The organism is Streptomyces shenzhenensis, assembly GCF_021462265.1.
Lineage (GTDB): Bacteria > Actinomycetota > Actinomycetes > Streptomycetales > Streptomycetaceae > Streptomyces > Streptomyces shenzhenensis.
Map to the genome: position 1 here is coordinate 1 of NZ_JAJONF010000012.1, position 54807 is coordinate 54807.

The following is a 54807-nucleotide window of genomic DNA, read 5'->3' on the forward strand; positions in this document are numbered from 1 at the left end:
AGGTAGAGGCCGGCACCGGCCAGGCTGCGCAGCACACCGTCGTCGCCCAGGGACAGGGCGATCTTCTCGCCGTGCAGGCCCAGGGTGCCCAGCTGGAACGCGGCCAGGGCGCCGAGCGTGGTCAGGACCAGGGTGATGGGGCCGATCACGGCAGCCTTGGACCACAGGACCGGCAGGCGGCGGGGGACGGCGGTGAGGGTGGAGCGGATCATGCCGGTGGTGTACTCGCCGGCCGACAGCAGGACACCGAGCACGCCGACGGCCAGCGACGCGAAGGTCACCCCGAGCAGGGCCAGGCTGACCGCGTCCTGGTCGCCGGAGCCGGGTCCGGGCGGCCCGCCCTGGGCGGTGGCGTCGGGGCTGTAGGTGGCGGAGGCGATCGCGCCGAGGGCGACAAGCAGGGCCACGGCGACGGCGAGGGTGATCCAGCTGGAGCGCAGTGACCAGAACTTGGCCCACTCCGAGCGCAGCACCCGCGGGCCGGTGACCTTGTAGGCCGGGGCCGGGGAGAGTTCGGTGACGGTCATCGGGCGGCCTTTCGCTCGGTCTCGACGGGATGGCTCTGGTACTCGACGACGTCCCTGGTCAGGTCCATGAACGCCGTCTCCAACGAGACGGCCTGCGGGGTGAGTTCGTACAACGCCACCCCGTGCTCGGCCGCGATCCGCCCGATCTGGCGGGCGTCGCGTCCGGAGACCAGGAGTTCCTCGGCCGACGAGGAGGAGATCGTGACGTCCGGTCCCGCCAGCAGCGAGCGCAGCCTGGTGGCCTCGGCGGTGGCGACCTTCACACCGCCGCCGCCCGCCTGCCGGGTGAAGTCGTCGACGGTGGTGTCCGCGAGGAGCCGGCCCCGGCCGATGATCACCAGGTGGTCGGCGATCATCGCCGTCTCGCTCATCAGGTGCGAGGAGAGCATCACCGCCCGGCCCTCGTCGGCCAGCGAGCGCAGCAGGTTGCGCACCCACAGCACGCCCTCGGGGTCGAGGCCGTTGACCGGCTCGTCGAGCATGACGATCGCGGGGTCGCCGAGCAGGGCCGCCGCGATGCCGAGCCGCTGGCCCATGCCGAGCGAGAAGGCCCCGACCCGCTTGCCGGCCACGCTGGTCAGACCGGCCAGTTCGATGACCTCCTCGACCCGGCGGCGCGGAATGCCGTGCGTGTACGCGAGCCCCATCAGGTGGTTGAACGCGCTGCGGCCGGGGTGGACGGACTTGGCCTCCAGCAGGGTGCCGATCGCGTGCAGCGGTGCCCTGTGCTCGGCGTACGACCTGCCGTTCACGGTGACCGAGCCCCTGGTGGGGGTGTCCAGGCCGACGACCATGCGCATGGTGGTGGACTTGCCGGCGCCGTTGGGGCCGAGGAAGCCGGTGACCTCACCGGGCTTGACGGTGAAGCTCAACTCGTCGACGACGGTCTTGTCGCCGTACCGTTTGGTCAGCTCACGCGCTTCGATCATGGGGATGGGCCTTTCGCCTCGGACCGGCCGGGCGAGCGCCGCGACCTCCGCAGTCGACGTTAGGAGCGCGGACGGCCCGAACCCTGGGACCACGGGAGACACTTCGCCGCCCGGCTGGTACCGCGGTACCACCCGGGCGCCGATCACCGGTACGCCTCAGGTATGACACGTCGGGGACCGCTGGATCCAGCGGGGTTTCCGGAAGAACTCCCTCCGGCGACGAACGCTCGTGTCCCGGCGGTGATCCCGGCCGCTGCGAGGGCGCCGGCGAAGTGGTGGGCGTACTCGCCCTCGGGTGAGACCAGATACGTGATCGCGGTGTGCGGCACGGAGTATCCGTCCGGGTCGTCGGGATCGTCCCTGCGCCGGGCGAACACCCGGAACTCCCCTCTGACCCGCTCGATGGCGTCGGCCGAGCCGGCGAGGCCCGTGAGCCGGGGACAGGCGCGCAGGAAGTCCTGGAGCGCCTGCGGAGTGCCCCGGTCGGGGTCGACCGTGATGTAGAGGGGAACGCAGTTCGCCGGCCGTCTCTGCGAGTTCGTCGAGTACGGCGGACAGCTTCCCCAGCGCCCGCGGGCAGACGACCTTGCAGTGTGTGAACCCGAAGAAGACCAGTGTCCAGTTGCCCCGGTAGGTCTGTTCGGTCACCGGGGTGCCGTTGTGGTCGACGAGTGAGAAGGAGGGCTTGTCCGGCCCTGTTCCTCGTGTGGTCATCGGTCCTGCCTGAAGGTGAAAGTGTGCGGGGTGTCGGGGCAGTGCGGCACCACCTGGTCGTGGTGGACCTGTACGGCACCGGTGCACGGCCCGGGTCGCGGCCGCACCGTGGTGCCGTCGACCACGGCGGCGGGCTGCCCGTCGACGGCGACGGCCCACCGGCCGCGGCCGGCGATCCTGCTGATCGTGACGGTGCCGTCGCCGGGCACGTCCCGGGTCCGGCGCAGCCGCGTGTGCAGTACCCCGTCGACGATCTTGGCCCGGGTGACGTCGACGTCGCGGTCGACGGCGGTCGGCGCCGTCTCCTCGAAGCGCGCTCGCGGCAACGGGTGGTTGAAGAGGCCTGACAGCCCGTCGGGCACGTTGAGCCGCGCGTACCCCAGCAGGACGTTGCCGGTCATGGGCCCCATCGCGACGAGGTTCCCGTCGGGGTCGGTGGCGGTGGCGTTGCGGGGGTAGAACAGGCCGCCGTCGCGCCGGGTGGGGTCGTGAACCGGCCGGCGTGGGCGAGCAGGCCGTCCCGTGTGCCTTGGTCGCCCATCTCGGACGCCCAGGCGGCCAGCCAGCCGAAGTTGCCGTCGCTCTCCCGGGTCACCTGCTGGCCGTTCATGTCCGCAGGCGACGCCGGCGGCACCGAGAGGGTGCCGTCCGGGCCGTGGACGAGGTAGTCCGCGATCTGCCCCGGGTAGTGCTCGTGCACGAACTCGCGGTTCCACATGTTCATCAGGCTGCCGCACCACGCGTCCGTCTGCGCCGAGGCTCCTTCGTTCCCTATGAGGATCTTGGAGTCCTTGAGGATCATGACGTTGTAGTGGCCGTTCTCATCGAGCCGGCCGAAGCCGGCCCATGCCCGCTCGTACCCGGCGACCGTCTCCTCGGCGTGTTTGCCACCGGTGATCAGGTCGTGCAGGCGGAATCCGAGGATGGCGGGCTGGATGCAGATCTGGAACACGCAGTTGGGTTCGCACGCCACGCCGAGATAGCCGTTCTGCATCAACTGCCAGTAGATGTGGTCGTTGAGCGAGTCCCGGTCCCACAGCATCCTCTCGGTGGGTTCCCGGGTTGCTGACCTTGGCTTCCCAGGTCGCACGGCGAGGATCGGCGACGTCCTCCGCCGATCGCCGGCGGCCGGATTGACAGCGGGCTCCCCGTCGATTCCCAGCATTTTCCCCGTGTTTTTCCTGGCGCGCCGGTCAGAGTCGACCCTGGCGCACCACGAGGGCGTGGGGCGCGACCGGGAGCCGCCTCACCGACCCCCACCGCCCGAGGAATCCATGACGCATACCAGCAACAGTCCGCCCACGGCGAGGCGTTTCCAGCCGGCGTTGGGGGCAGACGTCCCTGGTTCGACCGCCACGCACGCGCCGACCGTCGAGATAGTCATCCCCGTCTACAACGAGGAACGGGCCCTGCCCGGCTGCCTCCGCACCCTTCATGCCCGACTGCGCGACCAGTTGCCGTACCCCTGGCGGATCACCGTGGCGGACAACGCCAGTGTCGACCGCACCCTCGCTGTGGCCCGCGAGCTGTCCGAGGAACTGCCCGGTGTCGGCGTCTTCCACCTGGAGCGCAAAGGGCGCGGCCGCGCGCTGCGCACCGTATGGGCCATGAGCGACGCCGACATCGTCGTCTACATGGACGTCGACCTGTCCACCGGGCTGGACGGACTGCTCCCGCTGATCGCCCCGCTGGCCAGCGGCCACTCCGATCTCGCCATAGGCAGCCGCCTGGCCCCCGGTGCCCGCACCGTGCGCGGCCCGCGCCGCGAGCTGATCTCCCGCTGCTACAACGCGTTGATCCGGCTCACCCACGGCGCCCGCTTCAGCGACGCCCAGTGCGGGTTCAAGGCAGCCCGTACCGACGTGCTCCGCCCGCTGCTGGCCAGGACCGAGGACGACGCCTGGTTCTTCGACACCGAGCTGCTGCTGCTCGCCGAGCACAATGGCCTGCGCATCCACGAGGTCCCCGTCGACTGGGTGGAGGATGTCGACACCCGGGTGGACGTGGTCGGCACCGCCGCCGACGACCTCAAGGGCCTGTGGCGCATGGCCCGGCTCAAGGCGTCGGGCGCTGCCCGCGTCCCGGTGCCGCGCCGCCCCCGACCCGCCGCCGAGCACCCGGACGCCGTGCTGGCCCCGGATGCCGCCCGATCCCAACTCGCCTGGCAGATAAGCTGTTTCGTCCTCATCGGCATCGGCTCGACCGCCGGACAGGCCCTCCTGTACTGGTTGCTGCGCGGCTGGTGGCAGCCCGCCGTGGCCAACTTCGTCTCGCTCCTGGTGCTCACCCTGCTGAACACCGAGGCCAATCGTCGCCTGACCTTCCGCTACTGCGCGGACGGTGTCGGGGCGGGGCGGGCGCACCTGGGTGCCGGTGCCCTGTTCGTCGTCGGCTATCTCGTCACCTCGGCCGCGGTCCTGGTGTTCCGCGACGCCGTGCCGGACGCTTCGGCGGCCGCCGAGACACTCGTCCTCGCCGCTTCCTCGGTCCTGGTCACCGCCCTCCGCTTCCTGGTGCTGCGACTGGCCGTCTTCCGACGCCGCGCCTGATGATCTCCTACTTCCCCGAGAGCGAATCCCACATGACCCCCACCACCGAGGCACACGCGACCCCCGTCCTGCGCCTCCCCGTCACCAGCCGTGCCCTGCCACGCTGGGCGGCCCCCGCCGCGCTGGGCGCGATCCTGCTCCTGTCCGCGCTGCTGTACGGCTGGGCCCTCGGCTCCCTCGGCTGGGCCAACAGCTACTACTCGGCCGCGGTGAAGTCGATGGGCCGCGACTGGACGAACTTCCTGTTCGGCTCCTTCGACCCGGCCGGAGTCGTCACGGTCGACAAGCCGCCGGCGGCGCTCTGGCCGCAGGTCGTCAGCAGCAAGATCTTCGGGATGCACGGATGGGCGCTGATCCTGCCCCAGGTGGTGGAGGGCGTCGCCGTCGTCTTCCTGCTGCACCGTACGGTTCGGCGGTGGGCGGGCGAGGACGCGGCGCTGCTCGCCGCCCTGGTGATGACGCTGACCCCGATCACCGTCGCCATCAACCGTGACAACAACCCGGACACGCTGCTGGTGCTGTTCCTGGTCGCCGCCGCGTATGCGCTGACCTGTGCCCTGCAGACCGACTCGGGCCGGCGCTCCACCTGGTGGCTGTGCGCGAGCGGGTTCCTGATCGGCTGTGGGTTCCTCACGAAGATGATGGCGGCATGGATGGTGCTCCCGGCTCTCGCGGCGGCCTGGCTGGTCGGTGCGCGGGGGACCTGGCTCGCGCGGGTCGGACGGCTGCTGATCGCCGGCGCCGTGTGCGCGGTGTCCTCGCTGTGGTGGGTGCTGATGGTCGCCTGGTGGCCCGGTGAGAAGCCGTACATCGGCGGCAGCACCGACGGCGGGGCCTGGGATCTGGTGACCGGCTACAACGGCTTCGGCCGGATCTTCGGCGAAAGTGCCGGCACCGGCGGGGGCATGGGCAACTTCGGCGGCGCCTTCGGCGGCGAGGCCGGGCTACTGCGGCTGTTCAACGACCAGAATGCGGGGCAGATCAGCTGGCTGCTGCCGGTGAGCGCCGTGGCGCTGATCGTCGCGGTGGCCGGAGCGGTGCTGCGGCGGCGCGGCAGCGGCTCGGCGGGGGAGGCCCTGGCGGGTTCCGGATGGGTGCTGTGGGGGGCCTGGCTGGTGGTGTGCGGGCTGGTGTTCTCCACCCAGGAGGGGATCTTCCACCCGTACTACACGACCCAACTCGCCCCTGCTGTGGCCGCGTTGACTGCCGGGCTGGTGACCGCGCTGGTACGGGCGCACCGGGCCGGGGCGCGCTGGGCGCTGCCCGTCGGCGCCGGGACCGTACTGGTGACCATGGTCTGGGCCGTGGTCGTGATCCGCCGGGAGCCGTCCTGGCACGGGTGGCTTGCCTGGGTCGTGGTCCTGCTCGGGCTGATCGCCGTCGGGCTGCTGACGGCCGCGGTGCGGGCGGTGCGGCTGGTTCCCGTCGCCCTCGGCGGCGCGCTGGTGGCGGTGCTGCTCGCGCCCGCCGCATGGGCGGTCAGTGTGACCGGCGGGTCCGGGTCGGCGATGGCCGGCGGCAACCCGACGGCCGGGCCGGTCACCACGTCTTTCGGCGGAGGGAACGGCACGTTGCCGAAAGGCTTCGAGCTGCCCAAGGGCCTCGGTGGTGGCGGGGTCGGCACGGCCGGCGTGTCCTCGGGCGAGCTGCCCGAGGACACGCCGGCGGGAATGCCCACCGACATGCCCGGGTTCCCAGGGGGCGGTGGCGGCGGCTCGGGCTCCGCAGGAGGTGCCATGCCCTCGTTCCCCGGAACCGGAACCGGCGGCGGCTCGGGCGACAGAGGCGGTTTCGGCCGACTGGGCAGCGCCGCCAAGCTCACCTCCGACCAGCGCAAGATCCTCGGCTTCGCCACCGAGCACTCCGACGGCGCCCGCATCACCCTCGCGGTCGACGGGGGAGCTCAGAGTGCGGCCGCGTTCATCCTGAACAGCGACGCCACGGTCATCGGCATGGGCGGCTTCTCCGGCACCGACGACGCACCCTCCGTGCGGCAGCTGCAGAGGTGGAGCAAGGACGGCGAACTGCGCTACGTACTCGGCTCCGGCTCCTCCGGCGGCATGGGCGCGATGATGGGCGGCAGGGACAGCGCGGCCTTCCAGCGGTCGACATGGATCAGCGAGCACTGCACCAAGGTGCCCGCCAGGAAGTACGGCGGCACCAGCACATCCGGCACCAGCAGCCCCGACGGCAGCGGCTCGGCCGCGGGCGGCATCATGGGCCGCATCGGCACGACCTTGTACGACTGCGCCGCCAAGTAGCAGCAGCGGCAGAACGGACGACACCGCACCATGCCCGAACCGCCCGCCGCCCCGGCCCCGTACCGGCTTCTGGTGGTCGAGGACGACCCCGGTATCCGCATGCTGCTGGAATCGGCGCTGCGGCTGTCCGGCTACGCGGTCGCCAGCGCCGCCACCGGACGGGACGCCCTGCAGGACATCGAGGGGCTGCGCCCCGACCTGGTCCTGATGGACGTGATGCTGCCCGACCTCGAAGGCTACGAGGTCACCCGCAGTCTGCGCGCCGCGGGTACGCGGACGCCGGTGCTGTTCCTCACGGCCCGCGGTGAGGTCGCCGACCGCATCGCGGGCCTCGCCGCGGGCGGCGACGACTACGTGACCAAGCCGTTCAGTATCGAGGAGGTCCTGCTGCGCATCCGCGCCATCCTGCGCCGGACGGACCCCGAACACCTCTCCGACGCGGAGAGCGCCGACAGCGAAATCCTCCGCTTCGCCGACCTTGAACTGGACGAGAACGCCCATGAGGTTCACCGGGCCGGCGAGTACATCCCGCTGTCCCCGACCGAGTTCAACCTGCTCACCTACCTCATGGAGAACGCCAACCGGGTCCTGAGCAAGACCAAGATCCTCAACCATGTGTGGGGGTACGACTTCGCCGGCGACGGCCGCATCGTGGAGACGTACGTCAAGTACCTGCGCCGCAAGATCGACCGCTTCGACCCGCCCCTGCTGCACACCGTGCGCGGCGTGGGCTACTGCCTGCGGCTGCCCCGCGCCGGGACGGACCGATGATCCGCGGCCGCCCCCGGTCGCTGAGCGGCCGGCTGGTGTGGGGTGTCACCCTGCTCGCCGCAGCCGCGGTCCTCACCGCACAGGCCATCGGGTTCCTGGTGCTGCGTTCCTGGTTGCTCAACCGGGTCGACCAGCAACTGACGGAGTTCATCCTCCCGAACCGCGCCCTCGCCGACGAGGCCGGGCTGCCCACCAGGCCCGCCGGCGACTCCGCCACTCTGCCCTCGGACTTCCGGATCACCTTCTACGACGCCTCGGGCGAGGAGCGGGGAACCCTCGGCGGCGGGAAGAAGCCCGGTCCGGCGCTCCCGCCGAGCACCAGCCGACTCCACCTGGAAAAGGCGCGTCAAGCCACCGTCCCGGCCGAGTCCGGCGACGGTCACTGGCGGGTGCTGTGGAAGGACGCCGAGCTCGGCGGCACCACCTTCGTGGTCGCCCTGCCTCTCGACACCGTGGAGGGGGCCACGTCGAAACTGCTCGCCCTCAACGTGGCCGTCTTCGCCGCGACCGTGGTCGGGCTGATCGCCGTCGGCCGGTGGGTCGTCCGTCTCGGCCTCCTTCCGCTGACCCGGATGGAGCACACGGCTCAGGACATCACCGCGGGAGATCTGAGCGTGCGGCTGCCCGACACCGACCCGCGCACCGAGACCGGCCGCCTCGGAACCGTACTGAACGACATGCTCGACCGCCTCCAACAGGCTCTGCGTCAACGTGAGTTCTCGGAGGCCCGGCTGCGTCGCTTCATCGCCGACGCCGGACACGAGCTACGCACGCCCCTCACCACCGTCCAGGGCTTCGCCCAACTGGCCCTGCGCCACCCGGACCGCCCCGCCGCACAGCGCCGGGAGGCCGACGAACAGATCGCCAGGAACGCCGAGCGCATGAAGCACCTCGTCGACGAACTGCTCCTGCTGGCCACACTCGACCAGGAGCCGGCCTACCGCACGGTCCCCGTCGACCTGCTGTCCCTTGCGGCCGACGCGGTGAGCGCGGCGGCCGTACGGAGCGGGGCCAAGCGCCAGGTCACTCTCAGCCCGCTCGACGCGAAGGCCGGGGACGGCGAACTCGAGGTGGTGGAGACGGCGGGGGACCCGGACCGTCTGCTCCAGGTGGTGAACAACCTGCTGTCCAACGCGCTCGTCCACACGCCGCCGGGCACGGCGGTCGACGTACGCGTGGGTACGGCTCGCGTGGGGGAGACGACAGGAGGCATCGACCGCCCCGGCCGGGCCGGCGGCTCACCGCCGCTGACCACGGGCACGCCGATCTGCGTGATCGAAGTCGCTGACCGGGGGCCGGGACTGCCGCCGCAGGAGGCCGAGCGGGTCTTCGAGCGTTTCTACCGCGTCGACCCCTCCCGCTCCCGTGACCACGGCGGCAGCGGGCTCGGCCTCGCCATCGCCACGGCGATCGCCCGGGGCCACGGCGGCCGCCTGGAACTCGACACCGGAGCGGGCCTTGGGTGCACGTTCCGCCTGGTGCTTCCGGCCAGGGACTGACCGGCGCCCCGCTCGGACGTCCGCGAAACGTGATGGACGCTTCCCGTGGAGGCCGCCGTCCCTTCGGCATGTCGGGGGCTGTGGGCGGCGGCACGTGCCTTGCCTCGGCTTCGAGGCCCTCGGCTGGGACGACCACGGACAACGGCCGGGGCCCGCCGTGCCCGGTCGGGCGACGACGCCGAGCGCGTCGGGGCCGCAACGGCTGGGCGGCTCCGCACGGCCCACCGGCCCCGGTCCGCAGACCTCTGTCGACGACTACGTCAACGGCAGCCGCATCGACCGCCGCATCCACGCCGGCAACTGGTGCAACCAGAGCGGCGCAGGCCTCGGCGAACGACCCAACGCGGCTCCCGCCGCCGGGATCGACGCCTACGTGTGGGTCAAGCCCCCGGGTGAGTCGGACGGTTCCAGCTCCACCGTCTCCAACGACGAGGGCAAGGGCTTCGACCGGATGTGCGACCCTACCTACGGCGGTAACGCGCGCAACGGCAACAACCCCACCGGCGCCCTGCCGAACGCGCCGCTGGCCGGGCACTGGTTCTCCGCCCAGTTCCAGCAGCTGATGCAGAACGCCTACCCGCCGCTGTCGTGATCCGCTGACGCGGCGACCCTGCCGGGGCCCGGCCGCTCCAGGCCGTGGCCCCGGCGGTTCGCGCGCTCCAGGGCGAGCACGCGTGAACGGGCGGCCGGGGGAGGGTGTGAGGTACGGCTGCTTGGACGGTCCCGAGACGCAGGCAGGGACGAGGACATCCTCGGCGCGGCCCGGGAGGCCCTCCTGCGCGCCGGTTAACTAGACGCTCTTCTGACCAGCGAGCTCGGACCTAGCCGCAGCGGGCTCAGCGGTTTCTCAGTCTCAGATCTGTGTCATTTCCTCACCGGCCGCGCTCAGATCGAGCGGCGCGTCGAGACGCTCGTCTGGAACGAGAACGCTGTCCATCCCTACCTGTCAGCTTGTGTGGAGAACGGAGTGGAGTGCCTTGTCGATTGTGGGGTGGCCGAAGGTGAAGCCCGCCTTGTGCAGGGCCGCAGGGACGGCGCGGCAACTGCCTGTGATGCCCGTGGCGAACTCGCCGAGCGCCGCTCTGAGGGCGAAGGCAGGGACGGAGGCGATCGTCGGGCGATGAAGGGCGCGGCCCATCGCTCGGGTGATCTCGCGGTTCGTCAGTGGTTCGGGGGCTGTGAAGTTGACGGGGCCTGTGAGCGTCTCGTCGTCGATCGCGAAGCGCAGTGCCCCGATGTGGTCGGTCAGTGAGATGAACGGCCAGTACTGGTCGCCGGAGCCGAGCCGGCCGCCCAGGCCGAAGCGGAAGAGCGGGAAGAGCCTGCCGAAGGCGCCGCCCTTGGCGGAGACCACCAGGCCGGTGCGAGGGTGCACCACCCGGATGCCCGCCTCCCGGGCCGTGTCCGCGGCGGCCTCGCAGTCGACGCAGACGGCGGCCAGGAAGTCGTCCCCGGGTGGCGCGCTCTCCTCGATGGTCCGGTCGCCGGTGTCGCCGTAGTAACCGGTCGCGGACGCGGAGACAAGGACGCGGGGTGGGGTGGACGATTCGGCGCAGGCCCGCGCGATGGTCCGGGTTCCCAGTGCGCGGCTGCGGCGGATCTCCTCCTTGTACGCGGCGCTCCAGCGCTTGTCTCCGACCCCGGCGCCGGCCAGGTGCACGACGGCGTCCACAGTGTCCAGCGCACCGGGCTGGACGCGGCCTCCGATCGGATCCCATTGCGCCGCCTCGCTGCCGTCTCCCGCGGGGCGTACCGACTGGTCGCGGACGAGGCGAACGACCTGGTGGCCGTCGGTGAGGAGCGAGTGGGTGAGGGCGGATCCGATGAGTCCGGTGGACCCGGTGATCGCGACGCGCATGGCGTTCTCCCGAACGGGCTTGGACAGGTGGTCTTGTGGCCACCTGGGATGGTTGTCGGACTTCGAGGTTCTCGGAGTCAGCGGCGATGCCACGGCAGGGCCGACGGGTAGGCGTCCTCCTCGCCGGCCTGCTTGAGGGAGGCGACCACGGTGGCGGTGATGGTGGCGAGCTGCTCCACCTGTTCAGGGCTGAGGGCGTCGAACACCACGCGGCGTACGGCAGCAACATGGCCGGGGGCGGCCTTGGCCATCAACTCCATGCCGGCATCGGTGAGTTCGGCCAGCTGTCCCCGTCCGTCGGCCGGATCCTCCCGGCGCCGCACGTAGCCCGACTCCTCCAGGCGGATCACCGCGCGCGTGAGGCGGCTGCGGGTGAACTTCAACTGCTCGGCGAGCAAGGACATCCCCAGGGCGCGGTCGGGTGCCACGGACAGGCGGGCCAGGAGGCTGTAGTCCGGGTGCGTCATGGCCGCGTCGCGCCGCAACTGCTGATCGAGGTAGTCGCTCAGCAACGTCGAGCAGTCGAGGAAGTTGATCCAGGCTCGCAGCTCATCGGGAGTGAGCCAACGGGGGGATGTCATGACGGCCACTCTAACCGAGATGTTTGCCTCATCAAACACTTCGGAGTAGCGTCCCTGGTGTTTGAGGAATCAAACTCCTGTCTTTCTGGCGCTGCACCTGTCGTTCTTGAGCTCTCCACAGGAGGTACCCATGTCCGGTTCCGCCCCCGAAGCCGTATCGTCCGCCCCGCCCGCGCCGCGCTCCCGCGGCCTGACCGTGGCCGCGGGGCTTCTCGCGGCGGCTGTCGTGGCCGTCCTCGGAAACGTGGTGGTCGCGGTGCTCGCCCACGCGGCGGGGGCGTCGGGCGATTTCGCTCCGCTGCACCTCTCCGCGTACGCGCCGCTGACGGTGTTCGGCGTCGTCCTCGGCGCCATAGGCTGGGCGGTCGTCCGTCGTGTCGCCAAGAACCCGGCGGGGCTGCTGCTGTGGCTGGTGCCCGTGCTCGTGGTCGTGTCGTTCGCGCCCGACCTGTCCCTGCTCGGAGGCGGTACTCCCGGCAGTGGGCCGTTGGCCGTTGCTGCGCTGATGGTGATGCATGTGGTGGTCGCGGTCGTCGCCGTCGCCGCCTATCGGCGCGTCCTGCCGCTGCCTGTCCGCTGACGCTGCCTGGCGTGCGCGACCGTGCCGGCTGCCGGCTGCGGGCGGTGTCCCGGGAGCCGGGACGACCGAGCTCCGGGACACCGCTGTTCGCGCGCAAGAACGGCCGTGCACGTCGTTCGACCGCGTGACGGTTACCCATCCCATCCACCGCGTGGATAACCCGGATACGGGATTCGGATTGCGCTGGGGATGGCACCGGCGCCTTGGCGCCCCCATAGTCGTCGCTACCGCACGCCGCTGTCCGGATGCCGCCGGCGTGCGAGTCCCCCAAGCATGCCGTGCGTCGTCGGCGCCCGTGAGGCATGCCCGCTCCCTTACGCCGTTCCCTGGAGTCGCCATGCCCGGTTCCGTGCCCCCACCGCCTACCGCCGCGGTCGATGCCACCGCTCCGTCAGCCGTCGCCGTTTCGGGCCCGGCCCATCTGCTGCGGGTGACCCTTCTGATGGCGGGCAGCTGTCTGCCGATCCTGGGGGCGGTGCTGATCGCCCCGGTGCTGCCGAAGATGCAGGACCACTTCGCGTCGGTCCCGGGGGCCAAGGCGCTGGTGCCCCTCGCGCTGACGGTCCCGGCGCTCGCGCTGGCGCTGCTGGCCCCGTTCGCCGGTGTGATCGTGGACCGGGTGGGCCGCAAGCGCCTGCTGGTCGTGGCGACCCTGCTGTACGCCGCGTTCGGCACCGCCCCGCTCTGGCTGGACTCGCTGGGCGGCATCATCGCCAGCCGCGCCCTGGTCGGAGTCGCCGAGGCCGCGATCATGACAGCCTGCACGACCCTGATCGGCGACTACTACAGTGGTCGGCAGCGGGTGAAGTACCTCGCCCTGCAGACCATGTGCGCCTCGGCATCGGCCACCGTCTTCTTCGTGCTCGGCGGCGCCGCCGGATCGGCGGGCTGGCGCATGCCCTTCTGGGTGTACGCCGTGAGCCTGGTGCTGGCCCCGCTGATGGCAACCGCCCTGCCCAACCCGGCGGCCCGTGCGGACGGCGCCGAGGTCCCGGCCGCGGCTCCGGCCGAGGCGGAGGCCCGCCGCCCGTTCCCCTGGCGGCAGCTGGCGGGCATCTGTGCCCTCACCTTCTTCGGGGCGATGGTCTTCTACACCGTCCCGGTGGAGATGTCGTACCTGCTCGACGACCTCGGGGTGGAGAACACCGGCGTGATCGGAATGGCCACCGCGATCGCCAGTGCCGCCACCGTGGGGGGAGCGGTCACCTTCGCCCGGCTCAAGCGTTCTCCCGACCCGATGCTTCCCGTCGTTCTCGCGGTCTGCGCGGTCGGCTTCGGGGTGATGTTCCTCGCGGGCAACGCCCTGCTGCTGGTCATCGGGGCGGTCGTCAACTGTGTGGGCACCGGCATGCTGCTTCCCGCCCTTCTCACCAGTGCCATGTCCCGTCTGTCGTTCGAGGACCGCGGCCGTGGCACGGGGCTGTGGACGGCGGCCTTCTTCGGCGGTGAGTTCGTCTGCCCGCTCGTGTTGCTCGCCGGGGAGGCTGCCGTCGGCAGTCTCCCCGGCGCGGTGGGCGTGCTGGGGCTGGCCGCCGCCCTCGTCGCGGCGGGGCTGTGGGCGGCCCGCCGTCGTACGGGTGCTGTCGATCCCCGGCTGTTGCCGGAGCGGTTGGCCTGAGGGGGCAGACCGGTGTACGGGCGCTGTCGGTCCTTGGCCGTTGCCGGAGCGGTTGGCCTGAGGGCGCGCGGGCCGGCCGTTGTACGGATGTCGTCCGTTCCCGGCTGTTGCCGGAGCGTTGGCCTGAGGGCAGCCGGTCCGCCCGCTGTACGGGTGTCGTCCCCGGCGGTTGCCGGAGCGGTGGTTCTGAGGGCGGCCGGTCCGCCCGCCGACAGCGCGTCGCTCACGGGCTGCCGCCGGGCCCGGTCAGAGCCGGGCCCGGCGGCAGCCCCGCGCTCTGGTCGACGGGTACGGCCTTCCCTGGGCCCTTGCCATTGCTGTAGCCATTGCTGTAGCCGTTGCCCGCCAGCGTCGCGCCCACCTCCGCGGCCTTCTGCCGCAGCCAGATGTGGCCCGCGTCCTGCGCGTGCACCGGGTGCCACCACATCGCCTCCCGCACCGGTACTGCCTCGAACGGGCAGGGCAGGACGCGCACCGCGGCGGAGCGGACCGCCTTGCGTGCCAGGCGCTCTTGGATCATCGCGATCCGGCGGGTGCCCTCGACCATGTGGGGCAGCAGCTGGAAGGTCTGCACGGACACCTCCACCTGGGGACTGATCCCTATCATGCTGAGCTGGCGGGCGGCCGGGGCGTCGTAGGGACGCTGGTAGACGGCCCAGGGCAGACGCCCCAGCTGGTCCAGGGTGAGTTCGTCACCGATCTCGGGGTGATCGTCGGCGACCAGGAACAGCCAGCGGTCCTGGTGGAGGTCGACGGCGGGCAGGCCGTCGATGACGCCGTGCGGCATCAGCAGTCCGTCGACGGTGCTCAGTACGGTGGCGGTGTTCTCCACGACGGACGGTGCCGGGTGCTGGAAGGTGAGCCGGATGCCGGGCGCCTCCTGGTGCAGGGTGCGGGCGAGTGCGGCGCCGAAGACGGCCGTTCCGTAGTCGGAGGCGAGCAGGGTGAACTCGCGGGTCTCGGCGGCCGCGTCGAAGTCGGCCTGGCTCGAGAAGACCCGCTCCAGCAGGTCGCACGCGGTGGCGCTGCGGTCGCGCAGGGCGGTGCCGAGCGGGGTCAGCTCGTAGGCGTTGCCGGTCCGGGCGAGCAATTCGTCGTCGAAATGGCGGCGCAGCCGGGACAGCGCCGCGCTCATGGCGGGCTGGCTCAGCCCGATGCGCTCGCCGGCTCGGGTGACATTGCGCTCTTCCAGCAGCGCGCGCAGGGCGAGGACCAGGTTGAGGTCGAGTCGGGACAGGTTCACCGGGCAACCACCTAGCAAGCGAGAGTCATCCATGTCATGGATTCGGCACATCCACAGGATTGATTTCCGTGATTAACCGATCGGGGCCAGAGTAGACCGCAACCCAGCAGGAGGAAATCAGATGGCAATGCTCGCGCAACCTGCCGGCCCGTTCGCGCTCGGCACGTTCTCCACTCAGGACGGGGAGCCGTTTCCCGGCCTCCTGGCCAAGGGCCGGGTACTCGACTTGAGCAGTGTCCTGGCCTGGGCACCGTCCAGCGTGCGCGCCGTGGTGGAGCGGTGGGAGGAGGCCCTGCCCGTCCTGCGCGTCCTGGTGGACGAGGACACCCTCGGCTGGCGGCCACTGGAGAGCCTGCGGGTGCACGCCCCCATCGAGCCGCGGCAGATCTTCCAGTCCGGCGCCAACTACCGGCAACACGTGATCGACCTGGAGGTCGCCCACCGCTCCCCGGACGACCCGCGCACGGTCGAGGAGGCCCGCGAGGAGATCGCCGCGGTCATGGACCGCCGGGCCGCCGAGGACCTGCCGTACGTCTTCATCGGTCTGCCGAGCGCGATCACCGGCCCGTACGACGACGTGGTCCTGCCCGCCTGGGCCGAAAAACCGGACTGGGAGCTGGAGTTGGCGGCCGTCATCGCCAAGCCCGCCTACCAGGTGACGGTCGAGGAGGCCCTGGAGTACGTCGCCGGCTACACCATCGCCAACGACCTCACCGACCGCGCCACCGTGTTCCGCCGGGACATGAAGGCCATCGGCACCGACTGGCTGCGCAGCAAGAACGCCCCCGGCTTCACGCCGCTCGGCCCGTGGCTCGTACCGGCCGAGTCGATCGCGGACACCGGTGACCTGCGGGTCACGCTCAAGCTCAACGGCGACACCATGCAGGACGAGTCCACCAAGGACATGCTCTTCGGAGTCGCCCGGTTGGTGTCGTACGCCTCGCAGACGGCTCAACTCCTGCCCGGTGACCTGGTGTTGACAGGCAGCCCGGCGGGCAACGGCCTCCACTGGGGACGACTGCTGCGCGACGGCGACGTCATGGAGGGTTCCATCACCGGTCTGGGCGTGCAGCGCACCCGCTGTGTCGCGGAGGGAACGACATGAGCCTGGACCGCCGCGACCCGGAGGGCGCGATAGCCGAGGCCGCCAAGGCGTACTCCAACTGGGGGCGTTGGGGTGAGAACGACGTGCTCGGCACGCTGAACTTCCTCGACGAGGACAAGCGGCGCGAGGGCGCGGCGCTCGTGCGCCGCGGCGTCAGCTTCTCGTTGTCGCAGCGGTTCGACATGAACGGCCCACAGAAGGGCTGGCGCCGGCGGACCAACCCGGTGCACACCATGCTCGACACGGGCACCGACGCGGCGCTGGGCAACCAGGGTTTCCCGCACGGCATCGGCGGCGCCGACGACGTGATCGCGATGCCGCTGCAGTGCTCGACCCAGTGGGACGGACTCGGCCACATCTTCGACCACGGATTCGCCTGGAACGGGCGGCGCGCCGACAAGGTGGTCACCTCCGAAGGCGACCTCGTCACCGGCATCGAGCACATGGCGCCGCACGTCGCCGGACGCGGCGTGCTCCTCGACGTCGGCCAGGTCGTCGGCACGGGTGGGGGCACCTCCCGCTCGAGCGGAGCCGAGAGTGGGGGAGAGCTGCCCGACGGGTTCGCCATCACCGAGGAGCACCTCACCCGGGCCGCCGAGGCCCACGGGGTGGCCGTCGGCCGCGGCGACATCGTGCTCGTCCGCACCGGACACCTCGCCCGCGCAAGGCGCGACGGCTGGGGCGACTACGCGGGCGGCCCCGCGCCCGGCCTGTCGTTCACCACCGCCGGCTGGCTGCACGGCAGCGAGATCGCCGCCATCGCCACCGACACCTGGGGCTTCGAGGTCCGTCCCAACGAGTTCGACAACGCTTTCCAGCCGCTGCACCAGGTCGTCATCCCCAACATGGGCCTGCTGATAGGCGAGATGTGGGACCTCGACGCACTCGCCGCCGACTGCGCCGACGACGGCGTGTACGAGTTCTGGCTCACCGCCGCTCCCCTCCCCATCACCGGCGCCGTGGGTTCCCCGGTCAACCCGATCGCCGTCAAGTAACCCGCACAACTGCCGGATGCGCCGTTCCCCGGACAGCAGCGGCGCATCCGGCCCCCACCGCTCCACCCGCTTCGCCGGGTGACCCGTCCCCACCTCTGGCCCGCACTCGCAGCGGGCGAGCCGCAGCCCCTGCCGCCCGAAGTCGCGCGGCCCAACCCCGGGAGGAATCCCCGACATGGCTGACAGCCGCACTCTCTCCCAGCCGACGGCCGGGGGCACACCCACCGTCCTGGTCATCGGCGGGGGCGCCTCAGGCAACGCCGTCACCATCCTGCTGCGCCGCGCCGGCATCGCCGTCGACCTGATCGAGGCCAAGCCGGACTGGAACGCCACCACCGGCTCCGGCATCACCCTCCAGGGCAACGCCCTGCGGGTCCTGCGCGAACTGGGTGTGTGGGAACAGGTGAAAGCCTCCGGATACGCCTTCGGCTCGCTGGGCGTGACCGCCCCCGACGGCACCGTCCTGTTCGTCGCCGAGGACATCCAGACCGGCGGGGAGGACCTGCCCGCCACCCTCGGCATGCAGCGCCCCCAGCTGCAGCAGATCCTCATCGACACGGTCCGCGCCTCCGGCGCCGACGTTCGTCTCGGCACCACCGCCGAAGCGCTGGAGCAGGACGCCGACGGCGTCTCGGTGCGCTTCAGCGACGGCAGCGAGGGCAGATACGACCTGGTGATCGCCGCCGACGGTCTCAACTCAGCCACCCGCGCCGCGATCGGCATCACCGACAAACCCGAGCCGACCGGCATGGGCATCTGGCGCATCGCCGCCCCGCGGCCCGAGAGCGTGACGCGCACCGACCTCGCCTACGGCGGCCCCGCCTACATCGCCGGCTACTGCCCCACCAGCGAGAACACCATCTACGCGTACGTCGTCGAAGGGTGCCGCGATCGCACCTCGATCGACCCGGCCACCTACGCCGACGAGATGCGCCGCCTGGCGCAGAGCTACGGCGGGGTCTGGCCGGAGATCACCGAGCACATCACGGACCCGAAGAAGGTCAACTACACCTGGTTTGACCACCTGCTGGTGGAGGGGTCCTGGCACCGGGGCCGGGTCGTGCTGATCGGCGACGCCGCCCACTGCTGCCCGCCCACCATGGCCCAGGGCGCGGCGATGTCCCTGGAGGACGCCCTCGTCCTCGCCGAGCTGCTCACCAGCGGACGGGACTGGGACGACGAACTGTTCCAGGCCTACCACGACCGCCGTATCCCCCGGGTGCGCACCGTCGTCGCGGCGTCCATGCAGATCGGCCAGTGGCAGCTGGACGGTGTGCGCGACGCCGACATGGCCGGGCTGGTCGGCCGCACCATGAACCTCCTCAAGGAGCGCCCGTGACCACCACCGCATCCTCCGCGCCGACCATCGACGTCCACGCCCACCTCCTGCTCCCGGAGGTCGAGGAGGCCGTCGCCGGTCATCCCGGTCTCGCCGAGGCCCGCGCCCTCGACGCCCGCCGCAACGGCCCGGCGGCCCTGGCAGTGAACGGTCCGATGGTCGGGGCGCGCGTGCCGAAGCTGACGGACGCCGCGGTGCGCCTGGCGGCCATGGACGCGCAGGGCGTGGACATCCAGCTGGTCAGCCCCTCGCCGTCCCACTACCACTACTGGGCCGAGCCCCAACTGGCCGAGAAGGTCTGCCGGCTGGCCAACGAGGGCACCGCCGCACACTGTGCGAAGGCTCCCGACCGTCTTCACGGCCTGGGCCTGGTCCCGCTCCAGCATCCCGACCTCGCGGTCGGCCTGCTCGACCACGCCCTGGACCAGGGGCTGAGGGGCGTGGAGATCTCCTCGCACGCGCCCGGCCACGAACTGTCGGACCCGGCGTACGAACCCCTCTGGTCCCGTGCGGAGGAGACGGGCGCCTTCCTCTTCCTGCACCCGTTCGGCTGCACCCTCGACGAGCGCCTGGACCGGTGGTACCTGTCCAACACCGTCGGCCAGCCCACCGAGAACGCGGTCGCCCTCTCCCACCTGATCTTCTCCGGCGTCCTGGACCGTCATCCGGGTCTGAAGCTGATCGCGGCGCACGGCGGCGGCTACCTGCCCACCCACATCGGCCGCTCCGACCACGCCTGGCGGGCCCGTCCCGACGCCCGGGGTTGTGAGCGGGAACCGAGCAGCTATCTGAAGCAGCTGTACTTCGACTCCCTCGTCCACGACCCTCAGGTGCTGCGGGAGCTGCTGCGAGCGGTCGGCCGCGAACGGGTCCTGCTCGGCTCCGACTTCCCCTTCGACATGGGCACCGACGACCCGCTCGGCGCGCTGCGCGCCGCGGACCTGCCCGACACCGACTTCCACTCCGTCCGCGGCGGAAACGCCGCCGCTCTGCTCAACCTCGTCTGAGGAGACCCCCCATGAGTAACCGCCTGCTCACCCACCTCCGCCACGTCGACCTCGCCGTGCCGGACTACGACAAGCAACTCGACTTCTACGCCGGCGTCTGGGGCCTGACCAAGGTCGCCGAGGACTCCGGCATCTCCTTCCTGGCCGCCGAGGGCTCCCCCGAGCAGTACGTCGTCCGGCTGCGCAAGGCCGACGAGAAGCGTCTGGACCTCGTTTCCTACGGCGCCGCGAACATGACCGACGTGGACACCCTCGCCGAACAACTCCTCTCGACCGGCGTGCAGTTGATCTCCCAGCCGGGCAAGGTGGACACCCCCGGCGGCGGGTACGGCTTCCGGTTCTTCGACGTGGACGGGCGCACCATCGAGGTCTCCGCCGACGTCGAGGTGCGGCAGCACCGCAGGATCGAGGAGAAGGAGTCGATCCCGGTCAAGCTGTCGCACGTCGTCCTCAACTCGCCGGATCTGGACAAGACCAAGGCGTGGTACGAGGAGCACCTCGGCTTCCGGCTGTCCGACACGCTCGGTCATCCGCACATCGGCGACGTCATGCACTTCATGCGGATCAGCAACCAGCACCACTCCATGGCCATCGCCAAGGGCCCGCACACCTCCCTGCACCACATCTCCTTCGAGATGCGCGGGATCGACGAGTACATGCGCGGCTCCGGCCGTGTCATCCGCTCCGGCGCCCGCAAGATCTGGGGTCCGGGCCGGCACATGGCGGGCGACAACACCTTCACCTACTTCCTCGACCCGCACGGCAACACGGTCGAGTACACGACGGAGTTGGAGCTGCTGGACGAGGACACCTGGCACCCGCACGTCTACGACTTCTCCAAGCCCGAGGTCACCGACCAGTGGGGCACCGCCAACCCCATGAACGAACTGGTCACCAAGGAGTCCTTCAACGACGTCGACCGCGGCGTCTTCGTCGCTCCGCCGGTCTGATCAGCGGAGCCTTCAGTCCCCGGGGGTGCGGTTGCCCTGTCAACTGCCCTGACTCCCATGCTGCACCCCCGGCCTTCGTGCCACCCCTCACGCCGACAGCCGACAGGAAACTGCCATGCGTTTCGCCGCGTACGAGTACCGCAACCGACGCCACGTGGCCGTCGTCTCAGAGGACGGCACGCTCCACCCCCTGCCCGGCGTCAGCTCAATGACCGGCCTTCTCGCCGAGGGCGGCGGCCTGCCCGAACTGCTCCACGCGGGCTCCGCGACCCTCGACGTCCCGGCCGGCCCCCACATCTCCGACGTACGACTGCTGGCGCCGCTCCAGCCGCCCACCGTGCGGGACTTCGTCACCTTCGAGGAACACGTCGAGGGCGTACGGCGGTCCGTGGACGGGGCTGCCGGGGTACCGGAGCGGTGGTACGCGGCCCCGACGTTCTACTTCGGCAACCCCTACGCGATGTACGGGCCGCACGACGACATCCCCATGCCGCCGGGGTCGAGCGTTCTCGACTTCGAGCTGGAGGTCGCTGCCGTGGTCGGAAAGGAGGGCCGCGACCTCACACCCGAGCAGGCCCGCGACCACATCGTCGGCTACACCGTCTTCAACGACTGGTCGGCCCGCGACCTGCAGTCCGCCGAGATGAAGGTCGGCCTCGGCCCTTGCAAGGGCAAGGACACCGCCACCACGCTGGGTCCTTACTTGGTCACCGCCGACGAGTTGGGGAAGTACCGCGACGCGGACGGCTTCCTGCGCCTGGCGCTCACCGCCGAGATCAACGGCGAGGTCGTGGGCAAGGATCTGCTGTCCAACATGAGCTGGACCTTCGAGGAGATGGTCGCCTACGCCTCACGCGGGACCGTCGTCCGCCCCGGCGACGTCTTCGGTTCCGGGACCTGCGGCAACGGCGGCTGCCTCGCCGAGCTGTGGGGTGTACGGGGTGAGCAGTCCCCGCCTCCTCTGAAGCCTGGCGACACGGTCACCCTCACCGTCGAGGGCATCGGCTCCGTCTCCAACACCGTGGTGGCCGGCCCGGACCCCATGACCGTTCCCGTCGCCCGACGCCGCACGAGGGAACGGCCGTGACCGATCTCCATCTCTGGGGGCACCTCCCGGCCGAAGGCCGGGGGAGGCTCCTCGGCAGGGTCGTCGTGGTCACGGGCGCGGCCGGCGGCCAGGGCGCCGCGGAGGCCGCGGCGCTCACCCGCGAGGGCGCCCGGGTGATCGCCACCGACGTCACGCAGGCACCCGGCTGCCGCCGTCTCGACGTCACGAGCGAGAAAGACTGGGCGGAACTCGCCGCCGGCCTGCGTGAGGCGTATGGGCAGGTGCACGGCCTGGTCAACAACGCGGGCGTCACCTGGCGGGCCCGGATCGACGGCGTACGCCCCGAGGACATGGCCCGCGTCCACGCGGTCAACGTCACCGGCCCGCTGCTGGGCATCCAGCACCTGGCCCCGCTGATGCCACCCGGCTCCTCGATCGTGAACGTCGGCTCGTCCGCCGCGCTCACCGGCCACTACCCGGTCGCCTACACGGCCAGCAAGTGGGCGCTGCGCGGCCTGTCGCGGACCGCCGCCATGGAACTGGGGCCCGCCGGCATCCGTGTGAACATCGTCCACCCCGGCTTCATCGAAACGGACATGACCGCCTCCGCGGCACCCGCGTTCCGAGAGGCGAACGTCCGTGAGACACCGCTCGGCCGCACCGGAACCGTCGACGAGATCACCCCGCTCGTCGTCTTCCTTCTCTCGGACGAGGCGTCTTTCATCACGGGGGCCGAGATACCGGTGGACGGCGGACTCACCGTGCACGGCGGCGCCAAGTCGATCTCTGACGCCCTGCGCGCGGACGCCTGAACCGGCGATCACGCAGGACAGACACCACAGAAAGGCCCTCCCTCCCATGGACAAGGTCCGCGCGAGCGCCGTCGAGGCGGTCGCCGACATCCCCGACGGCGCGTCGCTGGCCGTCGGCGGCTTCGGCCTCAGCGGCATCCCCGGCGTGCTCATCCAGGCGCTCCACGCCCAGGGCACCACCGGCCTGGAGGTCGTGTCGAACAACTGCGGCGTGGACGGGCGCGGACTGGGAGTCCTGCTGGCCGACGGCCGGATCGCCCGTGTCACGGGCAGTTACGTGGGCGAGAACAAGGAGTTCGCCCGCCAGTATCTCTCGGGCGAGCTGGAGGTGGAGCTGGTGCCGCAGGGCACGCTGGCCGAACGGCTGCGCGCCGGGGGAGCGGGCATCCCCGCCTTCTACACCCCGGCAGGGGTGGGCACCCAGGTCGCCAAGGGAGGGCTGCCCTGGCGCTACCGGCCCGACGGCACGGTCGCGGTGGCCTCCCCGCCCAAGGAGACCCGCGACTTCGCGGGCCGCGCGTACGTCCTGGAGCACGGCATCACCACCGACTTCGCCCTCGTACGGGCCTGGCGCGGCGACCGCCACGGAAACCTGGTCTTCCGTAAGTCCGCCGCCAACTTCAACCCGCTGGCCGCGATGGCGGGCAGCATCGCCGTCGCCGAAGTGGAGGAACTCGTCGAGCCGGGCGAGCTGAGCCCGGACGAGATCCATCTGCCGGGCGTCTTCGTCCAGCGGATCGTGGTCCTCACCCCGGCCGAGGCCGCCGACAAACAGATCGAGAAGAGGACCGTAAGCGCATGAGCACCACCCTCGGAACGCAGCTGGGCTGGACCCGGGACCAGATGGCCGCCCGCGCTGCCGCCGAACTCACCGACGGTTCGTACGTCAACCTCGGCATCGGCCTGCCCACCCTCATCCCCGGCCACCTTCCCCCGGACGTCCATGTGGTCCTGCACTCCGAGAACGGCATCCTGGGCACGGGCCCGTATCCGACCGAGGCCGAGGTCGACCCCGACCTGATCAACGCGGGCAAGGAAACCGTCACGGTGCTGCCGGGGGCCTCCTTCTTCGACTCGGCCCTGTCCTTCGGCATGATCCGGGGCGGCCACATAGACACCGCCGTGCTCGGCGCGATGCAGGTCTCCGCCGTCGGCGACCTGGCCAACTGGATGATCCCCGGCAAGATGGTCAAGGGCATGGGCGGCGCGATGGACCTCGTCCACGGCGCCCGCCGCGTCATCGTCCTGATGGAACACACCGCCAAGGACGGCACCCCGAAGATCCTCAAGGAGTGCACCCTCCCACTCACCGGCGAACGGTGCGTCCACCGCATCATCACCGACCTCGGCGTCCTCGACGTCACACCCGAGGGCCTCGCGCTCGTGGAATGCGCGCCGGATGTCACCGCCGAGGACATCGCCGCCCGCACCGAAGCACCTCTGATCCGGAAGCCATGAATCAGGGGCCCCGTTCCGCTGGGACGTCTGGCCTGTCCCGACTGCGACCCGCGCAGGCGAACCGCACGCCGGTGATCTCCGGCCCGTGCCTGGCCGCCCGCCTCTGGCGACGGAGCACGAGGGACTTTCGCGAAAGTCCCCACCTGACCTCCGCCAACCCGCGTCTGTCCGCGAAACGGACTCGCAGCCCTGGACGACATCACGGAGGTGGGGCAATCCCCGGGGGCAAGTGGGCCGGGCGTGCCGGGAGGGCCGAGTCGCCCCGTTACCTTTCACGTGGCCCCGCAAGGGGGTGCCTGGCCCCCGGGTCCGGTATGGCTCTGTGCCTCCTGTCGAATTCGACGACCTGGGGGGTGCCGCCGGGCTTCGGGGCACCGTCATCCAGGTCCGCCAGACCCGACTGTTCAGCGGATGCGCGACAGCTGCGGCCTCGGTGGAACTCAGGGACGCGAGAAATCGCTCCGCGGCCCGCACCATCGCGGTGGTCGGTGCGTCTTCGGATCGCCGTTCGAACAGATCTGCCCGGACGTCGCCGTCGGTGGTGATGCCGCGGAAGGGTTCCCTGGCGAGCGAGTTCTTCCACGTAGTGATCGCGTCGCGGAACGGTTCCCAGTGCAGATGCCGTTCGACGTACTGGTACGCGTCGAGCTCGACGAGACCGACGATCTTTCTCGTCGTCCAGAGGACGAAGATGATCTCTGAACTCCTGTGTCACAGGTACCCTCCGTGGGCGCAGCGGGCCGGTCGTCTGAAGGCGACACCCCGTGGGCGTGGAAAATCGAATCAGCGGCCTGCCGCGTGGTCAGGTCAGCGACATGCGCGACGGCTTGGGCGACGGCTCGGGGGCCGGGATGTGTTGCAGCAGGTCGTCGATGAGCGCCAGGATCGCGTCGGCTCCGTCGGCGGTGCCGAAGACGTACAGGTCGGGCCGGCCGATGAACGCCGTTGCACCGTAGGTGCTGAAGAACGAGGTGTAGGTGTGGTCGAGTTCCTCGAACCGGGCGGGACCGGAGCCGAGGGTGACGATGTCGAAACCCAGTTCGGCCAGACGGCTGCTTCGTGCCGAGCCGAGCCGGCCAGTGATGTCGACCTTCGTGACCAGTTGGAAGCCGAATCCGACCAGTGAGTCGAGCAGCCCCTCCCGCGTGCCGCCGCGGACGCGCCCCTGGGGGCGCGGAGCCCGGCGGCTCCGAGGACTTCACCGTCCGCACCGCGCCTGACGATTCCCTGACAGAGAGGAGGAATCGGCGGAGTGGCGGAGTCGGCGTGCTCACGCAGGAAGGCGTCCCTGGCCATCGCCTTCTCCAGGTCGTTGTCGTTGACCAGCTTCCAGCCTTCGAGCGAACCGGCCACGAAGTAGGTGGAGTGGGACATGCGCTCTGACTCGTAGGTGTCCAGAAGCAACTCGGTCGCCCGCCCGCTCAACACCAGGTCGAGCTTCCATGCCAGGTTGGCCGCGTCAAGCTGGAGCCGGTGCTCCCGCTCGGGAAGAAGCCTGGACGGCCACCGGTACACACCAGGCGGCAGCTGATAGACGGCATACGCTGGCGCACTCGCGCTGGCGCTCCCTGGCGAGACGTGTCCGAGCGGTACGGCCCGTGGGAGACGGTCTACGGCCTCTTCCGGCGTTGGCAGCGCGACGGCACCTGGCACCGCATCTTCGAGCAACTGCAGGCCCGGGCCGACGCTGAGGGGGCTGATCACCTGGGATGTCTCGGTGGACTCGACCATCGCCCGCGCCCACCAGCATGCGGCCGGTGCCCGCAAAAGGGGCTTGAGTTCTATCGGTGATTGCGAACGCCCCGGAAGGAGAGCGTTCGGATGCCGAAGTACGCCCCCAACAAGATGCCGAGTTCGGTGAAGAAGCGGTACTTCGAGTTGCTCAGGGAGGGCTACAAGGGTGCGGCGGCGGCCCGGGTGGTGGGGGTCTCCGCCAGCTGTGGTTCGAACTGGTTCATCGAAGCTGGAAGCGTGATCGTCCCCGACGCCGGCCCGATACCACCGCGCTTCCTGACTCAGAACGACCGCATCGCCATCGCGGACGGCCTCCAGGCCAAGCAGACCGTCAAGGAGATCGCCGCGTCGATCGGGAAGAGTTTTCAGACCGTCTACCGCGAGATCAAACGCAACGCGAAGCCGGACGGCAGCTACCACCCCTGGTGGGCCCACAACCAGTCCCTGCTGCGGCGCCGCCGTCCCAAGGAGGAGAAGATCCGCGGCAGCGAGCCGCTGCGGACGCTCGTGCGCGAGAAACTCACCGAAAAGTGGTCGCCGCAGCAGATCGCGCGTCACCTGGCCCGCGAGTACGCGAAAGACGTGGCGATGCGGGACTGTCCGGAGACGATCTACCGGGCCCTGTTCGCCGGCCTCCTCGGCCGCGGCGAGGCCAAGCTCCGCACCGGCCGCACCCGCCGCAAGAAGCAGCGTCGTGGTGTCCCCGCACTGAACAAGATCAAGAACATGACGCTCATCCACGAGCGGCCCGTCGAGGTCAACGACCGTACCGTTACAGGGCATTGGGAAGGGGACCTGATCATCGGACGCGGCCAGGGCTCCGCGATCGGCACCCTCGTCGAGCGTACGACCCGCTACGTGCACCTGATCCACCTGCCGAACGGCTGGAAGGCCCCACAGGTCCGCAACGCGCTCATCACGCAGACCGCGCACATCCCGCCCCAGCTGCGGCGGACGCTGACCTGGGATCAAGGACGTGAGCTGACCCTGCACGAGGACATCGAGGCGCTGACCGGGTTCCGGATCTACTTCTGTGACCCGCACTCACCCTGGCAGCGCGGCACGAACGAGAACACCAACGGCCTGCTGCGCCAGTACTTTCCCAAGGGCACCAATCTGTCCGTCCACACTGCACGAGACCTCCGCGAAGTCGCGCATCAGCTCAACCGGCGCCCCCGACTCGTCCTTGGCGACAGGACCCCAGCCGAGGTCATGCGAGAATGCCTCAAAGGCCCATTCACCAGGTGATTCGCAACCACTGATAGAAACCGCCCGGACCTGGCCGGAGAATCGTGGTGCGGGGGGCGACGCCGGACCGGACACGCCGAGTGGGTGTCGGCGCCCACGGAGGTGCCGACACCCGACTCCGATCGACCGGCCGGATTCAGCCGCCCATCAAGTCCCGCTCGATGGCGGCGAGTTCGTCCGCGCTGCCCTGGACCTTGGGCCCGCTGAACCACTTGCGGGCGGACAGTCCCCACCATGCGCCGGCGAAGCCCAGCACGACCACAACGGCGACTGGCGCGTAGTTGAAGCTGGTCGCGGTAACCGGGCTGACCTGCGGGAGCATGAACAGGAGCGTCACGAACACCACCCAGCCCACGGCCGTGACGGCGACCGGCTTGCTCCAGCGGCCCAGCTGCCAGGGCCCGGCGACGAAGTCGTCACCCTGGCGCAGCCTCAGGTAGATCGGTATGACGTAGGCGATGAAGAGCCCGATCACGGCGATCGAGGTGACGGCGGCGTACGCGGTCGGGTTGATCAGGTACGGCAGACCCAGCAGGAAGGCTCCGCCGGAAGCGAGCCAGACCGCGTTGGTGGGCGTGCGGGTGTGATCGCTGATCTTGTGCCAGATCCTGGAGCCCGGCAGGGCGCCGTCGCGTGAGAAGGCGTAGATCATGCGGGAGTTGGCGGTCACCGAGGACATGCCGCAGAAGAACTGGGCACCGATGACGATCAGCAGGAGCAGCTTGCCGCCGGTCGCGCCGAGTGCGTCGAGGAAGATCTGGACCGGGGGCACGCCGGTGCTGCTGCCGAGTGCGCCGTCGTAGGACTGGATGGCGAAGGTGACGCCGATCAGCAGGATCCAGCCGGCGACCAGGGAGACCAGGATCGAGTTGACGATGCCACGGGGGCCGGAGCGAGCGGCGTCGTGGGTCTCCTCCGTCATGTGGGCGGAGGCGTCGAAACCGGTCAGGGTGTACTGGGCGAGGAGCAGGCCCAGCAGGGAGACGTAGAGGCCCGAACCCCAGCCGGTGTTGTCGACGAAGTGACCGAAGACGAAGCTCGCCGACTGGTGCTTGCCGGGGAAGACGATCAGGGCCAGAACGACGATCGCGACGCCGATGACCTGCCACCAGACGCTGATGTTGTTGAGCAGGGCGACGACCTTGACGCCGCGGACGTTCAGGAGGGCGTGGATGAGCAGGGTGATGCCGAAGAGCAGGACGGTGTGGCCAGGGGTGGCGGCGAAGCCCCACTGCAGGTCAAGGAAGGCGTTGAGGAACTGGGCGAGGCCGAAGTCGATGCCGGCGGTGACGGCGACCTGGCCGAGGAAGTTGAACCAGCCGGTGAACCAGGCCCAGGCGGGGCCGTTGGTCTTGGCGAGCTTGGCGGCCCAGTAGTAGAGGCCGCCGGCGGTCGGATAGCTGGAGCAGACCTCCGCCATGCCCAGCCCCACGGTGAGGGTGAACAGGCCGACGACGGGCCAGCCCCACACCATGACGGCCGGACCGCCGGTGTTCATGCCGAAGCCGTACAGGGTCATACAGCCGGAGAGGATGCAGATGATCGTGAAGGAGACGGCGAAGTTGGAGAACGCCGACATGCTGCGTTCCAGCTCCTGGGCGTAGCCCAGCTCATGGAGACGGGCCTCGTCGTTGCTCACCTCGGCCGGTCTGGTGCCGGCTGGTCCGGTGCGCTCGACTTTGTCGAAAGCCATGGGAACCCCTTCTGACGGGCGTACTGAACGGGGGGACGATGTGCGGGGGGAAGGGGTACGGCTGCGGGTGGGTCGAGGGTCACTGGGAGGTCATGCCGCCGTCGACGGCGACGACGCTGCCGGTCATGAAGCTCGCCTCGTCGGAGGCGAGGAAGAGGGCCACGTGGGCGATCTCGCGCGGTTCGCCGGGCCGCCCGACCGGCTGGAAGGAGTCGATGGTCTCGTACACCTGCTTCAGGCCGCCTAGGAGTTCGGCGTGGGCATGGTTGATCGGGGTGTCGACCCAGCCCGGGCAGATGACGTTGCAGCGGATGTTCTGCTTGGCGTAGTCGAGTGCGACACCCTTGGTCAGCATCACGCTCGCACCTTTGGACGCCGAGTAGACCGTGAGGAAGGGCTCGCTGACAAGACCGTTCACGCTGGAGATGTTGACGATGGAACCGCCGCCCTGGGCCAGCATGTGCGGGATCACCGCCCGGCAGCCGTAGAGCTGGCCCTTGACATTGACGTCCAGGGTGCGGTCGATGATGTCGTCCGGGACCTCGTGCAGCAGACCCGGCAGGTTGACCCCGGCGTTGTTGACGAGGACGTCGACCCGGCCCCAGCGCGCCACGGTGACCTCGACCATCCCGTTCACGGCGGCGCTGCAGGACACGTCGACCGTGTGCGACTGGGCGGTCCCGCCCTGATCGACGATCTCGGTCGCGGTGCGCACGGCGGCGTCGCCCGACAGGTCCGCGCACAGCACCCGTCCGCCCTCCTCGGCCAGCCGGTGGGCGATCGCCCGCCCGATGCCGGACCCGGCACCGGTGACGATGCAGACCTTGCCGGCGACGCGGCCCGTGCGGGCGGGAGGGGGTGGAGTGGGGATGCCCATGAAGTCTCTTTCCGTCGTGCGCGTTGGCCGATCCGCCAATCGCATACATCCGTGATTCCTGAAGTACGCCCGGGGATGCCACAATGCTGCGGTGAGTCCCTCGTCGTGTCATTGGACAATTTCCCAATGCTCTCCCGCCCGTGCCGTGGAATCCTCCGAACGGCCCGGCGGTCCGGCGTGATCGACCTGGACGGGAAGGTCGCGGTGGTGACCGGTGCCGCCAGCGGCATCGGACGGGCGATAACCCGCGGTTTCGTGGCGGCCGGGGCGCGGGTGGTGGCGGCGGACGTCGACGAAGCGGGGGTGGCCCGCACGGCCGAACTGTGCACGGATCCGGGGGCGGTCGTGCCGCTGCGCGCGGACGTGTCCGATCCGGCCGATGTCGCGGCGGCGGTCGAGACGGCCGAGCGGACCTGGGGACGGCTCACCACCATGGTCAACAACGCCGCCGTATCCATCCCCGGAAACGTCCTGGAGACCTCGGTCGAGGACTTCGACCGCATGCTGGCGGTCAACCTGCGCGGGGTCTTCCTCGGCTGCAAGTACGCCGTCCCCGCGCTGTTGCGGGCCGGCGGCGGCTCGGTCATCAACATGGGTTCGGTCAACAGCCTGGTGGCCGAACCCGTCCTGGCCGGCTACACCGCCAGCAAGGGTGGCGTGCTGATGCTCACCAAGGCCGTCGCCCGCGACTTCGCCGCCCTGGGCGTCCGCTGCAACTGCATCTGTCCCGGTTGGGTCGACACCCCCATCAACCTGGCGCACGCCGAGCGGATGGGCGGCATCGAGGCCGTACGGGAGGGCCTGCCGGACTGGCAGCCCCTCGGACGGGAGGGCCGCCCCGACGAGATCGCCTCGGTCGCTCTGTTCCTCGCCTCCGACCTGTCCACGTTCATGACCGGGTCCGCGGTGGTCGCGGACGGCGGCATGACGGCGATCTGATCTCCGGGGAGTCCTCGATGAGCGGAAACCTCGACTCCCTGGTCGCGGCGCTCGGCAGCGGCGTACTGCGCGCCGTCCTGCTTCCCGAGCCGTCACTGCCGGTGGGTGGTGTGCGCATCCATGAGCCCGGTGCCGCGCGGGCCTCGACGCCCGGCGAGGTGCTGCTCGCCGTCGGCGCGCACGAGGCGGCGACGGTCACCGCCCTGCTGCGCACACTGCGCGGAAGCGTCGCCGCGCTGGCGGTCAAGTGCCGGGTCGAGGACGACACCGAGGTACTGGAGGCCGCCGCCGAGCACGGCTGCGCGATCCTGGTGCTGGACGACGGCATCGACTGGCTCCAGGCGGCGGCGCTGGTCCAGGGCACGCTCGCCGAACACGCGGGTCCCGCCGAGGCCGACGAGCAGCGGACCGGTGACCTCTTCGCCCTGGCCGACCTCGCGGCCGCGGCCGTCGGCGGACCGGTGACCGTCGAGGACCCGCGCGGCTGGCTGCTGGCCTACTCCAGCGACCAGCGGGGCGGCGACGCCGTACGCACCGAGACCCTGATGACCCGGCGTGCCCCCGACGCCTTCAGCCGCGCGCTCGCCGCGCACGGCATCCCCCAGGAGATCGCCCGCAGCGACTCACCGGTGACCGTGCGGGGAGTCGGCGAAGGGGCGGCCGACCGGCTCGCGGTCGGCCTGCGCGCCGGGAGCTTCGGGCTGGGCACGATGTGGGCCGTGGTCGACCGGCCCGACGAACCGCGGATCACTGCCTTCGGCCAGGTGGCGCACCGGGTCGCCGTCCAGCTCATGCGCCGCCGCACCGAGGACTACCGCGGCCACCGCGTCGAGATGGAGCAGCTGGCCGTCCTGCTGCACGGCTCCCCCGCGGTCACGGGTTCCGCGGACGCCGTCGAACTGCCGCCCGGGGCACACTGGGTCGTGGCGCTGGCCCTCGCCCCGCACGAGCCGGCAGAGCGCGCCCTGGCCCGCTCCCGCCTGGAGCAGGCCCTCGCACTGACCCAGCGGGGCCCCGAACTCACCGTCCACGCTGGCCAGTTGTCGAACCTCTGGTATCTCGTCCTCACCGTCGCCCGCCCCCGCGAGTCGTCCCTCGACCTGGTCCGCGGATGGGTGTACGACCTCCTCGGCAGCCGTGACCGCGACCACCTGCCGGTGTACGCCGGCATCGGCTCGGCCGCCCACGGCCAGGGCCACCTGCCGCGCTCCCGCAAGGAGGCGGAGCGCGCCCTGGCCGTCGCCAGGCTGACCCCCGCGCCGGGCGATCCGCTCGCCTTCGACGACTGCTGGGCCCGCGCCGCTCTCACCCGGCTCCTGGAACCGGCGGCGGTGGCCGACCTGGAGAGCGTCACGCCCCTGCACCGCCTCCAGGAACAGGACGACGTGCACGGCACGGAGTACGTACCCACCCTGCACGCCTGGCTGGAGCACCAGGGCAACGTACGCGCCGCCGCCGAGCAGCTGCACGTCCACACCAACACCCTCCGCTACCGTCTCGGCAAGATCGAGGAGGCGGCGGGCATCGACCTCGGCGACGCGGACGTACGGCTCGTCCTGGCCCTCCAGCTCAAGGCCATCACTTCATGACCGGCGCGGTGAGATCGAGGTTCCCGATCTTCATCAAGTGCCGAACCCTCTACGTAACCGGGCAACTGTCCTTTCTGAGCTTGGCGTTTAACGTCGCAGGTCACCCGACCTGCGACGTTAAACGCCAAGTTAAGTCATCATGCCGCCGCCGGTAAATCGAATCGACACACGCCCCACCGGGGCCTGGGATTGGGCACGCCGGCAGGACGTAGCGGGTGGCGGAGAGGTTGGACAGGCCGAAGAGCTCCATCAGCCGGACGGGGTCGGCGCTGTAGCGCGCCTCGTCGACGATTCGGTCCACGCGTAGGCGGCCGGCTGGCAGGCCGAGCCGTTGGAACAGGAGCTGGACCACGCCGGCGAGTATGGCACCGAGAACATCGTCTGGGCCCACCAGCGCGGCCTGCCCGTCTCACCCACGGCCCGTCTCCTGAGGATCGGCGGAAACCAGAGGCGCGCCCTCATGAAACAGGTCCACCCCCTGCTCGAGCCGCACGGCCACCACAGCGAGCCGCTCCCCGTCCCGCCCCGTCGACCCTTGTGAACTCGCCCGCTATGTCACGGCCGCAGCGCCAACGGCAACTTGACCCGACACGCATCTCACTCATTTCCCGACAGCTTCGGGAGAACATGCTCGGCACAAGCGGCAACGGCCTCAACGAGGCCTACGACAGCGCGGTCTCCGCAGCCATCTACAGCAAGGACCCGGGGGCGACCGTCGGCCACTCACAGTCGGCGAAGAGCGCGACGACACAGACGGCCTGCGCCGACCTGAGCGCACACACCAAAACGCCCCGGTGAGCGTCAGGGAAGTCACAGGGGTCGTCCGGGCCTCGCAGGGCGATGGTCCGCAGGCTGGGTCCGTGCGGCCTGTACGGGCCGGTGCGGGACCGTCTCGACGGCGTCTCGGGCGACTGAGTGCGTTCCCGACGTGTGGCTGCTGCTGGTGCGTCGGTTACCGACGTGGCCCGATTAGCGGTAGCAAAACGACATCATCCCAGGTCGAATGCCCTGGCGATTCTCTGGCATCCGCAGAAGTTACTAGAGGAGTTCTAATCAAATCTTTGTATCGTCGAAGACGATCGTGCCGTCGCACAGCAGGCTCCAGCCCTGTTCGGGATGGGCCGAGACGATGACGGCCGGGTGGCGGTCGGGGTGGTCGGCGCCGGGGCACGGGGGCTGATGCCTGCACATGGTCCTTCTCCTGTCGTGCGGGATCCTGCCCCTGTGATAGCCCAGTTTGTTTTCCGCCGGATGAAGGGGACCTCCACAAGAGCGGAATCCCGGCGGTGAGTTCCGGGCCGGCGGCCTTGCGAGGGGGCTCGGCCGGCATGAACCGGATTCAGTAGCGGGCGGAGCTCGCCAGCAGCGGCGGATACACCGCGCTCGGCACCCCGTCGACCGTGGCGCCCGCGTACTTCAGCATGGTGCCGACGCGGTGGTTGAGGTCGTGGGGGAAGGCGAGGGCCGGTGCCGACACCTCGTCCAGCCGGGCCGTCTGGTCAGGGGTCAGGCGGACTTCCAGGGCGGCGACGTTGGCTTCCAGGTGACCGAGGGTGCGCGGGCCGATGAGGGTGGAGGTGACGCCGGGGCGGTTCTGCACCCAGGCAAGGGCCACCGCGGCCGGGCTCGCGCCGGCCTCCTCGGCGACGGCGGCGAGTGTCTCGATCACGGTGAACTCGGCCTCGCCGGGCTGCCCGACGACGGCGGACCGCAGGGCGTCGGCGGGTGCGGACCGCCCCTTGCGGTACTTCCCGGAGAGGAAGCCGTTCTTGAGCGGGCTCCAGGGCAGCAGTCCCATCCCCGCGTCCTGCGCCAGCGGGATCAGCTCGCCCTCGATGGTGCGCTCCAGCAGGGAGTACTCCATCTGCAGCGCCGTCACCGGCGTCCAGCCGCGCAGCAGCGCCGTGGTGTGGGCCTTGGCGGTGAACCAGGCCGGCGTGTCGGAGAAGCCGACGTACCGGATCTTGCCGGCCGTCACCAGGTCGTCGAGGGTGCGCAGGGTCTCCTCGACGGGGGTGGACCGGTCGTGGTTGTGCAGCCAGTACAGGTCGACGTAGTCGGTGCGCAGCCGGCGCAGCGAGTCCTCCAGCTGGCCGACGATCGCCTTGCGGCCGGCGCCGCCGCCGTTGGGGTCGCCGAGGTGCAGGTTGCCGAAGAACTTGGTGGCCAGCACCAGGCGGTCGCGGCGGCCGGGACGGGCGGCGAGGAAGTCGCCGAGGATCGCCTCCGAGTGGCCGTTGGTGTAGAAGTTGGCGGTGTCGACGAAGTTGCCGCCGAGGTCGAGATAGGTCTGGAGGATCTTCTCCGACTCCTCGACCGAGCAGCCGAAGCCGCCGTCCTCACCGAAGTTCATCGCGCCCAGGCAGAAGGGGCTCACCTTGAGCCCGGACCGGCCGAGACCGACGTACGAGTCGAGTGCCATGAATTGCTCCGTGGAAGAGGAGTGGGATTTTCGACTCTTCGAGCAAACCAGGCTGAGCTGCGGGAACGCTATGGCGATCGTATCGGCGACTTGCACGATCGTGCCCGGCTTCCGGGGGAGCGAGTACCAGCGCCGGTTCGGCCGGGCGCCGGACGCGGACACGGTACGGCCGAGAAACGCGCGGGAGGCGGTCGTCACCGGTCAGTAGGCTGACCGGATGCCAGAACAGATATCCGAACGTGCTCGGCTGACCGGGGACTGCGCCCGCTGTTTCGGGTTGTGCTGTGTCGCCCTGCCGTTCGCCGCGTCGGCGGCCTTCGCGGTCAGCAAGCCCGCCGGAAAGCCCTGCCACAACCTCGGCGGCGACCACCGCTGCGGCATCCACACCGAGCTGCGGCAGCGCGGCTTCGCCGGCTGCACGGTCTACGACTGCCTCGGCGCCGGGCAGAAGGTCTCGCAGGTCACCTTCGGCGGCCGGGACTGGCGGACCGGGTCCGAGCAGGACGCCCGCCGGATGTTCGACGTCTTCCCGGTCGTACGGCAGCTGCACGAACTGCTCTGGTATCTGACGGAGGCCCTCGGCCTGGCCGCCGCCCGCCCCGTCCACGCCGGTCTGCGCGCCGCGCTGCGGAAGACCGAGGAACTGAGCCTCGGTACGCCCGAAGAGCTGGCCGCGCTGGACGTGGCCGCCCACCGGCAGGAGGTGAACGTGCTGCTGCTGCGGGCCAGCGAGCTGGCCCGGGCGGGGGTGCGCGGCAGGGGGAAGGACCGGCGGGGCGCCGACCTGATGGGTGCCCGGCTCCGCGGCGCCGGGCTGCGCGGGGCGAGTCTGCGCGGCGCCTGTCTCATCGCCGCCGACCTCACCGGGGCCGATCTGCGGGACGCGGACCTGATCGGCGCCGACCTCAGGGACGCCGACCTCGGCGACGCGGACCTCACCGGCGCCTTCTTCCTGACCCAGCCCCAGCTCGACGCGGCCCGGGGCAACGCGGGGACGCGCCTGCCGGGGTCAGTCACCCGCCCCGTGCACTGGACAGCCACCGCCCTCTGACGCGGGCGCCTCGGGCACGGACACCGGCGCCGGGGCGGGGGCGCGGCGCTCCAGCCGCAGCCGCAGCCCGTCCGGCATCAGGGTGAGACGCTCGGTCACCCGCAGCCGGTAGTCCGGGTCGGCCCGCAGGGTGTAGCGGCGCAGCAGCAGGCCGAGGACCAGGGTCGCCTCGTGCAGCGCGAACTGGCGGCCGATGCAGGCCCGTGCCCCGGTGCCGAACGGCTTGAAGGTGTGCGGGGCCCGGCCCCGCGCGGCCTTCGCCTCGAACCGGTCCGGGTCGAAGCGCTCGGGGTCCGGCCCCCACACCTCGGGGTCCCGGTGCAGCATCGCGGTCAGGACCAGGGCCCAGGCTCCCCGGCGCATCGGATGCTCCCCGCCCAGCACGGTGTCCCGGAGGGCCTCGCGGGCGAAGGCGGGCGCCGTCGGCCACAGCCGCAGCGACTCGTCGAGGACCCGGCGCACATAGCGCAGCTTCGCCACCTGGTCGTAGCCCGGTGCGGGCGTGTCGCCCCAGACGCGGTCCACCTCGGCGGCGGCGCGGGCCGCGATCTCGGGGTGCAGGGCGAGGTAGTGCAGGGCGAAGGAGAGCGCGCCCGAGGTGGTCTCGTGCCCGGCGACCAGGAAGGTGATCACCTGCCGCCGTACGTTCTCGGCGGACAGCCGCTCCCCGGTCTCGGGGTGGGCCGTCTCCAGCATCCGGTCCAGCAGGTCGCCGTCCGCGCGGCCGCTCGCCCGCCGCTCCTCGACCAGGGTGTCGACCGTGCTGTTGAGGTGGGCGATGTCGGCCGCGTTGCGCCGGGCGGCCTGCCGCAGCAGCAGCGGGGCGAGCGGCCCCGGCACGCTGTTCAGGCGCTGGGCGTAGGTGAGCGTGCCGATCATCGCGGTCACGAAGGGGTGCGGCCGGTTCCGTTCGAACGAACCGAAGTCGTGGCCGAACCCGGTGCGGGCGATGGTCTCCAGGGTCAGCTTGGTCATGTCCCCGGGCACGTCCACCCAGCGGCCGGCCGACAGCTCACGGTCCCAGTGGTCGGTGAGCCGCCCGGCCACCGCGAGCATCATCCCGTGGTAGCCCTCCATGGCCTCGCGGCTGAAGCCGGGTGCCAGGACGTCGTGCGCCAGCTGCCAGTTCGGCTCGTGGTTGTACGCGGTGAACAGGCCGTCCCCGGCGACGGGGCGGAGATTGGCGACCCCGAGTCCCACGTGCTTGGCGAACCGGGACTCGTCGGCCATGTCGGCGGCCAGTGCGGCGCCCCACACGAAGACGAACTCGTTGCCGAACACCTTGCGCCGGAAGATCGGGCCCAGCCGGGTGCCGAGGCGCATCGAGTCCTGCAGGGGCGTGCGCCGGTTCACGCCCAGGACGTCGCCGAGCAGGGGCAGCCGATGCGGTGGGTGGGGGATGCGGCTCAGCTCGGGCCAGCCCTGTCCGGCGCCCCGGAACCCCTTGGGCAGCGGGACCTGCGCCGCCGTCCGCGTGACCGTCTCCGCCATGACGCGATCTCCCTCGATGCTGCGGCAGGTGAGCTAGTTGTACGTGGGTTCAATAAGAGGTTTCAGTCTCGTCCCGTTGTTGAACCCGCGTCAAGTAAGGTGCGGGTATGCCCGCGAATCCGAGTGAGCGCACCCGCCGCAGGCTCAGTACCGCGGAACGCCGTGAGCAGCTCCTCTCGGTCGGGGCCAGGCTCTTCTCCGAGAGCCCCTACGACGACGTGTGGATCGAGCAGGTCGCCGAGATCGCGGGCGTCTCCCGAGGCCTGCTGTACCACTATTTTCCGAACAAACGCGATTTCTTCGCGGCGGTCGTGGAGCGGGAGAGCGAGCGGATGCTGCGGATGACGGCGGCGGTGCCCGGGGTGCCGGCCCGTGAACAGCTCACCGCGAGCCTGGACGTCTATCTCGACTACGTCCACACCCACGCGCACGGCTTCCGGGCGTTCCACCGCGCCGAGGCGTCCGGCGACCAGGCCGTGCGCCGTGTCTACCGGCAGGCGCAGGCGGCCCAGGAGCGCCAGGTCCTCGCCGCCCTGGCCGCCGACCCCGAGTTCGGCCCGGCTCTCGCCCGGCGCCCGGACACCCGCCTCGCGGTGCGCGGCTGGCTCGCCTTCACCACGCATGTCTGCCTGGAGTGGCTGCGCACCGAGGAACTCACCCGGGAACAGGTACGGGATCTGTGTGCACGGGCCCTGCTGGGTGTCATCTCCTGAGCCTGCGCATCGGACGCACCCGCGCCCACGGCGACGGACGGCTCACCTTCCACGCGCCCGCCGCCGACGTCGTCAGCTCGCAGAGCGCATGCACGTCCGGCCGGCCCGGGCGAGCGCGGCCGCCTTCCGCCTGCCGCGGGCCCTACAGCGGCAGCGCGCAGACGGCGACCGGTGACGCGAACGGCTCGCCCGCGAGCCGGAGTTCACCGCTCGGCGGATCGACGGTGAAGACGCTGACGGTGCCGGACCGCTGGTTGGCCGCGAACAGCAGCCGGCCGTCGGGGGAGAAGGCGATCTGCCGGGGGAAGTCCCCGTGCACCGGCACCGTGTCCAGCAACCGCAGCCGGGCCCCGTCGGCCTCGATCGCGTACCGCGCGAGCGTGTTGTCGCCCCGGTTGGCCAGATAGGCGAAGGCGCCGTCGGCGGTGACGAGGAACTGGGCCGGGTAGTTGGTGGTGCCGGCGGCGCCGGTGGCCTGCGGCTCGCCGATCGTCAGCCGCCCGCCGGCCGGCTCGTAGCCGCAGACCGCGACCGTGTTCCCCACCTCGTCGGCCAGGTAGGCGTACCGGCCGCCCGGGTGGAACGTGAGATGGCGCGGACCCGCCCCCGGCTTCGTGTGCGCCTGGGCGACCTCGGTGAGGGTGCCCCGCGCGGGATCGAGGCGGTAGCTGTAGACGGTGTCGGTGCCCAGGTCCACGGCGAGGACGTGGCCGCCGTCCGGGCTGGTGATGAACTGGTGGGCGTGCGGGCCCTGTTGGCCGGGCCCGGGGGCCGGGCTGGAGTGCGTGACGAGGTCGGTGCGCTCGCCGAGGGCGCCCGTGGCGTCGATCGGGTGCACGGCCACGCTGCCCGAGGTGTAGTCGGCGCTCAGCAGCCAGCGGCCGGTGGGATGGACCGAGAGGTGACACGGGCCCGCGCCGCCCGTGCTCCGGCTGCCCAGAAGCTTCCGGTCCGCCAGGCGTACGGCGGTCACGCTCCCCTCCGCCCGCTCGTTCACCGCGTACAGCGTGCGGCCGTTCGGGTGGACGGCCAGGTACGACGGGTCGGCGACCCCCGTCAGCGTGCCGGTGTCGGTGATCCGGCCGGTCACGGGGTCGTAGTCGGCGAGGCCGATGCCGGCGCCGCCGCCCTCCACGGAGGTGTACGTGCCGAGGTAGAGCGGGCGGCGAGCCGCGGGCGTCCGCGCGGGGGTCCTGGCCGCCGGGCGCGCCGCATGGTCCGGCCGTTCTGCGGGCGGGGCCGCCGGTGCCGGAACCGCGACCACGGCCGCAGCGCCCGCCAGCGCGCCGACGAACCGGCGCCTGTTCCAGCCGCCGCGCGTCCCTTCCGTACCACTGCCCATGCCACGCACCTCAGGTCGTGAGTCACCCCGGACCTGAGACACCCTGACCCGGACCGAGGGGCCGGCGCAAGAAACGGCAACGCCCGTTGCGTGTGATGCGACAGCGGTTACCAGTCGCCGTCCGTCACCGGGACGCCCGGTGCGTCCTTCAGGGGGACCACCTGCTCCGGGGACGGCTGCTGCCAGGGCTCCAGGTCGTCGCCGAGCCAGTCGCCGACGGGCTTGACCGCCGCCAGGGTGTCCGTGGCGGCGAGATCCCGGGCGTCCTGGTCGAAGTAGTCGTACCAGGGCAGGCCCGCGCGGGTGTACGCCGCCCGGTCCACCGGCGACGGCGGGGGCACCTCGCCGGTGACACGCCGCCACTGCGGGGGCGTGACCAGGTGCACGAAGACGCGTCCGGCCGGGGTCTGGGCCCAGTCCTGCAACGGCCGGTCGTCCTCGTACACCTCCTGGCGCATCGAGCCGCCGACGCCGAGGCCCATCCCGGCCGGCCTGGCCGCCGGGGCCGCACCGGGGGCGGGGAGCGCGGACATCATCGGCAGGGCCGCACCGTAGCCGCCGGCCGGTCCGCGCCCGCGGGTGCGCTCCCGCCGCAGCCGCTCCTGCCGCCGCCACTCGGCGAGCGGGCCGTCCTGGAGCGTGAAGGCCTGGAGTTGGACTCCGCCCCACACCTCCTCGCCGGTGACCTGCCCCTCCACGGTGGCGCCCAGCCCGAGCGGCACCGCCACGAACTGGCGGACCGTGCCCTTTCCGGAGTTGATGCCGTCCAGCCATGGCTGCCGGGGCAGCACCAGGTAGTTCTGGGGTTTCCGGGACAGCCGGTCGCGCCACGGCTTGCCGGAGACCGCGCACACCTTGCCGACGCCGACCTGCAGCGCGGCCGGTTCCGCCGTGCCCGCGAAGCTCAGCCACATCGCCTCGCGCAGGTACACCGGCAGCATCACCCCGCCCCGCGCCCGCCACTCGGCCGGCACCGTGTCCGGGTAGTCGCTCACCCGCCGGACCGGGAACTCACCGAGCCCCGGCGGCAGCGGATGCGTGCCCTTCTCCGGCAGCCGCAGCGTGCGCACGAACCGCACCGCCACCCCGCCCGGCAGCCGTAGCGTGTTCCCGTCGATCCGTACCGCCGTGTCCGTCATCGGCGTGCCCCCTTCCCCGTCCGGGACAGAGAACGTCCCGCACCGCCGTCCTGGTTCCGCCGCAGCCGCTCCGGCACGCCGACCCGCTCCCGCAGTCCGGTCGGCCACGGCCGCCCCGCGCGCTGTTCGCCGGACACCTGGTCCAGCTCCTCCAGCAGGCGGCGGGTGCGGTGCTCGGTGTCCAGCTCGTCGAGGAGCCGGTTGACCTCGGTCAGGACCGCGCCGAGCAGTTGCCAGTTCCGGTCGTCGCGGTGGAGATCCCGCCGGAGCAGGTCGGCGAGCTTGTCGCGGGTGCCGCTCGCGGTGTGCAGCTCGGCGGCGAGCCGCGCCTCGGCCGACTCCGCGTTCTCGCTGATGCTGGTGGTCACCAGGACCGCGAAGCTCACCACGGCGTCGGCGATCTCGGACAGCAGCTGCTCCACGGCGGCACCCGCATCCGATGCGAACAGCGGTTCGGGTTCGCGGGCCTTGGCCAGGTCGGTGAAGGTCCGGGCCAGCACGCGCAGCACGACCGTGCAGATCTCCAGCGTGTCCAGGCCGGTGCGCAGCACCACCCGGTGCAGCAGGCCGTCCCTGACCCGCGGATTCAGCCGCAGGCTGTCCTCCGCCTGCCGCAGCGCCGCGTCCACCTCGACGATGGCGTGGTCCAGGCGGCGGGCCTCGTGCAGCCGGGCGGCGGCCTGCTGCCAGGGCATGACCTGGGCCGCCTCCTCGCCCATCCGCAGCATCAGCTGCCGCAGCCGGCGGGCCAGGCCCTCGACGGACTCGCCGGCCTCGTCCACCCACACCGGGGGTGGGAGCAGGAGGTTGCAGCCCATGCCGACGACCGCGCCGATCAGGGTCTCCACGATCCGCGCCCACGCGGTGCTGCTGATGGTGGTGACCCCGAGCACCAGCATGGCGCTGATCGCCACCTCGGGGATGTACTCGTCGACGCGCACCAGATGGCCCACCGCCAGTGAGGCCACGATCAGCAGGGCCAGGCTCCACCAGGTCAGCCCCACCAGCTGGCTGAAGGCGATGGCGACCAGTACCCCCGCCACCACCGCGTTGACCCGGCGCAAACCGTTGGTCAGGGTGGCGTACAGGGTCACCTGGACGACCAGCAGCGCGGTCAGCGGGGCGGTGAGGGGAGCCGGTTCCGGGCTCAGGTGGAGCGCGACGACGTAGGCGATCGTGGCCGCGGTGGCCGACCGCAGCGTCTGGACGACCACCGGGTCCCGATGCCGCCGCAGCAGTCGCGACAGCCCCTCGGCCCACTTCTGTACCTGTTGCATCCCTTGGCCTGTTCCCCCTCCCGTGTCACGTCGAACGCGTTTCCGCGGATCACCCGGGTGCCGGTGGCTGCCTGACCGGGGTCGACCACGGAGGGTTTCCGAACGCCGTGCCCCCGCCGCGGAAACCGAACGCCGGTCCGACGCGCCTTCTGCCGCCGAGGCGCCGAACGCTCGGACGGGGCAGAAGCGTTGGGGCGTTGAACGCGTCAGCGGTGCTGTGCACGGTGACCGGCCTGGGGTTGCTCGCCGCCGCGGTGCACGAGGGCACGGGTGGTACGCCGCCTGCGGCGGCACGGGGTGCGCACCTGGGGATTCGTGGTGGACAACGTGCGCACCGGGGACAGCGACGGGCCGACGCGGGTCGCGGTCAACGCTCGCCTCCACGGACCGCCTGGGCTACCGGGTGGAGTTCTCGCCCCGGCATGCGGCGGCACGTGGTGGGGCCGGTGGTGTTCCTGGCTTTCGGCGCAGGGGTCTTTCTGGGGACGGGGTGTTCATCGCCCTGCGAAACGGCCGCGACCGGGCCGACCTCGGCCGGCCGTGATCGGCTAGGGTCGGCCCCATCGGGGTCGGCCGCAGGGGGAACCCGATGGAACCCCACGGCACGATGCCGCACGGCACCTCCTCCTTAGCTCACAGCGTGAACTAAGGGTTGGGGAAATATCGCTTCCACCCTCCCGAAGGAGTATGTTGCAGGTCGGGCAGGGTTCGTGAAGGGAGCCACATGGCGGGGCGGAACGGGCGCACGGTACGCGACCTCAGGAGGGCCAACCGCACGGCCGTGCTGCAACGGCTCTATTTCGACGGTCCGCTCAGCCGCTTCGAGCTGGGCCCGGCCACGGGCCTGAGCTCCGGCTCGGTGAGCAACGTGGTCGCCGACCTGATCGCCGACGGCCTGGTCGAGGAGGCCGGCAGCGTCGACTCCGACGGCGGCCGCCCCCGCACCCTGCTGCGCGTCGCCCCGCACAGCGGGCACATGATCGGCGTGGACGTCGGCGAGACCCGGGTCCGGGTCGAGCTGTTCGACCTCACCCTCACCGAACTGGCCCGCGTCGAGCGCCCCTTGACGCAGCAGGGCTACGACGTCGACGTGATCGTCGGCCACATCCGGGACGGCATCGACGAGGTCCTCGCCACCGAGGGCGCCTCCCCCGAACTGCTGCTCGGCGTCGGCGTCGGTGTCCCCGGCATCATCGAGCACACCGAGGACCGCGGTGCCGTCGTGCACGGCCAGACCATCGGCTGGGACGCCGTCCCGCTGGAGGAACTGCTCCGCACCGGCTGCCGGCTCCCGGAATCGGTGCGGTACTTCATCGACAACGGCGCCAAGACCCTGGGCCAGGCCGAGATGTGGTTCGGCGCCGGGCGCGGCGCGGACAACGCGGTCGTGGTGCTGTTCGGCTCCGGCGTCGGCGCCTGCCTGGTCACCGCCGAGGTGGAGCGCGGCCGCGCCGTCGAATGGGGACATCTGACCGTCCGGGTGCGCGGCCGCCGCTGCCGCTGCGGCGCGCTCGGCTGCCTGGAGGCCTACGCCGGTGCCGAGTCGCTGCTCGCCCGCTGGCGTGAGGAGGGCGGCCGGCCGGCGGAGGGTCTCGACGAGGAGTCCGCGCTCACCGCGATGCTCGCCGCCGCCTACCCGCCCGAGGGCACCGAGCCCGACCCGGTGGCGCTCGCCGTCCTGGAGGAGACCGCCGAGTACCTGGGCGCCGGCCTCTCCGACCTGATCAACCTCTTCCAGCCCGAGCGGATCCTGATCGGCGGCTGGGCCGGACTCCAGCTCGGCGCTCGCTTCCTGCCCGCCGTACGGCGGTACGCGGCCATGTACGCGCTGCGCCACCCCGCCGAGCGGGTGACCGTCGACCTCGGCCGGCTCGGCCCGGACGCGGTCACCGTCGGTGCGGCGATCCTGCCCCTCGCCGACTTCTTCAGCCGCGGCGGCCGCCGCGCGGAACCGGCGACCGAGGACCGGCTCCCCGCCTGGCGCGCGGCCCTGGAGGAGCGCAGCCCACGCTGACCCCGGGTTTCGGCCGGTGCCGCCGAGGTACTCGCCCGGCGCCCGGAACGAGGCCTCGAAACCACGCGAGGGGAGTACACCGTGGGCGACAAACAGGACGGCAGGCCGGTTCCCCGGGACCTGCCCGACCAGCAGGCCGGGTCCGGCCGGGACCCGTGGGAGGCGGCGGAGAGCCGGCGGGCGCAGGAGGACCGCTGCGACGGCGACCTCCCCGACACCGACGAGGCCGGGACGGGCCCGCGGGGCGCTCCGCGCCGAGGGTCGGCGCACCCCGGGAACCCGGTGCCCGACGAGCCCTCGGCCTGAGTACCGACCTGAGTGGCGTGAGTGGTGCGAGGGCGCCGTGGCCGGGTAACACCGGGTGACCGGACCGGTCTTCGGCCTGAGTCCCGCGTGGCGGCCGCGTGGCGCGAGCGCGCCGAGGCCGCGTGACGCCGGGCCACCGGGGGCGGCTCAGCCGGCCTTGCGGCCGCGCATCGGCTCCGTCGGCGCCCCGGCGCCCTCGCGCATACCCGCGAGGAACTCCTGCAGCACCTCGGTCGAGGTAAGGCTCGGCCGCCAGCCCAGTTCCTCGTGGGCCCGGGCACAGTCCATCAGGGGCAGTCGCAGCACCGCGTCGAAGAGGTGCGGGGAGGCCGGCAGCAGGTGCAGGCCCCAGGCGGCGGCGATCGCCGACCGGGCCGCCGTACGCGGCAGCCGGACCGGGCGCGCGCCGAACAGTTCGCCCAGCACGTCCGCGTCCAGCGGCGGATCGGCGGCCAGGTTGAAGGCGCCCCGCACCTCGGTGGCCAGGGCCAGCCGGAAGGCCTCGGCCGCGTCGTCGGTGTGCAGCGCCTGCACCCGCAGACCCGGCACGTCCGGCAGGAAGTGCAGCAGCTCCGGCCGGGCGAGCGGGCCGGGCAGCAGCCGGCCGCCGAAGATCCGCCGCTGCTCGCTCGCCGACTCCCGCTTGAACAGGAAGGCCGGACGCATCCGCACCACCCGCACCTGCGGGTGGTCGCGCTCGAAGACGTCCAGCGCCCGCTCCAGGTACGCCTTCTCCCGGCAGTAGGCCGCGTCCGGCCAGCCGTGCGTCGGCCAGGACTCGTCCACCGCCCGGTCCTTGGGACCCGGCGCGTACGCGCCGACGGACGAGGCGTGCACCAGCACCGGCACCCCGGCCGCCGCCACCGCCTCGAACACCCGGATGCCGCCGAGCACGTTGGTTTTCCAGGTCCGCGCCGGATCACGCGTCGGCTGGAACGCCCAGGCGAGATGGACCACCGCGTCGGCGCCCGCGAACAGGTCGGCCAGCGGCGCCTGCTCGGAGCCGATGTCGACCTGCGACCACCGCGTCTTCGGCGGTGTCCCGTCGGGTGTCCGCCGGGCCAGTCCCCGGATCGATGCGACCTCCGGGTCCTCGGCCAGCGCGCGCAGCACACTCGTGCCGATGTTTCCGGTGGCTCCCGTGACCACGACGTTGCGGGAGGCTGAGCTGTTCACCTGCGGCTCCTCTCGCCGGCGGTTCCGCCCCGGGTACCCGGACGCGGAGCCGGCACACCGGGTGCCTCAGGCGAACGCGTTCACCCCGGTCAGCTCCGCCGACAGGTCCCACAGCCGGGCGGCCTGCTCCGGGTCCACCGCCCAGGACTTCACGCCGGTCGGCTCGCCCTCCACGGCGGGCTCGGCGATGTCGCAGTCCTCCAGGTACACCCCGCCCAGGCCCGCGAGCTGCGCGGAGGTGGCCGCCCAGGTCTGGGTGGCCGCACCCTGCTCCGGCGTCTTCAGGCCCGCGACCTCCAGCATGTTGCCCTGCTCGTCCATCCAGCCGCGCTCGATCTTCTCCTCGAGGGGGATGTGCCGCTGCAGCGGGGTCATGATGCCGCCGGGGTGCAGGGCGAAGGCCCGTACGCCCGAGTCCTGGCCGAGCCGGTCGAGGTGCACGGCGAACAGCACGTTCGCCGTCTTGGCCTGGCCGTACGCCTGCCACTTGTCGTAGCCGCGGCGCCACTGGACGTCGTCCCAGCGCATCCCGGAGAAGTGGTGGGCGCGCGAGGAGACCGACACGACGCGGGCGCCGCCGGGCTCGACGGCCGGCCAGAGCCGGTTGACCAGGGCGAAGTGCCCGAGGTGGTTGGTGGCGAACTGGGCCTCCCAGCCGGGTCCGACCCGGGTCTCGGGGCACGCCATGATCCCCGCGCTGTCGATCATGAAGTCGACGGTCCGGCCGGAGGCCAGGAACCGCTCCGCGAAGCCGCGCACGCTCTCCAGGTCGCCGAGGTCCAGTTCGTCCACCTCGACCCCGTCCAGGCCGGCCAGCGCCGCACGGGCGGTCTCGGCGCGCCGCGCGGGGACGACGACGCGGGCGCCGGCCTTGGTGAGGGCCCTGGTGGTCTCCAGCCCGATCCCGGAGTAGCCGCCGGTGACGATCGCGAGCCGGCCGTGGAGGTCGAGGCCGGCCAGGACGTCGTCGGCCGTGCTGTCCGCGCCGAACCCGGAACCGATCTTGTGCTGAGGTGTCGTAGTGCTCATGACGTGAACGCTACGAATTGGAGTGCTCTCGAAGTCAAGCGGGCGCCCCGACCGTCGCCGCGGCCGTCCCGGACGGCCCCGAGCAGGGGAAAGCCCCGGTCGCGACGGGGGATTCGCGGCCGGGGCAGCCAGGTGGTGGGCACGGATGGCGGTCGCCTCTCGGCGAACGGCTCCACAGGGCTTCAGCCGGACGATCGTCCCTGTGGGCAAGAGGTGAGGCCCGGGGACACTGTCCCATCCGCACCCACGGCTGGTTCAACGGGCGATCGCCTCTGGCTGTTCCGGCCCGGTGGGTGATGCGCGTCACCCGGCGGCGAAGGGGCTGTCCGCCAGCGAGTCGAGCAGGTCGGCGGGGTCGGCGTAGATCTGCTCGGCGCCGGCCGCCACCAGGTCCGAGCGCGGGATCCCGCCGCACAGCACCCCCACGCAGCGCACCCCGGCCTTGGTGCCCGCCCGCATGTCCCACACCGTGTCCCCGACGAACACGGCCCGGTCCGCCGGCACCCCGGCCAGCTCCAGGGCGTGCTCCACCGGTTCCGGCGCCGGTTTGCCCCGCGTCACGTCGTCGGCGCTCGCGGTGGCGGCGATGGCGTCGTCGGCGTCGATCGCGCGGCGCAGCGCGGCCAGCTCGGGGCCGCTCGCCGAGGTGGCCAGCACCACCCGCCAGCCGTCCCGGTGCAGGCGCCGCAGCAGCTCGCCGGCGCCCGGCAGCGGCGCGAGCCGGTCGAAGAACTGCCCGTACAGCGCGGTGTGCGCGGCGCTCAGTGCGCCGTCCTGGCTCCGGTCGCGGTCCTCGCCCAGCAGATGGGCGATCAGGTCCTCCGAGCCCAGCCCGACGGAGTGGTGCACGGCGTGCATGGTGACCTGGTGACCGGCCTGCCGGAAGGCCTCCCACCAGGTCGTGACGTGCAGGTGGTTGGTGTCGACGAGGGTCCCGTCGACGTCGAACACGGCCGCGCGGTCCATCGCTCGGCGCCCCTTCCTGTCGTAGCGTCCCGGGTGACCGGGTACCGCGTCAGGCGCCGGTCACGCGCGCCGGGATCCGTTCCTCCCGGGTCCAGGCCAGCAGTTCCCCGGCGGACCAGGTGGTGACCACCCGGTCGGCGGGCACCCCGCACTCCTCGGCCCGGGCGCAGCCGAGGATCTGCCAGTCCAGCTGGCCCGGGGCGTGGGCGTCGGTGTCGACGGAGAAGAGCACCCCGGCGTCCACGGCCCGGCGCAGCAGCCGGCGGGGCGGATCGAGGCGCTCCGGGCGGCTGTTGATCTCCACGGCGGTACCCGACTCGGCGCAGGCGGCGAACACCTCGTCCGCGTCGAACTCGGACTCCGGCCGGCCCCGCCCGGTGACCAGACGGCCCGTGCAGTGGCCGAGGACGTCGGCGTGCGGATCGCGGACGGCGGCCACCATGCGCCGGGTCATCGCGCGGGCGTCCATGCGCAGCTTGGAGTGGACCGAGACGACGACCACGTCGAGCCGCTCCAGCAGCTCCGGCTCCTGGTCCAGTGAGCCGTCCTCCAGGATGTCGCACTCGATGCCGGTGAGCAGCCGGAACGGCGTCCAGGAGGCGTTCAGGCGCGCCACCGCCTCCAGCTGCTCGCGCAGCCGTTCCGGGGACAGCCCGCGTGCCACGGTGAGCCTCGGGGAGTGGTCGGTGAGCACCGCCCAGTCGTGGCCGAGGGCGGCCGCGGTGCGGCCCATCTCCTCGATCGGACTGCCGCCGTCGGACCAGTCCGAGTGCAGATGGCAGTCCCCGCGCAGCAGCCCGCGCAGCCCGGACCCGGGGCCGGTGCCGTCTTTGGCTGTGTCTTCCTCAAGTCTGCGCAAATACCGGGGCAAATCTCCGGCCAGCGACTCGTGGACCACCTGGGCCGTCTTCGGGCCCACGCCGCGCAGCGACTGAAGGGTCCCGGCCTGTGCCCGGGCGGCCACCTCGTCGGCGGGCAGGGCCGCCAGGACGCGGGCGGCGGTGCGGAAGGCGCGAACCCGGTACGTGGGCGCCAGCGACCGTTCGAGCAGGAAGGCGATGCGTTCCAGCGCCTCGACGGGATCCATGGCCACCTCCACCCGTCAGGGTGACTCAGGCCGGTCACTTCCGCCCGGGGGATCTACCCTCGATTACATGACCGAGATAGCGAGCCCGCACATCGCCCGGCCGCGGATCCGGGTGCTCGGGGTCATGACCGACAGACCCGGCACCCCGCCTTTCCGGATCGTGGAGATCGACGGTGAAATGGTCTGCCAGGCGCACACCATCACGGACGTGCTGGAGGTCGCCGCGTCCTACGGCATCAAGGTCCACGATCTCGACGACCCGGACGTGGTCTGCTGGGTGGGCGGGGACAAGTTCACCTGGGCGCCCCGCCCGTCGCGCCGCTAGCGGCGAGCGCTGCTCTCAGCCGACCGTCCACTTCTGGTTGGCGCCGCCCGTGCAGGTCCAGATCTGCAGCCGGGTGCCGTTGGCCGAGTTGTTGCCGGTGACGTCCAGGCACTTGTTCGCCTGGGGGTTCACGATGTCGTTCGCCGAGGAGAGCGCCCACTGCTGGGCGGCGGTGCCGTTGCAGTCGTAGAGCTGGACTGTCGTGCCGTCCGCCGTGCCGCCGCTGGTGACGTCCAGGCACTTGCCCAGCGCGCGGATGGTGCCGTCGCCGCCGACCGTCCACTGCTGGGCGGCGGTGCCGTTGCAGTCGTAGAGCTGCACGGGCGTGCCGTTGGCGGAGTTCGCCCCGGCCACGTCCACGCACTTGCCGGCCAGGCCCTTGATCGCGACTCCGGCCGCACTGTCACTGGTCGTCACCGACACCGAGTCCACGACCAGCTGCGCCGGGAAGGACGTCGAGCTGTCCGGGTCGCCCGGCCAGTAGCCGCCCACGGCCAGGTTCAGGATCAGGAAGAAGGGCTTGTTGAACACCCAGGTGTTGCTGCCCACGTCGGCCGGCGTGCGGGTCTCGTAGACGGTGCCGTCGACCGACCACTTGATCGAGTTGGGCGACCAGTCGACCGCGAACGTGTGGAAGGCGTCCGCGAAGGCCTGCCCGTTCGGCAGCGAGTAGGCGGCGCCTATCCCGTTGGCGCCGGAGTAGCCGGGGCCGTGGATGGTGCCGTGCACGGTCGACGGCTCGAAGCCGACGTTCTCCATCACGTCGATCTCGCCCGAGTCGGGCCAGTTGACCGGCGTGCCGAGCATCCAGAAGGCCGGCCACATGCCCTGCCCGCGCGGGATCTTCATGCGGGCCTCGACGTGCCCGTACTGGGCGTTGAACTTCCCGGAGGTGTTCAGCCGGGCCGAGGTGTACTGGCAGGTGCCGTACCAGCACTGGTAGTTGGCGGGGTTCTCCTTCCTGGCCGTGATGACCAGGTGCCCCTGGCCGTCGAGGGCGGCGTTGTTGGTTCCCGAGGTGTAGTACTCACGTTCGTGGTTGTTGACGTTGTCGCCGGTCTCCGTCGTCCACTTCGAGGAGTCGACCGGTGACCCGGCCGCCCCGTCGAAGTTGTCGGAGAAGGTCACGGCGGCCGCGCTCGCGGCGGCGGACGTGGACGCGGACGCGGCCCGCGCGGGCCCGACGGCGGCCGTCGCGACCAAGGCCGCGGACAGCGCGGCCAACAGACATCTGCGGAGCGATCGTGGGGAGGGCACGGCTCTTCCTTCCGTACGGCGGCCGGGCGCGGGGAGGCAGCCGACCGGGGTGGGGGGTGAAGGCGTCGCCTCTTGATTTAAGAAGTGAGATAAGTGGCGCGTCAATACCCTGGTACGGACCGGCGTCCGGAGGACGGGACGGCCTGCCTCCAGGCCGTCCCGCCGGGTCACGCCTTGCGCTTGCGGGCGTGCACCGCCCGGCCGAGCCGCCGGCCCAGCAGCACCCAGCCGACCAGCGCCCCCGTGGTGTTGAGGATGACGTCGTCCACGTCGAACGCCCGGCCGGTGACCAGCGCGCCCTGCGCCAGCTCCACCAGCAGCATCACGATCGCGGTGAGCAGCAGCACCCGCAGCACGCCCCGGGCGCGGGGCGCCAGGACTGGCACGAGGATCCCGAACGGGACGCCGAGCAGGATGTTCCCGCCGACCTGCTTCACGGCGTCACGGAACGCCGGCTGGTCCAGATAGATCCTGAGGGTGGCGCCGGGGTGCAGGTTGGTGTGGGCGATCGACACCGACGCGGGGGAGGGGTCGAGCGTCAGCTTGGCCAGGACGACGGCGAACGCCACCATCGCGGCGAACGCGCACACCATGGCCAGCAGCCGCAACGGGAGGGGCAGCGGGCGGCGCTCGGCACCGCCCGCTTTGGCGGGAGCTTTGGCGGCCTTGCCGGAGGCGGGCTTCCTGCCGGAGCCGCCCTTCTTCGTGGGGGCCGCGGACGCGGTGCCGCGGACCCGGACCATGCGTGCGGCCTTGGCGAACAGCCCGGTGCTCCCGCCGGCGCCCGCGTCCTTTCTCGTCTCCTCTTTCGGTTCGCCCTTGCTGGTGCGCAGGCGCGAGGCGGCGCTGGCCATCCGGTCCTCCACTCGTCAACTTTCCGGCGTGGTAGGGCTGTTACCCCCGAAGCGTGCGGAGATGCCGTCACCTCGACGGCACTGGGGGCCCACCGCTGGTTTCCGTCCCCGCTCCCTGGGCACTCCGGGTGCGTTCCAGCGTGCCGCCGCGCCGGTCGCGGGACGCGGTGCTTGGATACCAGAAGCGGCGAAACGGACATCTCGCTGGGTGGTGGGCTGAGGAGGCGGCGTATGACCAGGCGGACGGCGCTCGCCGCCGCGGCCGAACTGCTGGCCTGGTGGGCCGGACTGGTCCTGCTCTGGCTGGTCTTCATCAGCACCGTCGACACCCTGGAACGGATCGTCGGCGCGAGCGTGGCGGCCGTCGGCGCCCTGCTGGCCCGCGCGGGACGAAGGTCGGTGATCTGGCGGTGAACGGCTGGATCCTGGCGGCGACCGTGCTCCTGACCGCGGGCGGGGGCGCGGCGCTGTGGGGCGTGGCCACCGGCCCGCTCAGCCGGCGCGTGGTCGCGCAGAACCTCTCCACCACGGTGATCTGCCCCAGCCTGCTGCTTCTTGCCCAGGGCTACGGCCGTACCTCCTACGTCGATCTGGCCCTGCTGCTGGCCCTGCTGGGCCCGGTCGGCACCCTTGTCTTCGCCCGCCTGCTCGCCGACGAGCTGACCGGCGACCGGCCCGCCGCCTGGGGGCTGACCTGGACGGCGGCCGGGGTCGGCGCGGCCGTCGTGCTCGTGCTGTGCGCGGTGACCGGGCCGAGCCGGGCGATGGTGAAACTCCTGGTGATCGGAGCCCTGCTGATCAGCGGGAACGTGGTCGCCTCCAGGGCGCTGTCGGGTGGTCTGCGGGGGGTGCGCGATGGCTGACGCGGTGATCGTCGTCGCGCTGCTGCTGACCGCCGCCTCCGCGACCGCGGCCGTGGCGACCCGCGACCCGGCCCGCCAGGCGCTGGTCCTCGCCGTGCTCGGGCTGCTGCTCGGCGTCGTGTTCACCGTGCTCCAGGCCCCCGACGTCGGCCTGTCGCAGCTCGCCGTCGGCTCGGCGCTCACCCCACTGCTGATCATGCTGTCGGTCCGCAAGGTGCGACGGCGCGGAAAGGAGGGCGACAAGTGAGCCGGCGCCTGAGACTCTGGCTCCTCGGTGTCGGCGGCGCGGGACTCGCCGCACTCCTGGTCGCCGCCTGCCTCGACGTGCCCGCCTTCGGCAGGCGCAGCCACCCGTACGGCGAACGCGCGGTGCGCGCCTCCCTGGCCCGGCACACCGCCAACGTCGTCTCCTCCGTCAACTTCGACCAGCGCGCCTACGACACCCTCGGCGAGATGAGCATCCTGTTCGCCGCCGTCCTCGGCTGTGTGGTCCTGCTCCGCCAGGCCGGGGACGAGCACCGGGCCGACCCGCGCCCCGCCGAAGTGGCGCTGCCGGTACGCCGGTACGCCCTCCTGGTCCTGCCCGTCGCCCTGGTCACCGGTCTGTACGTGATCGCGCACGGCCAGCTCAGCCCGGGCGGCGGCTTCCAGGGCGGGGTCGTGGCCGCGACCGCCCTGCACCTGCTGTACCTCGGCGCCGACTACCGCGCCCTGGAACGGGTCCGCCCGACCGGCGTCTTCGAGGTCACCGACTCCCTCGCCGCCTGCTCCTACCTGGTCCTGGGCCTCGCCGGGTTGCTGGCCGGCACCGCCTTCCTCGCCAACACCCTGCTGCCCTACGGCACGTTCAACACGCTGTCCTCCGGCGGACTGGTCCCCCTGCTGAACGCGGCCATCGGCATGGAGGTGGCGAGCGCGGTGGTCGTCCTGCTCGCCGGCTTCCTCGACCAGGCCGTCGAGATCGAGCGAGAGAAGGGAAGCTGAGCCCGACGTGATGAACGTCTTCCCCTATCTGGTCGCCGCCTGGATCTTCCTGACGGGCTGTTATGGCCTGGTCACCAGCCGGAACCTGATCCATGCCGTCGGCTGCCTCGCCGTGTGCCAGGCGTCGACGTACGTCCTGCTGCTCGCGGTCGGCTACCGCGACAACGGAACCGCACCCGTCTTCTCCGACCTCAAGCCGGGTACCCGGCCGCTGGTCGACCCGGTCGTGCAGGCCCTCGCCCTGACCGACGTGGTGGTCGGCGCCACCGTGACCGCGCTGCTGCTGGCGCTGGTCCTGCAGATCGCCAAGAGGCACGGCACGGTCGACCCCGACGAACTGACGGAGCTGCGCGGCTGATGCACCACCTGCTGCCGCTGCTCGTGGCCGTCCCGCTGCTCGGCGCCACCCTGCTGGTGGCCGCCGGCCGCCGACTGCCCCGGCTCGTCGCCGAGAGCCTGGCCTGCGCGGTCTGCGCGGGCACCTGCGTCCTCGCCCTGGTCCTGCTGCTGAACTCCGCTGTGCCGATGACCGAGTGGGCGGGCGGCTGGCCGCCGGTCGGCGCGGAGAGCGTCGGAATCGTGCTCATCGGCGACGGGCCGGCCCTCGGCATGGCCGCCCTGGTCTCCCTGCTGACGCTGGCCGCCCTGGCGTACTCCTGGCGCTACTTCGCCGAGCCACCGCGCGGGCACGCGGGGTCGTACCCGGCACTGATACTGATCTTCCAGGCCGGGATGTGCGGGTTCGCGATCGCGGGCGACCTGTTCAACGCCTTCGTGTTCTTCGAGCTGATGAGCGTCGTCGCCTACGCGCTGACCGGCTACCGCATCGACGAGGCGAAGGCCGTGCAGGGCGCGCTCACCTTCGGTGTGGTCAACTCGCTCGGCGCGTACGGCATGCTGCTGGGCATCGGCCTGCTGTACGCCCGCACCGGCGAACTGGCCATGACGAAGATCGGCCGAGGTCTGGACGCGCACGGCCGCCCCGACGCCCTCGTCCTCGCCGCCTTCGTGCTGGTCCTCACCGCGCTGCTCGTGAAGGCGGCCGCCGCCCCCTTCCACTTCTGGCTCCCCGACGCGCACGCGGTCGCGCCGACCCCGGTCTGCATGCTGCTGTCCGGGGTGATGGTCGAACTCGGCGCCTACGGTGTGTGGCGGGTGTACGGCACGGTGTTCGCCGGACCCGGCGGCATCCCGGCGGCAGACCTGGAGCGGGCACTGGTCGTCCTCGGAGTGTGCACGGCCGGGCTCGGCGCGTTCATGTGCTGGCACCAGCGGCACATCAAGCGGCTGCTCGCCTTCTCCACGATCGCGCACACCGGCCTGTTCCTCGTCGGCCTGGGCGTGCTCACCCCGGAGGGCGACGCCGGAGTCGCCCTGTACCTCCTCGGGCACGCCGGGGTGAAGGCCGCCCTGTTCGCCTGCGCGGGCGTCCTCCTCGACCGGTATGGCACCGTCGACGAACGGGCACTGCACGGCCGGGCCCGTGAACTGCGCACGGTGGGGGTGCTGTTCGGGCTCGGCGGCCTGGCGCTCGCGGGGCTGCCGCCGTTCGGCACCGCGCTCGGCAAGTCGGTCGCCGAGGAGGCGGTGGGCGGCCCGCTGACCGTGCTCTACGTCGTCGTGTCGGCGGTCACGGCGGGTGCCGTACTGCGGGTGACGGCACGGGTCTTCCTGGGCCTCGGGGCCAGGCCGCCCCGGGGCGACGCGTACGAGACCACCGGGTCCGGGGAGGAGCCGGAGACCGAGGGCCGGCTCGGCCGGATCCCGGACACGATGACCGCCGTCCCCGCGGTGCTGCTGGCCGGGGCCCTCGCCGTCGGCGTCGCCCCGGGCCTTCCCCGGGCGCTGGCCCGGGCCCTCGCCCGCGCCGGGGCCGGGCCGGGCGGCGCTCCGGCCGCCGTCCACTGGACGGCGGCCGGAGTCCTGCTGGGCTGTCTCTCCACCCTCCTGGCCCTCGGGCTGGCCGGGCTCGCGGTCGCGCGGCCCGGCCTGCTCGCGGCGAAGGGCTGGGCGCTGCCGGTGCGCCACCTGCAGTCGGGGCACGTCGGCGACTACGTGGCCTGGCTGCTGGTCGGCGCCGCGGCACTGGGCGCGCTGGCCCTGCCCGGGGTGCTGGGCGGCTGATCAGGCGGCGTCGGTCAGATCGTCCCGTAGGACACGTGCACCTCCGTGAAGCCGAGGGAGTGCAGCAGGCCCTCCAGCATGTCGGTGGTGTTGGTCTCGGCCCGGGTGGTCAGTCCGCTGTCCTTGGCCGCGGTGTCGATGTGCTTCACGGCCAGCTTCTGCACCGCCTGCTCGCTGTTGGGGTTGTCGGAGAACAGGTCACCGAGCCGGTCGAGCAGACCGCGCTGCTTGGACACGGCGTAGGAGTGGTCGGGGTCCAGGGTCGCCTTGCCGAGCTGGGCGTGCGGCAGCCGGATGGTGGCCTCGGTGCGGTCGCCGTTGACCGTCACGTCCTTCTGGGCGATCTGACCGAGATCGACATACGCCTCGACGGTCCCCGCCCCGACGTACAGGGTGCGGCTGCCGCGGATCGCGCTGGGCAAGTACTTGGCGTCCTTCTCCAGGTCCACGACGACCTGGAAGT

At 71.5% G+C, this 54807-nt stretch carries 54 protein-coding genes and 6 pseudogenes (1 of these 60 only partly in view); 33 read left to right on the forward strand and 27 right to left on the reverse strand.

The genetic code is table 11. The annotated features are described in order from the left end of the window. The 6 genes and pseudogenes from LQ326_RS17560 to LQ326_RS17580 form a co-directional block, all read right to left on the reverse strand. Window positions 1-527 (reverse strand): annotated as a pseudogene (locus LQ326_RS17560) (ABC transporter permease); the annotation flags it as partial. Next, window positions 524-1456 carry an ABC transporter ATP-binding protein gene (locus LQ326_RS17565; RefSeq protein WP_234537760.1) on the reverse strand — a complete coding sequence of 311 codons (933 nt, stop codon included), beginning with the start codon at window positions 1454-1456 and terminating at the stop codon, window positions 524-526. The pseudogene LQ326_RS17560 and the gene LQ326_RS17565, both read right to left, overlap by 4 nt. Before the next feature lie 143 nt (window positions 1457-1599). Continuing rightward, window positions 1600-1956: an SCO family protein gene (locus tag LQ326_RS17570; protein ID WP_234538164.1), complete on the reverse strand. Its 357-nt coding sequence runs from the start codon at window positions 1954-1956 to the stop codon at window positions 1600-1602. Window positions 1957-1981: 25 nt separating this feature from the next. Beyond that, a pseudogene (locus LQ326_RS48705) lies at window positions 1982-2170 on the reverse strand (SCO family protein); the annotation flags it as partial. Then, window positions 2167-2571, reverse strand: coding sequence for a hypothetical protein (locus LQ326_RS17575; protein ID WP_234537762.1), 405 nt, complete (start codon window positions 2569-2571; stop codon window positions 2167-2169). The gene LQ326_RS17575 and the pseudogene LQ326_RS48705, both read right to left, overlap by 4 nt. Continuing rightward, entirely contained in the window at window positions 2568-3212 is a 645-nt protein-coding gene (locus LQ326_RS17580) for a linalool dehydratase/isomerase domain-containing protein (protein WP_234537765.1), read from the reverse strand. The genes LQ326_RS17575 and LQ326_RS17580 overlap by 4 nt, the downstream gene beginning before the upstream one ends. Before the next feature lie 232 nt (window positions 3213-3444). On the opposite strand from LQ326_RS17580, the gene LQ326_RS17585 reads away from it, so the two are divergent. The 5 genes and pseudogenes from LQ326_RS17585 to LQ326_RS17605 form a co-directional block, all read left to right on the forward strand. Next, on the forward strand, window positions 3445-4719 hold the full coding sequence (locus LQ326_RS17585) for a bifunctional glycosyltransferase family 2/GtrA family protein (RefSeq protein WP_234537768.1): 1275 nt from the start codon (window positions 3445-3447) through the stop codon (window positions 4717-4719). Then, window positions 4719-6980 carry an ArnT family glycosyltransferase gene (locus LQ326_RS17590; RefSeq protein ID WP_234537770.1) on the forward strand — a complete coding sequence of 754 codons (2262 nt, stop codon included), beginning with the start codon at window positions 4719-4721 and terminating at the stop codon, window positions 6978-6980. The genes LQ326_RS17585 and LQ326_RS17590 overlap by 1 nt, the downstream gene beginning before the upstream one ends. A gap of 30 nt (window positions 6981-7010) precedes the next feature. After that, window positions 7011-7751, forward strand: a complete 741-nt coding sequence (locus LQ326_RS17595; protein ID WP_234537771.1) for a response regulator transcription factor — start codon at window positions 7011-7013, stop codon at window positions 7749-7751. Continuing rightward, the gene (locus LQ326_RS17600; RefSeq protein ID WP_234537773.1) at window positions 7748-9250 is read left to right on the forward strand and encodes a sensor histidine kinase; all 1503 of its coding nucleotides are present in this window, start codon (window positions 7748-7750) and stop codon (window positions 9248-9250) included. The genes LQ326_RS17595 and LQ326_RS17600 overlap by 4 nt, the downstream gene beginning before the upstream one ends. Window positions 9251-9455: 205 nt before the next feature. Then, window positions 9456-9842: pseudogene (locus LQ326_RS17605) on the forward strand (glycoside hydrolase family 6 protein); the annotation flags it as partial. Between the two features lie 354 nt (window positions 9843-10196). Here LQ326_RS17605 and LQ326_RS17610 read toward each other — a convergent pair. Together LQ326_RS17610 and LQ326_RS17615 are read right to left on the reverse strand one after the other, a co-directional pair. Beyond that, window positions 10197-11108 (reverse strand): TIGR01777 family oxidoreductase, encoded by a 912-nt coding sequence (locus LQ326_RS17610; protein ID WP_234537775.1) that lies wholly within the window; start codon window positions 11106-11108, stop codon window positions 10197-10199. 77 nt (window positions 11109-11185) lie between these two features. Further along, entirely contained in the window at window positions 11186-11689 is a 504-nt protein-coding gene (locus LQ326_RS17615; protein WP_234537776.1) for a MarR family winged helix-turn-helix transcriptional regulator, read from the reverse strand. Between the two features lie 130 nt (window positions 11690-11819). Here LQ326_RS17615 and LQ326_RS17620 point away from each other — a divergent pair, with 130 nt between their 5' ends. Together LQ326_RS17620 and LQ326_RS17625 are read left to right on the forward strand one after the other, a co-directional pair. Beyond that, the gene (locus LQ326_RS17620; protein ID WP_234537778.1) at window positions 11820-12269 is read left to right on the forward strand and encodes a DUF6069 family protein; all 450 of its coding nucleotides are present in this window, start codon (window positions 11820-11822) and stop codon (window positions 12267-12269) included. Window positions 12270-12606: 337 nt separating this feature from the next. Continuing rightward, window positions 12607-13887 carry an MFS transporter gene (locus LQ326_RS17625; protein ID WP_234537780.1) on the forward strand — a complete coding sequence of 427 codons (1281 nt, stop codon included), beginning with the start codon at window positions 12607-12609 and terminating at the stop codon, window positions 13885-13887. A 223-nt stretch (window positions 13888-14110) separates the two neighbouring features. On the opposite strand, the gene LQ326_RS17630 is transcribed toward LQ326_RS17625, so the two are convergent. Continuing rightward, complete coding sequence (locus LQ326_RS17630; RefSeq protein ID WP_234537782.1) at window positions 14111-15130, reverse strand: LysR family transcriptional regulator; 1020 nt, start codon at window positions 15128-15130, stop codon at window positions 14111-14113. A gap of 121 nt (window positions 15131-15251) precedes the next feature. Between LQ326_RS17630 and LQ326_RS17635 the strand changes: the two genes are divergently transcribed. The 10 genes from LQ326_RS17635 (at window position 15252) to LQ326_RS17680 (ending at window position 24546) form a co-directional block, all read left to right on the forward strand. After that, on the forward strand, window positions 15252-16235 hold the full coding sequence (locus LQ326_RS17635; RefSeq protein ID WP_234537784.1) for a fumarylacetoacetate hydrolase family protein: 984 nt from the start codon (window positions 15252-15254) through the stop codon (window positions 16233-16235). Beyond that, window positions 16232-17230 carry a cyclase family protein gene (locus LQ326_RS17640; RefSeq protein ID WP_234537787.1) on the forward strand — a complete coding sequence of 333 codons (999 nt, stop codon included), beginning with the start codon at window positions 16232-16234 and terminating at the stop codon, window positions 17228-17230. Before LQ326_RS17635 ends, LQ326_RS17640 begins: the two co-directional genes overlap by 4 nt. Window positions 17231-17405: 175 nt before the next feature. Continuing rightward, window positions 17406-18569, forward strand: coding sequence for an FAD-dependent oxidoreductase (locus LQ326_RS17645; protein ID WP_234537790.1), 1164 nt, complete (start codon window positions 17406-17408; stop codon window positions 18567-18569). Continuing rightward, the gene (locus LQ326_RS17650) at window positions 18566-19576 is read left to right on the forward strand and encodes an amidohydrolase family protein (RefSeq protein ID WP_234537791.1); all 1011 of its coding nucleotides are present in this window, start codon (window positions 18566-18568) and stop codon (window positions 19574-19576) included. The genes LQ326_RS17645 and LQ326_RS17650 overlap by 4 nt, the downstream gene beginning before the upstream one ends. A gap of 11 nt (window positions 19577-19587) precedes the next feature. Next, on the forward strand, window positions 19588-20526 hold the full coding sequence (locus LQ326_RS17655; RefSeq protein WP_234537794.1) for a VOC family protein: 939 nt from the start codon (window positions 19588-19590) through the stop codon (window positions 20524-20526). 115 nt (window positions 20527-20641) lie between these two features. Next, the gene (locus LQ326_RS17660) at window positions 20642-21613 is read left to right on the forward strand and encodes a fumarylacetoacetate hydrolase family protein (RefSeq protein ID WP_234537796.1); all 972 of its coding nucleotides are present in this window, start codon (window positions 20642-20644) and stop codon (window positions 21611-21613) included. Then, entirely contained in the window at window positions 21610-22386 is a 777-nt protein-coding gene (locus tag LQ326_RS17665; protein ID WP_234537798.1) for an SDR family NAD(P)-dependent oxidoreductase, read from the forward strand. The genes LQ326_RS17660 and LQ326_RS17665 overlap by 4 nt, the downstream gene beginning before the upstream one ends. A gap of 46 nt (window positions 22387-22432) precedes the next feature. Then, window positions 22433-23188, forward strand: coding sequence for a CoA transferase subunit A (locus LQ326_RS17670; RefSeq protein ID WP_234537800.1), 756 nt, complete (start codon window positions 22433-22435; stop codon window positions 23186-23188). Window positions 23189-23208: 20 nt separating this feature from the next. Further along, the gene (locus LQ326_RS17675; protein ID WP_308401953.1) at window positions 23209-23844 is read left to right on the forward strand and encodes a CoA transferase subunit B; all 636 of its coding nucleotides are present in this window, start codon (window positions 23209-23211) and stop codon (window positions 23842-23844) included. A gap of 411 nt (window positions 23845-24255) precedes the next feature. Further along, window positions 24256-24546, forward strand: coding sequence for a hypothetical protein (locus LQ326_RS17680; RefSeq protein ID WP_234537806.1), 291 nt, complete (start codon window positions 24256-24258; stop codon window positions 24544-24546). 100 nt (window positions 24547-24646) lie between these two features. Here the strand turns inward: LQ326_RS17680 and LQ326_RS49220 are convergent, their stop codons facing one another. Together LQ326_RS49220 and LQ326_RS48710 are read right to left on the reverse strand one after the other, a co-directional pair. Continuing rightward, entirely contained in the window at window positions 24647-24979 is a 333-nt protein-coding gene (locus LQ326_RS49220) for a hypothetical protein (RefSeq protein WP_491074088.1), read from the reverse strand. A 269-nt stretch (window positions 24980-25248) separates the two neighbouring features. After that, window positions 25249-25359 (reverse strand): annotated as a pseudogene (locus LQ326_RS48710) (hypothetical protein); the annotation flags it as partial. On the opposite strand from LQ326_RS48710, the pseudogene LQ326_RS17690 reads away from it, so the two are divergent. Next, a pseudogene (locus LQ326_RS17690) lies at window positions 25309-25618 on the forward strand (transposase); the annotation flags it as partial. The pseudogenes LQ326_RS48710 and LQ326_RS17690 sit on opposite strands and share 51 nt — an antisense overlap. A gap of 47 nt (window positions 25619-25665) precedes the next feature. Further along, the gene (locus tag LQ326_RS17695; protein ID WP_234537810.1) at window positions 25666-26826 is read left to right on the forward strand and encodes an IS30 family transposase; all 1161 of its coding nucleotides are present in this window, start codon (window positions 25666-25668) and stop codon (window positions 26824-26826) included. A 136-nt stretch (window positions 26827-26962) separates the two neighbouring features. Here LQ326_RS17695 and LQ326_RS17700 read toward each other — a convergent pair whose 3' ends face one another. Then, entirely contained in the window at window positions 26963-28519 is a 1557-nt protein-coding gene (locus LQ326_RS17700) for an amino acid permease (RefSeq protein ID WP_234537812.1), read from the reverse strand. A gap of 79 nt (window positions 28520-28598) precedes the next feature. Next, a complete protein-coding gene (locus LQ326_RS17705) occupies window positions 28599-29396 on the reverse strand; it encodes an SDR family NAD(P)-dependent oxidoreductase (protein ID WP_234537814.1) in 798 nt (265 codons plus the stop codon). Window positions 29397-29573: 177 nt separating this feature from the next. Here LQ326_RS17705 and LQ326_RS17710 point away from each other — a divergent pair, with 177 nt between their 5' ends. After that, window positions 29574-30335: an SDR family NAD(P)-dependent oxidoreductase gene (locus tag LQ326_RS17710; RefSeq protein WP_234537816.1), complete on the forward strand. Its 762-nt coding sequence runs from the start codon at window positions 29574-29576 to the stop codon at window positions 30333-30335. Between the two features lie 17 nt (window positions 30336-30352). Beyond that, entirely contained in the window at window positions 30353-31924 is a 1572-nt protein-coding gene (locus tag LQ326_RS17715; protein ID WP_234537818.1) for a PucR family transcriptional regulator, read from the forward strand. Window positions 31925-32024: 100 nt separating this feature from the next. On the opposite strand, the gene LQ326_RS17720 is transcribed toward LQ326_RS17715, so the two are convergent. Further along, window positions 32025-32276, reverse strand: a complete 252-nt coding sequence (locus LQ326_RS17720) for a hypothetical protein (RefSeq protein WP_234537820.1) — start codon at window positions 32274-32276, stop codon at window positions 32025-32027. A gap of 275 nt (window positions 32277-32551) precedes the next feature. Between LQ326_RS17720 and LQ326_RS17725 the strand changes: the two genes are divergently transcribed. Further along, on the forward strand, window positions 32552-32722 hold the full coding sequence (locus LQ326_RS17725) for a hypothetical protein (RefSeq protein ID WP_234537823.1): 171 nt from the start codon (window positions 32552-32554) through the stop codon (window positions 32720-32722). A gap of 264 nt (window positions 32723-32986) precedes the next feature. Here LQ326_RS17725 and LQ326_RS17730 read toward each other — a convergent pair. After that, a pseudogene (locus tag LQ326_RS17730) lies at window positions 32987-33115 on the reverse strand (DUF5999 family protein); the annotation flags it as partial. A gap of 148 nt (window positions 33116-33263) precedes the next feature. Next, window positions 33264-34346 carry an aldo/keto reductase gene (locus tag LQ326_RS17735; protein WP_234537827.1) on the reverse strand — a complete coding sequence of 361 codons (1083 nt, stop codon included), beginning with the start codon at window positions 34344-34346 and terminating at the stop codon, window positions 33264-33266. A gap of 217 nt (window positions 34347-34563) precedes the next feature. On the opposite strand from LQ326_RS17735, the gene LQ326_RS17740 reads away from it, so the two are divergent. Beyond that, window positions 34564-35397, forward strand: coding sequence for a pentapeptide repeat-containing protein (locus LQ326_RS17740; RefSeq protein WP_234537829.1), 834 nt, complete (start codon window positions 34564-34566; stop codon window positions 35395-35397). Here the strand turns inward: LQ326_RS17740 and LQ326_RS17745 are convergent. Then, a complete protein-coding gene (locus LQ326_RS17745; RefSeq protein WP_234537830.1) occupies window positions 35356-36888 on the reverse strand; it encodes a cytochrome P450 in 1533 nt (510 codons plus the stop codon). The genes LQ326_RS17740 and LQ326_RS17745 overlap by 42 nt on opposite strands. Window positions 36889-36995: 107 nt before the next feature. Here LQ326_RS17745 and LQ326_RS17750 point away from each other — a divergent pair, with 107 nt between their 5' ends. Then, window positions 36996-37601, forward strand: a complete 606-nt coding sequence (locus LQ326_RS17750; protein WP_234537832.1) for a TetR/AcrR family transcriptional regulator — start codon at window positions 36996-36998, stop codon at window positions 37599-37601. Window positions 37602-37743: 142 nt separating this feature from the next. Here LQ326_RS17750 and LQ326_RS17755 read toward each other — a convergent pair whose 3' ends face one another. The 3 genes from LQ326_RS17755 to LQ326_RS17765 all read right to left on the reverse strand — a co-directional run bounded on the left by LQ326_RS17755 (window position 37744) and on the right by LQ326_RS17765 (window position 41359). Next, window positions 37744-38943, reverse strand: a complete 1200-nt coding sequence (locus LQ326_RS17755; protein ID WP_234537834.1) for a lactonase family protein — start codon at window positions 38941-38943, stop codon at window positions 37744-37746. 107 nt (window positions 38944-39050) lie between these two features. Then, window positions 39051-40082 (reverse strand): hypothetical protein, encoded by a 1032-nt coding sequence (locus LQ326_RS17760; protein WP_234537836.1) that lies wholly within the window; start codon window positions 40080-40082, stop codon window positions 39051-39053. After that, on the reverse strand, window positions 40079-41359 hold the full coding sequence (locus tag LQ326_RS17765) for an FUSC family protein (RefSeq protein ID WP_234537838.1): 1281 nt from the start codon (window positions 41357-41359) through the stop codon (window positions 40079-40081). The genes LQ326_RS17760 and LQ326_RS17765 overlap by 4 nt, the downstream gene beginning before the upstream one ends. 724 nt (window positions 41360-42083) lie before the next feature. On the opposite strand from LQ326_RS17765, the gene LQ326_RS17770 reads away from it, so the two are divergent. Both LQ326_RS17770 and LQ326_RS17775 read left to right on the forward strand, forming a co-directional pair. Then, the gene (locus LQ326_RS17770) at window positions 42084-43373 is read left to right on the forward strand and encodes an ROK family transcriptional regulator (protein WP_234537840.1); all 1290 of its coding nucleotides are present in this window, start codon (window positions 42084-42086) and stop codon (window positions 43371-43373) included. Window positions 43374-43454: 81 nt separating this feature from the next. Next, window positions 43455-43679, forward strand: a complete 225-nt coding sequence (locus tag LQ326_RS17775; protein ID WP_234537842.1) for a hypothetical protein — start codon at window positions 43455-43457, stop codon at window positions 43677-43679. 147 nt (window positions 43680-43826) lie between these two features. Here the strand turns inward: LQ326_RS17775 and LQ326_RS17780 are convergent, their stop codons facing one another. The 4 genes from LQ326_RS17780 to LQ326_RS17795 all read right to left on the reverse strand — a co-directional run bounded on the left by LQ326_RS17780 (window position 43827) and on the right by LQ326_RS17795 (window position 47937). Further along, complete coding sequence (locus LQ326_RS17780; RefSeq protein ID WP_234537845.1) at window positions 43827-44855, reverse strand: SDR family oxidoreductase; 1029 nt, start codon at window positions 44853-44855, stop codon at window positions 43827-43829. A 66-nt stretch (window positions 44856-44921) separates the two neighbouring features. Continuing rightward, window positions 44922-45884, reverse strand: coding sequence for an SDR family NAD(P)-dependent oxidoreductase (locus LQ326_RS17785; protein ID WP_234537848.1), 963 nt, complete (start codon window positions 45882-45884; stop codon window positions 44922-44924). 303 nt (window positions 45885-46187) lie between these two features. Then, the gene (locus tag LQ326_RS17790; protein WP_234537851.1) at window positions 46188-46850 is read right to left on the reverse strand and encodes an HAD family hydrolase; all 663 of its coding nucleotides are present in this window, start codon (window positions 46848-46850) and stop codon (window positions 46188-46190) included. A gap of 49 nt (window positions 46851-46899) precedes the next feature. Then, on the reverse strand, window positions 46900-47937 hold the full coding sequence (locus LQ326_RS17795) for a PHP domain-containing protein (protein ID WP_234537854.1): 1038 nt from the start codon (window positions 47935-47937) through the stop codon (window positions 46900-46902). Between the two features lie 67 nt (window positions 47938-48004). On the opposite strand from LQ326_RS17795, the gene LQ326_RS17800 reads away from it, so the two are divergent. After that, on the forward strand, window positions 48005-48262 hold the full coding sequence (locus LQ326_RS17800) for a hypothetical protein (protein WP_234537857.1): 258 nt from the start codon (window positions 48005-48007) through the stop codon (window positions 48260-48262). Between the two features lie 15 nt (window positions 48263-48277). Here LQ326_RS17800 and LQ326_RS17805 read toward each other — a convergent pair whose 3' ends face one another. Together LQ326_RS17805 and LQ326_RS17810 are read right to left on the reverse strand one after the other, a co-directional pair. Next, window positions 48278-49519, reverse strand: a complete 1242-nt coding sequence (locus LQ326_RS17805; RefSeq protein WP_234537859.1) for a glycoside hydrolase family 16 protein — start codon at window positions 49517-49519, stop codon at window positions 48278-48280. A gap of 167 nt (window positions 49520-49686) precedes the next feature. Beyond that, window positions 49687-50262, reverse strand: a complete 576-nt coding sequence (locus tag LQ326_RS17810) for a VanZ family protein (RefSeq protein WP_234538165.1) — start codon at window positions 50260-50262, stop codon at window positions 49687-49689. 342 nt (window positions 50263-50604) lie between these two features. Here LQ326_RS17810 and LQ326_RS17815 point away from each other — a divergent pair, with 342 nt between their 5' ends. Genes LQ326_RS17815 through LQ326_RS17840 form a run of 6 tightly spaced genes read left to right on the forward strand, consistent with a single transcriptional unit; the run spans window position 50605 to window position 54344 of the window. Further along, a complete protein-coding gene (locus tag LQ326_RS17815) occupies window positions 50605-50787 on the forward strand; it encodes a hypothetical protein (protein ID WP_234537862.1) in 183 nt (60 codons plus the stop codon). Next, complete coding sequence (locus LQ326_RS17820; protein WP_234537865.1) at window positions 50784-51236, forward strand: MrpF/PhaF family protein; 453 nt, start codon at window positions 50784-50786, stop codon at window positions 51234-51236. Before LQ326_RS17815 ends, LQ326_RS17820 begins: the two co-directional genes overlap by 4 nt. Beyond that, entirely contained in the window at window positions 51229-51483 is a 255-nt protein-coding gene (locus LQ326_RS17825) for a Na(+)/H(+) antiporter subunit B (protein WP_234537868.1), read from the forward strand. The genes LQ326_RS17820 and LQ326_RS17825 overlap by 8 nt, the downstream gene beginning before the upstream one ends. Beyond that, complete coding sequence (locus LQ326_RS17830; RefSeq protein ID WP_234537870.1) at window positions 51480-52220, forward strand: MnhB domain-containing protein; 741 nt, start codon at window positions 51480-51482, stop codon at window positions 52218-52220. Before LQ326_RS17825 ends, LQ326_RS17830 begins: the two co-directional genes overlap by 4 nt. 10 nt (window positions 52221-52230) lie before the next feature. Further along, on the forward strand, window positions 52231-52578 hold the full coding sequence (locus LQ326_RS17835; protein ID WP_234538167.1) for a sodium:proton antiporter: 348 nt from the start codon (window positions 52231-52233) through the stop codon (window positions 52576-52578). Then, on the forward strand, window positions 52578-54344 hold the full coding sequence (locus tag LQ326_RS17840; RefSeq protein ID WP_234537873.1) for a complex I subunit 5 family protein: 1767 nt from the start codon (window positions 52578-52580) through the stop codon (window positions 54342-54344). Before LQ326_RS17835 ends, LQ326_RS17840 begins: the two co-directional genes overlap by 1 nt. Window positions 54345-54358: 14 nt before the next feature. Here LQ326_RS17840 and LQ326_RS17845 read toward each other — a convergent pair whose 3' ends face one another. Then, window positions 54359-54807 carry the 3' portion of a DUF4230 domain-containing protein gene (locus LQ326_RS17845; protein WP_234538170.1) on the reverse strand. Its footprint extends 184 nt past the window's final position, so only the last 449 of its 633 coding nucleotides appear in the window; its start codon lies off the right edge, out of view — the gene reads right to left on this strand; it ends in the stop codon at window positions 54359-54361.

Excerpts from the sequence above, each read along its gene's own strand:
- LQ326_RS17565 (WP_234537760.1), bottom strand. The coding sequence starts at position 1,456 with ATGATCGAAGCGCGTGAGCTGACCAAACGGTACGGCGACAAGACCGTC.
- LQ326_RS17575 (WP_234537762.1), bottom strand. The coding sequence starts at position 2,571 with ATGACCGGCAACGTCCTGCTGGGGTACGCGCGGCTCAACGTGCCCGAC.
- LQ326_RS17580 (WP_234537765.1), bottom strand. The coding sequence starts at position 3,212 with ATGCTGTGGGACCGGGACTCGCTCAACGACCACATCTACTGGCAGTTG.
- LQ326_RS17585 (WP_234537768.1), top strand. The coding sequence starts at position 3,445 with ATGACGCATACCAGCAACAGTCCGCCCACGGCGAGGCGTTTCCAGCCG.
- LQ326_RS17590 (WP_234537770.1), top strand. The coding sequence starts at position 4,719 with ATGATCTCCTACTTCCCCGAGAGCGAATCCCACATGACCCCCACCACC.
- LQ326_RS17595 (WP_234537771.1), top strand. The coding sequence starts at position 7,011 with ATGCCCGAACCGCCCGCCGCCCCGGCCCCGTACCGGCTTCTGGTGGTC.
- LQ326_RS17600 (WP_234537773.1), top strand. The coding sequence starts at position 7,748 with ATGATCCGCGGCCGCCCCCGGTCGCTGAGCGGCCGGCTGGTGTGGGGT.
- LQ326_RS17610 (WP_234537775.1), bottom strand. The coding sequence starts at position 11,108 with ATGCGCGTCGCGATCACCGGGTCCACCGGACTCATCGGATCCGCCCTC.
- LQ326_RS17615 (WP_234537776.1), bottom strand. The coding sequence starts at position 11,689 with ATGACATCCCCCCGTTGGCTCACTCCCGATGAGCTGCGAGCCTGGATC.
- LQ326_RS17620 (WP_234537778.1), top strand. The coding sequence starts at position 11,820 with ATGTCCGGTTCCGCCCCCGAAGCCGTATCGTCCGCCCCGCCCGCGCCG.
- LQ326_RS17625 (WP_234537780.1), top strand. The coding sequence starts at position 12,607 with ATGCCCGGTTCCGTGCCCCCACCGCCTACCGCCGCGGTCGATGCCACC.
- LQ326_RS17635 (WP_234537784.1), top strand. The coding sequence starts at position 15,252 with ATGGCAATGCTCGCGCAACCTGCCGGCCCGTTCGCGCTCGGCACGTTC.
- LQ326_RS17640 (WP_234537787.1), top strand. The coding sequence starts at position 16,232 with ATGAGCCTGGACCGCCGCGACCCGGAGGGCGCGATAGCCGAGGCCGCC.
- LQ326_RS17645 (WP_234537790.1), top strand. The coding sequence starts at position 17,406 with ATGGCTGACAGCCGCACTCTCTCCCAGCCGACGGCCGGGGGCACACCC.
- LQ326_RS17655 (WP_234537794.1), top strand. The coding sequence starts at position 19,588 with ATGAGTAACCGCCTGCTCACCCACCTCCGCCACGTCGACCTCGCCGTG.
- LQ326_RS17660 (WP_234537796.1), top strand. The coding sequence starts at position 20,642 with ATGCGTTTCGCCGCGTACGAGTACCGCAACCGACGCCACGTGGCCGTC.
- LQ326_RS17670 (WP_234537800.1), top strand. The coding sequence starts at position 22,433 with ATGGACAAGGTCCGCGCGAGCGCCGTCGAGGCGGTCGCCGACATCCCC.
- LQ326_RS17680 (WP_234537806.1), top strand. The coding sequence starts at position 24,256 with ATGCGCGACAGCTGCGGCCTCGGTGGAACTCAGGGACGCGAGAAATCG.
- LQ326_RS17695 (WP_234537810.1), top strand. The coding sequence starts at position 25,666 with ATGCCGAAGTACGCCCCCAACAAGATGCCGAGTTCGGTGAAGAAGCGG.
- LQ326_RS17700 (WP_234537812.1), bottom strand. The coding sequence starts at position 28,519 with ATGGCTTTCGACAAAGTCGAGCGCACCGGACCAGCCGGCACCAGACCG.
- LQ326_RS17705 (WP_234537814.1), bottom strand. The coding sequence starts at position 29,396 with ATGGGCATCCCCACTCCACCCCCTCCCGCCCGCACGGGCCGCGTCGCC.
- LQ326_RS17715 (WP_234537818.1), top strand. The coding sequence starts at position 30,353 with ATGAGCGGAAACCTCGACTCCCTGGTCGCGGCGCTCGGCAGCGGCGTA.
- LQ326_RS17725 (WP_234537823.1), top strand. The coding sequence starts at position 32,552 with ATGCTCGGCACAAGCGGCAACGGCCTCAACGAGGCCTACGACAGCGCG.
- LQ326_RS17735 (WP_234537827.1), bottom strand. The coding sequence starts at position 34,346 with ATGGCACTCGACTCGTACGTCGGTCTCGGCCGGTCCGGGCTCAAGGTG.
- LQ326_RS17740 (WP_234537829.1), top strand. The coding sequence starts at position 34,564 with ATGCCAGAACAGATATCCGAACGTGCTCGGCTGACCGGGGACTGCGCC.
- LQ326_RS17745 (WP_234537830.1), bottom strand. The coding sequence starts at position 36,888 with ATGGCGGAGACGGTCACGCGGACGGCGGCGCAGGTCCCGCTGCCCAAG.
- LQ326_RS17750 (WP_234537832.1), top strand. The coding sequence starts at position 36,996 with ATGCCCGCGAATCCGAGTGAGCGCACCCGCCGCAGGCTCAGTACCGCG.
- LQ326_RS17755 (WP_234537834.1), bottom strand. The coding sequence starts at position 38,943 with ATGGGCAGTGGTACGGAAGGGACGCGCGGCGGCTGGAACAGGCGCCGG.
- LQ326_RS17760 (WP_234537836.1), bottom strand. The coding sequence starts at position 40,082 with ATGACGGACACGGCGGTACGGATCGACGGGAACACGCTACGGCTGCCG.
- LQ326_RS17765 (WP_234537838.1), bottom strand. The coding sequence starts at position 41,359 with ATGCAACAGGTACAGAAGTGGGCCGAGGGGCTGTCGCGACTGCTGCGG.
- LQ326_RS17770 (WP_234537840.1), top strand. The coding sequence starts at position 42,084 with ATGGCGGGGCGGAACGGGCGCACGGTACGCGACCTCAGGAGGGCCAAC.
- LQ326_RS17785 (WP_234537848.1), bottom strand. The coding sequence starts at position 45,884 with ATGAGCACTACGACACCTCAGCACAAGATCGGTTCCGGGTTCGGCGCG.
- LQ326_RS17790 (WP_234537851.1), bottom strand. The coding sequence starts at position 46,850 with ATGGACCGCGCGGCCGTGTTCGACGTCGACGGGACCCTCGTCGACACC.
- LQ326_RS17795 (WP_234537854.1), bottom strand. The coding sequence starts at position 47,937 with ATGGATCCCGTCGAGGCGCTGGAACGCATCGCCTTCCTGCTCGAACGG.
- LQ326_RS17800 (WP_234537857.1), top strand. The coding sequence starts at position 48,005 with ATGACCGAGATAGCGAGCCCGCACATCGCCCGGCCGCGGATCCGGGTG.
- LQ326_RS17810 (WP_234538165.1), bottom strand. The coding sequence starts at position 50,262 with ATGGTCCGGGTCCGCGGCACCGCGTCCGCGGCCCCCACGAAGAAGGGC.
- LQ326_RS17815 (WP_234537862.1), top strand. The coding sequence starts at position 50,605 with ATGACCAGGCGGACGGCGCTCGCCGCCGCGGCCGAACTGCTGGCCTGG.
- LQ326_RS17825 (WP_234537868.1), top strand. The coding sequence starts at position 51,229 with ATGGCTGACGCGGTGATCGTCGTCGCGCTGCTGCTGACCGCCGCCTCC.
- LQ326_RS17835 (WP_234538167.1), top strand. The coding sequence starts at position 52,231 with ATGAACGTCTTCCCCTATCTGGTCGCCGCCTGGATCTTCCTGACGGGC.
- LQ326_RS17840 (WP_234537873.1), top strand. The coding sequence starts at position 52,578 with ATGCACCACCTGCTGCCGCTGCTCGTGGCCGTCCCGCTGCTCGGCGCC.